The organism is Natronobacillus azotifigens (assembly GCF_026805325.1).
In the GTDB taxonomy this organism is placed as follows: Bacteria; Bacillota; Bacilli; order Bacillales; family Amphibacillaceae; genus Natronobacillus; species Natronobacillus azotifigens.
Genome location: NZ_JAPRAT010000022.1, coordinates 1 through 57,671, shown reverse-complemented (window position 1 = coordinate 57,671; position 57,671 = coordinate 1). Strand labels below are relative to the sequence as shown.

The window sequence follows — 57,671 nt, the reverse complement described above, 5'->3', positions numbered from 1 at the left end:
TCTTGTAAGGAACAAATTGAACCATTCTTGTTAAATTTGAAAATAAACCGGATCCTCCAGATGTACCAATTAACTCATATTGGATTCCAGAATCCGTTAAACCAACAGCTAAAGGTGATATCAATCGAGTAGCTATAATTAAAACGCCTATAATGATGATAGATCCTATAATTTCATAGTTCATGGATAGCCAAATCATTATTCCAATAACTATCACTGTGATACCTATTGAAATAAAGTGAAACTTCAATCAGTGGGGGTTTTTAGGTATTCCCCCACTGATTGTTAGTTGAACCATTCGGGGTGCTAGCGTCCGTTACTCCCACTTAAACAACTTGATATTCTCGTTGTTTTGAAGTGGGAGTCTTACGGACGGTTGCTCCGGGATAAATCTGCTTTTAGAGGTTTGTAAAGCTTTTACTTTTACGTTTTTCACTCGAGTAAGAAAAAGACTATTTAACCCAACTAAAAGTATAAACACAATAATTATTGCTACGTTATATATTGTTTCTTCCAAAAAAAAGTAATGCATAGGAACAGCTCCTTAAGATAATATTTGAATGAATATTAAAAATACTAACAAATAATCTAGAATCACCATTTCTAAGACTGAAACTAATTAATAATAACGGATCTGCTCAAGTACACAAGGTGGGATAGTAATTTGGAAATCATTAGCGATTGATTTTCAATAATAATCCTATTCCTTTCTTTAAAACCTCTTAAACTTCTTTTGCTTGTATGTCTTCATATAAAGGATATTTTTCACAAAATATGTCGGTTTTAATTTTTCGTGCAAGATAACGTAAGTATTTTAGAACGTTTGTCGAAGGTATTGTTTACTGGGTCATAATAACTATAATAATTGTTATAGTACAAATTAGATAAAGGCAAACTTATCGAAAGGTAAGGACGCAAAGCTAGGACCTAACGCTGAAAAGCTATGGCAGCCAAGTTACCAAAAATAATAGTAAACCATTTTAGGGAGGTAATTTAGCGATGCGAGAATTCTTTAAACGGATTATTAAATGCCGAATTCGAGGAATACATAAGTATAGTGTCAGTGAACATGTTTGTGTTCGATGTAATTACAATCCCCACCGAGATAGACAGTACCAAGAAACTAAGCCGTTGAAAAAAAAATAACGCCTCATTAAATAAAGTTCCTTTGGCTAAAAACAACCGTTCTTTCATCATCCTTCCATGCAATAACGGTTACATTGATGATGATTTTTACTATCAATAGATGGGGTTAATTGAAATAGATCTAAATTACCTGAAACAAAAGAATTAGTAGAGAAGCTTTAGTTGAATCGGTTTTTAGATATTAACTAGGTTTCTTGTAAGATATGCTTGTTTTAAAAAATATAAGCGTATTTGTCGAAAGTATTGCAAATAGGTAGAAAAGACTATAAATTATAATAAAGATAAAATGTTTTGAAAAAGGCAAACTTATCGAAAGGTAAGGACGCAAAGCTAGGACCTAAAGCTCAAATAGCTAAGGTAGCCCAGTTACCGAAAATATAATTTAGAAACTATTTTTGGGAGGCTACTTAGTGATGAAAGAATTTTTCAAAAAGATTATTAAATGTAGAATTAGAGGCGTGCATAAGTATACAATCAGTGATCAAGTCTGTGTTCGGTGCAATCACCGTCCAAACCATCGTTAGTAATACTTTTAAATAGCATTATATCCCTTGGTTATAAAGGCTTATAATTAAGTGATATAATGTTTTATTATTTTTTTCGGAGCAACCGTCCGTAATACTCCCACTTTAAAACAACAAAAAAGTTGTGTAATCGGACGTAACGGGTCCTAACACTTCGAAGGTTTCAAGCGCCTTTCCTTTAAGTCTAACAATTAGTGGAAAAATCTCCACCGTATAACAAAAGTCGTTGTCTATCTAAAGGATAACGGCTTTTTTTTGTAAATAACCATCTTTCCGTTCGATTTTAATTTTTAATTTTTCTGATGTATTGATATAATACCAACAAGTGACAATGTATAAAGAAGTTGTGTAAAAGGTTTAGTGAATTTTTCAGTCGACTAGTATATTAGAACTCCTCTGAACAAGTTTTTTCCGCTATCTTACGTAAAGATTGTATTTCAACAATTGGACTTTTTAGTGGCAGTGTATTCCTAGTTAATATCTAACTAATATAACAGGTATCAAACCGTCCCAATGATTGAATCTTCACTATGCTTTGAATTACTTAACTCTTATTGAACATATTAACGATAAGCAAAGTTGGAGTGTAACCGATGAAAATTTTTACTGTTTTTTTACAAGTAGTTTTTATTCATGTTTTTTTATTTCTAGCCATGGGGTTGAGGTACATCTTTTCAATTCCATTACCTACGACTATTATCGGTCTTTTTTTATTATTTTTCGCGTTATGCTTTGGAGTGGTCAAATTAGAATGGGTGGAAAAAGGAGCGAACTGGCTGATGGCCGAGTTATTATTGTTCTTTATCCCATCAGCTGTGGGAATTGTGAACTACGAGGAAATTGCTAGTTGGCAAGGAATTAATGCGATCTTGGTTATTGGTCTTGGGACTTTTATCGTGATGGGATCAACTGCCTGGATTGTGGAGCGATTCAAAGGAGCGGATCCTGTATGAATATCTTTTTCGTAACAATTTTAACGTATGGATTATACCGTTTAGCCAAATTCATCACGACGAAAGTTTCTTTTCCATTATTTCATCCGCTTTTGTTTACACCGGCGTTGATTATTTTAACAATCACCTTGTTGAACATTCCAGCAGATGATTATTTAGCAGGGGCTACTTTATTAACGCACTTACTAGGACCTGCGGTAATTGCTTTTGCAGTACCAGTGTATAAGCATTTGTCCATTTTGAAAAAATATGTTGGAAAAATAGTAATCACCGTATTGATAGGTTCGATTGTTGCGATTGTTAGTTCTTATGGATTAGCCCTTGTATTTCAATTAGAAGAGCATTTTTTAATTAGTATGTTACCACGCTCTATCACAACACCACTCGCTATGGAGGTTTCTGAAGATACAGGTGGAGTACCGGCACTAACGATTGTATTTGTCATTATTACTGGCATTTGCGGTTCGTTGATTGCTCCTAGTGTGTTTAAACTTTTTGCGATTAAGTCTCAGATGGCAAAAGGTCTAGCACTTGGTATGAGTGCCCATGCTGTTGGGACGAATAAAGCTCTTCAATATGGTGAAGAAGCCACCACATTCTCTACTTTAGCGATGGTTTTAGCTGGTGTAATTACCATTATTTTAGGAAGGGTATTTATTCCTCTTTTCTTGTGATGGATAATCGTAACAGCTAATTTGCTTGTAAAGGTAAAATTGGTTTGGTTAAAATAATCATACTAATTGAAGTTTTTTATTGAATATACTAAAGTTGAAAGCGTGAACAAGAATTTTTCAATAATGAAAAATGGGAGTGATGAGATGAAGTATAATCAACTAGGGAAAACCGATTTAAAAGTAAGTGAATTAAGTTTTGGCACATGGGCAATTGGTGGCTCATGGGGAAACACAAGTGATGAAGAAGCCCTAAAGGCACTGGAGAGAGCAATGGATGCCGGGGTGAATTTTTTTGATACGGCGGATGTTTATGGAGATGGGCATAGTGAAGAATTGTTGGCAAAAGCAACAAAAGGTAAAGAATCAGAGATCCACATTGCCTCAAAATTTTGCCGCGCAGGAGATATTCATGATCCAGCTACCTATTCTGAGGAGTCGGTAACTGCCTATCTAGAAAACTCGTTGAAAAGGTTGCAACGAGATCAATTGGATCTCTATCAGATTCATTGTCCACCATTTGAAATTTTGAAAGATGGTCGTGTATTTGAAGTGCTAGATAAATTAAAACAACAAGGAAAGATTCGCTATTATGGTGTAAGTGTTGAAACAGTAGAAGAAGGGTTGTTTTGTTTAGAAAAAGAAAATGTGAGTTCCTTACAAGTTATTTTTAACATGCTACGTCAGAAACCACTTGAAGAGTTATTTCCTACTGCGAAGCAAAAAGGGGTGGGAATTATTGCGCGTGTCCCTCTGGCAAGTGGCCTTTTAACAGGTAAGTTCACAACGGATCACCAATTTGAAACAGATGACCATCGACAGTTCAATAAAGATGGTGAGGCATTTAATGTTGGAGAAACGTTTGGTGGTTTACCTTTTGAAAAAGGTGTAGCCTTGAGTAATCAGTTAAGTTGGGTGGCAGAAGATCGAGGTAATCGAACGAGAGCAGCTTTGAAATGGATCATGCAACAAGAAGGAGTCTCCACTGTTATTCCTGGATTTAAAAACGTTCGTCAAGTCGAGGATAACCTTCAAGCAGTAGAAGTTCCTCATTTTACTCAAGATGAGTTAGAAAAAATTCGAGTATTTTATAAGAATGAAGTTCATGAGCATATTAGAGGTAGGTATTAAACTTTCACGCAGAAAAAAGAGTTCTCTTCCTAAGAAGTGAACTCTTTTACGTATTTATCCCGGAGCAACCGTAACTCCTGCTCAAACCAACGGGAGTAATGGACGCTAGCAACCCGCATGGTTCAATTAACAATCAGTGGGGAATACCTAAAAAAACACCCACTGATTGAAGTTTCACTTTATCCCGGAGCAACCTTACGTAAGACTCCCATTTCAAGATAACAAGAAAAATAAAAATAGCTTAAATGATAGTAAATCGTGGTTTCTTTTCCATTCCGAATGGTTAAGTTTTACTTTATAATTTTCGTATCACTTCATTAAACTCTGTTTGAATAGAGTTGTTAGGCTTTGCACCGAACTGGCTAACCAAGATTGCAACAATGAAGTTGAGGAAGAAAGCCGGAACAATTTCGTACATACCGAATATCTCGGCCATCTCTGCAGTTGAAAAATCGCCCCAAATGATCACTGTTATTGCTCCAACAATAATTCCTGCTAATGCACCATTTCGTGTGATTTTTTTCCAGAATAAAGAGAGAATAAGTATTGGACCAAACGCACCACCAAAACCAGCCCATGCATAACTAACAAGATCCAAAACAGAATTTTCTGGATTGGTTGCTAAAAGTGTTGCAATTAATGCAATGGTAATAACAGCAACCCGACTTACCCATACTAGCTCTTTTTGAGTTGCGTGTTTACGAAAAATAGCTTTATAAAAATCTTCTGCAACAGCCGATGAAGAAACGAGCAGCTGTGAATCAATTGTACTCATAATCGCAGATAAAATAGCCGCTAACAAAATTCCTGCAATAACTGGATCAAATAGAACCTGTGAAAAAGCAATAAAGATTTTCTCCGGATCAGCAAGCATTTGAATTCCAGCATCGTTAGTCGTCACTTGTATACCGAAATCAGACAATATGCCAATATCTTGGGTACTGATAAAAGCTAGTCCTGAAAGACCAACAAATATTGCCCCGTATAGACCAAGAATCATCCATGTCATTCCAATGAAACGGGCTTTCGGAACATCTTGTGCGGAGCGTAATGCCATAAAACGTGTAAGAATATGTGGTTGCCCAAAATAACCGAGCCCCCAAGCTAAGGAGGAAATAATCCCAATTACTCCAACTCCGGCGAGCATATTTATATGATCAGGAGATATATTACCAACCGCGTCTATTGTTGCCTCCCAACCACCGGTAATTAAAATCGCTCGAATGGGAACAATAATCAAGGCTAAAAACATCAGAATTCCTTGAATGAAATCCGTCCAACTAACTGCTAGAAACCCTCCTAAAAACGTGTAAGATACAATAACGATAGCTCCAGTCCAAAGCGCTTCACTGTATGTAAGGCCAAAGGAAGCTTCAAATAATTTTGCTCCTCCTACCATTCCTGCTGATGTGTAAAATGTGAAAAAGAGTAAAATAACAAGAGCAGAGATAATGCGTAATACGTGTGATTTGTCACGAAAACGATTTTCTAAAAAATCAGGAATCGTAATGGAATTGTTAGCAACTTCCGTATAGACACGTAAACGTTTTGCAACAAATTGCCAATTTAAATAGGCACCAAAAGAAAGTCCAACTGCAATCCATGCTTCTGCTAAACCAGAAGCATAAATTACACCTGGTAAACCGAGTAAAAGCCAACTACTCATATCAGATGCCCCTGCGCTTAGCGCGGTAACTCCAGGTCCTAGCTTCCTTCCTCCTAGCACGTAATCCGATAGATTGCTAGTCAAACGATAAGAGATAATGCCAATAAATAATAGTCCAAGTAGATAAACAATAAACGTGATCAGTGTAACGTTAGACATGGTTACTTCTCACTCCTTCGTATAAATAATGATATAGCAGATAAAATAATGAAAAGTGGCATTGGTACGAATAACCAAAACCAGGTTGCGCCTGTCAAAGCAAACTCTTCCATAAAACCCCTCCCTAATAGATTATTTACCCTTTAACATCATATCTTATATAATCAGAATATTCAATCATCGGCGCCTTTTCAGTGCCTGTCACCCGTCGAATTTTCTTTACTTACAAATGATTAATAAATCACCTTTTCTATTATAGGCGAATAAAGTATTAAGGTTATTTATAAATAGAAGATACAGGGAGATGAATGTGATGTTTTATCATACGGATCAAATGCAGTATAATGCAAAACCTGCAAGGCCAGATGCAGTTTATGCGAAAAAATTACAAGAAATTCTGGGAGGACAATTCGGGGAGATCTCTGTTGCACTACAATATCTTTTTCAAGGTTGGAATTTCCGTGGGGAGGAAAAATATCGAGATTTATTGATGGCAACTGGAACAGAGGAGTTTGCGCACGTAGAGATGCTTGCAACGATGATTGCTCGACTATTGGATAATGCTCCAGTGGGCGATCAAGAGTTAGCGGCGAAAGATCCTGTTATTGGAGCGGTGTTAGGTGGGATGAACCCACAGCACGCGATTGTTAGTGGACTAGGTGCGATGCCAGCAGATAGTGTCGGTAATCCATGGTCGGCAAGTTATATTAATGCAAGCGGAAATTTATTAGCAGATTTTCGATTGAATTTAACTTATGAATCACAGGGACGTTTACAAGCAGTGCGATTGTACGAGATGACGACAGATCCGGGTGTCAAAGACATGCTCTCTTTTCTTATCGCCCGGGATACAATGCACCAAAATCAATGGTATGCAGCGATCTGTGAATTAGAGGAAAAGGAGAATATTGTTGTACCAAGTACATTTCCACGTGCTCTGGAAAAAAGTGAGGTTGCTTATGATTTCTATGATCTTTCCGGAGGAACAGCAAGTAAAAAAGGAAGATGGGCGTCAGGAAGAAGTATGGATGGTTTAGGTGAATTTAAGTATTATCACAACCCAACTCCGTTTGGTGGTATCCCTAAATTACAACCTGCTCCTCCCCTACTTCATAATACGATGCCTTCGATGTCCCCACATGTACCACCGCATCGAGCATAGTAAGACAGGACCTGACACCACTAAATTTCGACAAAATTCGGGTGGTGACAGGCACCCGTCTCGTGGTATAATAGCTTGTCTTTATATACAGTGATGGGGGAGAGTTAAATGAAAAAGATACAGATTTTCATTTTTTTGTTGGGGATAATGTTCACTCTAGCAGGATGTGGGACGAGCAGTTCCGTTAATGATGAAGTAGAGGTTACTGGTTTTAATGATGAAGGAAAGAATGAGTTTACTGATATGGAACGAAATCAATATGATGTTCCGATCGTTTTTGAACAGGAAATCTTATCTTTGATTCAGCAAAACCTAGTGGCTGCAAATAACCGTAATGTTGATGAGTATGTAAGGCAATTAGTTGCAGACGATCAGACAGAAGAAATGATCGAATTGATTCACGCAACGTTTGATATGTATGAAGAGCTTCATTTAACATTTACTTTCGATGGAGGTTCAGTAATCTATTCGAAGGAAGACGAAGCAGTGGTGGATATAACACAACAAATTAGAACGGCAGAGTTTGATGAGTTTAATAACTATCAAAGTGATACAAATGCATTGCATTTTGTTGTAAAAGAAGATGAAGAATGGAAAATTTTCGCTAGTTACACAACAAAAAGCATATGGTTAATGGAAAACGGAGAACCGGATATAAATGGTGATGTTTTTTCTGTTGTCGATGATACGGATATTTGGGCAACAAGAGTGGAGGAAATGATTTCACAAGATCAGTTGCCAAGTGAATATTTAGAGGACCTGTAATAAATTTTTATCCCGGAGCAACCGTCCGCAGAGCTTCCACTTCAAAACAAGGAGAATATCAAGTTGTTTAAGTGGGAGTAATGGACGCTAGCACCCCGTATGGTTCAAGGGTCTTTAGGGGGCATCCTTTAGGGCTAACAATCAGTGGGGAATACCTAAAAATCATCGCTGATTGAAGTTTCATTTTATTAGAAATGTATTTTGATAAAAACGTGGCTTCCCGTGCATAATCTTTCACTTTTGGAAAAGGATAAAAGCGATAACTAGTGAAAATTTGGGAGGCATAAAAATGAAAAAAAAGCTACTATCCTTTGCAATTGTGTTAATGCTCACGATCATTGGGGTAACAACAGCCGAGGCAGGAAGAGGACATGATCAACCCGAGTTCAAAGATGTAGAACTAACTGAACAGCAGACACGAGAATTGAAAATAATGTACGAAGATTTATTTAATCAAAGAAAAGGTATTATTGAAAAGTATCAGGAATTTGGCGTCTTATCCAAAAAAGATGCGGATAAAATGAAAGAACATATCGATCAATTTGCAGAAAAACTAGAAGCAGATGGATATATCCCGAAATGGGATAAAAAGAAGAAAACTAATAATCAAGAATAGTAAAAAAGAGACTTCAGTTTAGAAAATGATAACTGAAGTCTCTTTATTTTGCATGCAACTGTTGTTAGAGCAAGTAATACTAACTGATGAATTCTAGCACTCCTAATGGAGGTGAAACTTACACTGTGAAGGTTCTTCTAAGTCATCTTTTCGAATGAAAAATTACTGAAAAAAACCTACACTCTGATTCTCAACTACTCCTCCTTTCCTGCTTACATATAATTCGTCGACTTTGTGAAGGCACAATTATTGAATTTACGATTTATTTCCTGGGCAATATTTGTCGAAGTTATCCGGGATATCCTAATATACAAGGGCATTGTTGTTGATAGTAATTTTGCAAAGAAAAAAAGATTATTAACAATATCAATAGAATACATAGCTGGTGTAAATAATTCGTTAATTAATGGTAAAAACAGTAACCGTGTTGCTTGTTTATGTTAAGGTGTTTTTGAAGAAGACAACAGAAGGGGGAATGACTTTGAAACCAGTTGAATTGATTAATATCTCAAAATCCTATGACCAAGAACAACATGTTTTAAAAGAAATTAACCTTACCATTGAAAAAGGTGAATTCTTTGTCCTTGTTGGGCCATCTGGTTCTGGAAAGAGTACATTATTGCGGATGATTGCAGGGCTAGAAGCAATAACAGATGGTAAGTTGAAGTTTAATGGTAAACTTGTAAATCATTTGCCGCCTAAAGATAGAGATTTATCTATGGTCTTTCAAAATTACGCCCTGTATCCGCACCTAAACGTGGAGCAAAATATATTGTTCGGTTTACGTGCAAAAAAAATAGCAGAAGACGAGCAAAAGCGTAGACTGATGCAAACAACAGAGATGCTCGGATTATCCGATTTTTTAAAACGAAAGCCAAAAGAATTGTCTGGCGGACAAAGACAACGCGTAGCTTTAGCAAGGTCGATAGTAAGTGAGTCACCCTTGTGTTTGATGGATGAACCACTGTCTAATTTAGATGCAAAACTTCGAGCACAGATGCGAATGGAAATCAAAAGAATACAAAAAAAGTTAGATTTGACAATGATATATGTGACTCATGATCAAGTAGAAGCTATGACAATGGGAGATCGTATTATGGTGCTTAATGATGGTGTGATTCAACAAGTAGGAGAACCGATTGAATTAAATAATGCGCCTACGAATTTATTTGTAGCTTCGTTTATTGGATCACCGAAGATGAACATTGGAAGTGCGTATATAGAAAATCATCAAATCGTAATTGAAGATACTTTACGTATTTCTGCTGATATAACAACTGTTACAGGATGGTTAAAGGAAAGAAAGTTTACTGTTGGGATACGCGCAGAACATATCAAGCAAACAACAGAGGAGCATGCAACACATCAATTAGAAGTCGTCAACGTAGAACAACTGGGTAATGAGACATTGATCACCTTTGAAATTGGAAACGTGTTATGGACAGCAAAATGGCTTGGTCAATGGTTAGTTTCTGTAGGAGATTATGTCCCTGTTTCTATATCGATGGAAAATATACATTTCTATGATACAAATACTGGAGACTTACTTAAAGCTGCTGAACAGGAGAAAGAGAGAGAAGGGATAGCACTATGAATCAACTAGCCATTCCACATGATCACTTAGAAACACTAGAACTAAAGAATACGTTAAAGAAACAAAAAATCTTACGATGGTTAAAAGGCATGTTGTTTTTAGCACCTTCTATTATCCTTTTTAGTATATTTTTATTCTACCCGTTGGCAAGATCTATTTACTTAAGCTTTTTTTTAACGAATAATACAGGCGTTCCTACCGTGTTTGTCGGATTTGAAAATTATATTAATATATTCACTTCCCCTATATTTAGAAATAGTTTACAATCTACTTTTTTATTTGTGCTTTATACAGTACCAGGTGCGATTATTATTAGTTTGTTTCTAGCTATTATTGCCAATGAGAAGTTAAAGGGGATTGGTTTTTTTCGTACCATGTTTTCTTCCACAATGGGGATATCAGTAGCGGCAGCTTCTGTATTTTGGATGTTTTTGTTTCACCCTACGATGGGGTGGCTAAATCAAATTCTTTCTTATGTAGGTGTTGATGCGATTGGTTGGTTAACAGACCCTAAGTGGGCATTGTTGTCTGTATCTATTTCAACGATTTGGATGAACATAGGTTTTACTTTCTTGATATTACTCGGTGGTCTGCAATCTATTGATCGTTATTTATATGAAAGTGCAGATATAGACGGAGCGGGGTATTTCTATCAACTACGTCGAATTACCTTGCCAATGCTATCACCAACACTATTTTTTGTAATCACAGTAGCCTTGATTAACGCCTTTCAAACATTTGGCCAAATTGATATGTTAACACGTGGAGGTCCGCAAAATCAGACCAATTTACTTGTTTACTCTATTTATCGAGAAGCATTTATGAATTATCAATACGGACCTGCTAGTGCACAAGCAATTGTCTTGTTTATCATTATTTTAATAATAACGCTGATTCAATTTAAGCTAGGTGAAAGGAAGGTGCATTATCAATGACAATGTCCCTTCGACGTAAAGTGATTTTATATTGCTTATTGGTTGTTTCTGCATTATTTTTATTTGCACCTACAATTATTGCTTTCTCTATGAGTTTTATGACCAATCAAGATATTATGACAGGAAAGATTATTCCAACTTCAATTAGCTTTGAAAATTATTTTCATGTATTTCAAAGATTTCCATTGTTAAAATATATGTTTAATAGTTTTGTTGTTTCCATTGCTATTATGCTGGGGCAATTAGCCTTAGCTAGTTTAGCAGCATATGCTTTTGTTTTTATTGAATTTAAAGGTCGAGATGTCTTGTTCTTTCTCTTTATCGCAACGATGATGGTGCCATTTGAGGCGTTAATTATTCCAAATTTTCAAACCATCCGTGATTTGGGATGGATCGATAGTTACCAAGGACTTTCTATTCCTTTTTTTGCTATGGCATTTGGAACCTTTTTGTTACGTCAAAATTTCAAACAGATACCAAAAGAATTGAAAGAGGCGAGTGAAATCGCTGGTATGGGCGACCTTAAGTTTTACTTAACAGTAGTTCTTCCCGTCGCTAGAACAAGTTTGGTGACATTAGGGGTTTATGGTTTTTTAACTTCTTGGAATATGTATTTATGGCCATTGTTAGCAACAACAGATAATGAATATCGAACGGTACAAATAGGATTGCGACAGCTGCAATCGCAAGAACAATTAAATGAATGGGGGGTAATTATGGCAGGTGCAATTATCGTTGTTATACCAACATTGATCTTATTGTTTGTCGGGCAAAAGAAATTACAGCAAGGATTAGCCGAAGGTGCTTTAAAATAAAGTCCATAACGAATTGCTGGTTCCATTTATCCCGGAGCAATCGTTCGTAAGACTCCCACTTCAAAACAAGGAGAATCACAAGTTGTTTAAGTGGGAGTAACGGACGCTAGCACTTCGAATGGTTCAAGGGCCTTTAGGTCATCCTTTAGGGCTAACAATCAGTGGGGGAATACCTAAAAACCCTCACTGATTGAAGTTTCACTTTATGTTCTTAACTATACAAAACAAGGAGCGATACGAATGAAAAAAGGAATATTATTTATTGGTATGTTTGTTTTCTTACTAATGATTGTTGGTTGTGAAGAAGGTGACGCAAGCCCAGTTCAGAACGAGAACGATGCCACGCAGACGGATGCGCAAGATCTAACAGAGGATAATGAACCGGTAGTGGTAACGTTTTGGCATGCGATGGGTGGTGCGCTAGAAGAAGCCTTAGAAGAGTTGGTTAATCATTTTAATGCAGCACAAGATGAGATCTATGTAAATGCCGAATATCAAGGTACATATGATGAGGCATTAACGAAGTTTCATAGTATTGCAGGGACAGACAACGCACCAACGATGATGCAAGTTTTTGAAATTGGTACAAAATCAATGATTAATAGTGGAGCAATTGAACCTATCCAAACTTTTATTGATCAAGATAATTATGATATGAGTAAATTAGAGGAGAATATTGTTAATTACTATAAGATAGATGATCAATTTTATTCGATGCCATTTAATTCTTCTACACCTGTCATGTATTACAACAAAGAAGCTTTTGTAAATGCAGGATTAGACCCGGATACAGCCCCTACAACATTTGAAGAAGTAGAGAAAGCAAGCAAAGCTATTGTCGATGCAAACCCGGATATGAAGGGTTTTTCATTATTAGCTTATGGTTGGTTATATGAACAGTTATTAGCAAATCAAGGTGCTTTATTGATGAATAATGATAACGGTAGAACAGCTACTCCAACAGAAGTTGGTTTTACCGAGGAACAAGGGAAATCCGTTTTTCAATGGGTAGAACGAATGATTGAGGATCAAACGTTTGCTAATTACGGAACTAGTGGAGATAACATGATTTCAGGTTTTCTTTCAGGTGATGTTGCGATGTTCATGGCATCATCTGCCAATGTAAAAAATGTGATTGATAATGCACCGTTTGAAGTGGGAGTTGGATTTATTCCATATCCGGAAAATATTGAACGTGCAGGTGTTGTGATTGGTGGTGCAAGTCTCTGGATGATGAGTGGAGTAGATGAGCATGAACAACAAGCGGCATGGGAATTTATGAAATATTTACAAACACCAGAGATCCAAGCGCAGTGGCATGTAGGAACAGGATATTTTGCCATTAACCCTGAGGCATACGAAGAACAGGTCGTACTAGATGCTTATCAAGTATTACCTCAGCTAAAAGTAACTGTGGATCAATTACAATCTACCACGCCATCGTATGCGACAGAAGGTGCTTTAATGGATATGATTCCAGAAGCTCGAAGAATCACAGAAACAGCTTTGGAGACAGTGTTTCACGGTGGCGATGTTGATCAAGCTTATCAAGATGTTGTCGATCAAATTAATGCAGCAATACAGCAAGCAAATAGAGCAAGAGGTGAGTAAAAAAATGTAAGAATTAATTGGGGGAGGTGTGCATCGACACCTTCCCTTTAAAATAATTAAGATGGAGGTTAATTTATGACAAAAATATATGGGCATCGAGGCTGGAAGGGCGCTTATCCAGAGAATACGTTATTAGGGATTGGGAAAGCAATGGAATTAGGAGTAGATGGAATTGAAATTGATGTGCACATGTCCAAAGATCATGAAATAATGATTATGCACGATGAAACGGTGGATCGAACGACAAACGGAACAGGTTATATAAAGGATTTAACAGCTCAAGAGTTGAAATTACTAAGCGCTGGAGAAGTATTTTCCTATCTTCCGAATTATCAAGCTGATTGGAACAATGAATTAATCCCCACCCTGAAAGAAGTATTAGACTTGTTAGCACCCGAGCAGACAGCACTTAATATAGAATTAAAAACATACGTATTTCCTTATCATGGTATAGAAGAGTTAATAGTAAATGCAGTAAGAAAATATGGAAGAGGAAGAAAAGTAGTTTATTCTTCCTTTCATCTACCAAGTTTAATACGCTTAAAAAAACTGGATCCTTCTGTTGAAATCGCTTGGTTACTTCACCAACCAATACCAGGAATTGATGATTATCTTGCAACGTTTCACCTGGATAGTATTCATTTGGAGCAAAACTTATATTTACAGCAAGCAAATAGCTTGAGAAAGTATCGAAATAAGACAAGAGTTTGGACGGTAAATGATAGCGAAAAAATGAAAAGATTATCTTCTTTAGAAGTAGATGCGATCATAACAGATTACCCAGATCAGGCTCTTTCTATGTTCGAAGAAAAAGCAAAGATTTTCAGCTGATAACATTAAAACATTAAAACAATCCTATGATATGTAATGTTAATGGGAAAGGAAAGTTGAACATTAAATGCCAACAGAAGCTTGTGTTCTTGTATAATGAACAAAAAACCTACATTCAAATGAAGAGTGTAGGTTTTTCTCTATTTTGATAACGGAAAAACAAATCACGAAAAAAGAAATGTCACACAAGTGTAGAGGATAGTAGTGATACCTGCTGCAATTAGAGCTGGTTTTAACTTGAACTTTGCATAATCCATTACGGTTAAATCAAGAATGTTAGCCAAGGTGTTCGTATCATCACTAAGTGGGGAAGCGAAGGCCCCAAATGATCCACTAGCAAAAACGGTTCCGATAATCAATGGTAGCGAAACATCAACAGACAATGCCAAAGATATTCCTAAAGGCATTAAGATCCCCCAAGTTCCCCAGGCAGATCCGATGAAATAAGATATTGCTGCTCCGAACAAAAACATTAATGGTGCAATAAACATTGACGGAATCCAGTCAGTGTAGGTAGTAATAAAAGCTGAAAAGCCCAAATCACTAGTGACCGCAGATAATCCCCAAACAACAGATAATAACACGATCACCGACATCAAGTCATTCCCGCCAATAATAAAGGCATTGATCAAGTTCCCTAACTGAAAACGCTGAAATCGATAGAAGATGATCGATAAAAACATCGTAATCACAACGGCCACGACCATTGCTTCTAGTACATCAGCGTGAATAAATGCTTCAAAAAAGTCATACCCCTCGCTTTGTCCATCCCACCATGTTAAAAACAATGTAAAACCAATAACTAGTACGATAGGCAATAACAGATTAAAAGGTTTGCTCGGTAAATCTTTATGAACAGCGGGATGACATTCATGCCAGTCACTCGTTGAATCATCCTGTGGGTCTTCGATTTTTGTTGGTGCATCCGTGTGCGAAGGATGGAAAAAACTTAAATAGATACCAAGTAAGATAATAACGATCGCAAAAAAATTAAATGGAATACTTTGAATGAACAGTCGATAAGGATCTATGTCAACGCCACTAGATTCTGTAGAGATTTGAATCACAGACACCATGTATCCTACAAAAGCAGTTGCTACGGGTATTAAAACAATGATTGGTGTTGCAGTTGTTTCAATAACAAATCCAAGTTCTTTTGTTGACATTTTGACTTTTTTTAATAATGCTTTCATAATTGGCGCAATCGTCACAAATCGAAAAGTAGGTGCACTAAAGGTACCGATCGTTGAGATATAGGTAAGAATCAGCGCTTGTTTTTTTGTCGTGATTTTTTCCGCGGATTTTTCAACAAACCCTTTAATACCACCAGTCATTTTCATCATGCCAGTTAAACCTGAGAAAACATAAAGGAAAACAATTATTTTAATATTATTTTCATCAATGAGTGCTTGCACGACATACGTAAGCATCATTTGTATTCCACCAATAATATGTGGTGATATTAAGTAAGAGCCAACTAGCAAGCCCAAAATCAAACCTGGTAGTACTTGTTTTGTAATCATCGCTACAGGTATAACAATTAAAAAAGGAAGGATAGATAGCCAACTTGGTTCCAAAATATCTCCACCATTCTAAAAAGTGATCTCTTTAGAATGTGGAGTTTTCCCATGAATTATGTGTGGTCACACCGAAAAATTTTTCCCTCTCGATTCAGCAGTTAAGCATTACCAAGAGAATCTAGAAGAAGCTGTCAGGTACTGGCTCGCGTACAGATAATTCTGTTATTAAGGCAGCACACTTGGGAAGTGGTTGTTTGTGGTTCTGTCGGATTTTCTCTATTTTTACTCTGTTAGTGCTTCCAATGAAGTATTGATTTTCTCATAAAGATCATCGATAACGGAAAAGTCTGTTGCAGTTAGATAAATGTTCTTTAATTGATCATCAAGGTCTTTTGCTTCTTGTAAATAATTGATTCCTTCTTTCATTCGTTGTTTATACCTTTTCGTTACAGATTGAATTTCGATTTCGTATCTTTCGTCCGTACCAGGGGATACAGTCTTCTCATACAAATCAATAATTTCATCGCCATGCCGATTTGGGAAATATTCATGTGGGTCCGTGCTATCAAACACGCAAATGCCAAGTTCTCGAATAATTACCATGTCGATGCTGTCTGGATCAAAGCCACAGTGGTACATCTCTACATTAAAATTTCTTTCCTCAGCAGTAGTTGCGATTTTTTTCAATAAGGTAGATTTCCCTGTCCCTGCACGTCCTTTGATAAAAAAGCGTTTGGACAATCCATCTGTAATATTGGGAATAAAATCGATGACTCCTTCTGGCGTTGAAGCACCAAAAAAACGATGTTTTATCTCTGATTTCTTCGATTCACTTTGTTTGCCAAGGAAGATCTTATTATTTAATTCGTTCGTAAGTTCGTTTGCTTTACTAAAATTCATTTCTTTAATGTAGATATCTTCTAAATCATCATGAATTCGCAGTCCTTTTTTAAATGAATCATAAGCCAATTGAATAACCTCTTTCTTTTGACTTTCTAAGGCTAATATAGCTTCTCGGTGATTTATCAATAAAGATGTATTCCAAGCGCTTCCTAAATTCATATATTGTTCGATCGCTCCAATTGCTTTTGGTTGAATGTGATAAGGAGTGGAACCGTCAACAATTGCCCACTTAACTTGTGGGAATATGATGCCATCATAAGACTCGTTGTTCGATGCGCTATGAATGATTTCCAAGTCAAACCCTTTGCTTCCCCAAGTATCAGCCAGTTTCTCCATAATTTTAGACTTTGCATTATCAGGCCCGCTTTGCAAAATAATGATGTGATTCATTCCTTGCAAATTTGATTCCATCAGGTCATAAAAACCTTTTGCTGTATTTCCACCAGCGTAATAATTTATTGTTTTTCCAGTCATGACAAACGCCCCTTTGAAAGATGATCTAACTTAGCTTATGTTGGGATTATTTGATGGGTGCATGCCTGGAAATTCAAAATTCATCTTTCCCTAATTGATTTCTCGGTCGTATGGCGCATTAGAAAGAAGAATAGCTATTGCTCCTTACTTGCAAAAATAAAACCATAAAAAATGCGCACTAGTCAGGAGACTGTACGCAAATACTAAAAAATAGTCAAGCCCTAATTAGTTAACTTAAGGTTTTCTACTAAGACCTAAAGTCAGTGCGTTTAATTCATCAACGAGATTGTTTAAAGAATTGGCAATTACGTTGATATTGTCGACAGATTTTACTTGTTTCTCGGATACTTTGGCTGCATGATCGCTACTTGTAGCCGTTTGTTGAGCGACATTAGTCATTTCCTTTACAGAGGTCAATACTTGGTCAGATCCAGCAGATAATTGTTCAGATATCGCAGCTGTTTCATGGATCTGTTTATAAACGTCTTCCGTTGCTACAATAATTCGTTCAAAAAGATCTCCGGTTTGATTCACTAATGCAATTCCTTCTTTAACCTCAATAGAGCCAGATTGCATAGATTTTGTTGCACTATCTGTGTCTGCTTGAATTTCTCTAACTAAATTCCCAACCTTTTCAACCGACTGTTCTGATTGCTCTGCTAGTTTTCTAACCTCATCGGCAACGACAGCAAAACCTTTCCCTGATTCACCAGCTCGAGCCGCTTCAATCGCCGCATTTAACGCCAGTAAGTTAGTTTGTGCAGAAATTTCAGAGATTACGGAAATGATTTCTGTAATCTCAAATGAACGTTTTTCTAAATTGGTAACGACGTTGGATAATTCTTCAAAAGCATGTGAAATAGTATCTATTTGATGAATCGTTTTTTGAACCGTGCTTTTCCCTCGATTTGCTTCTTCGGTTGTTTGACTGGAAGCTTCTACAACAAAAGAAGCACTCGTTGCAATTTGCTCCACGCCTTTTGCCATTTCTTCTAGCAATGCTTCACTGTCATTTGCCATGTTACGTTGATTATTTGCACCAGTGGCCATTTGTTGTATGGTTGCCGTTATTTCGCTACTCATTACCTGTGACTCTTGTGAACTGTCATTTAAGTGATGAACCGTATCGAGTACTTTTCCACTTGTATTTTTTAATTGCCCGATCATTTCATTAATTGTGGAAGTACTCTTTTCGTTCTCTGCTTGTAATAATGCCACATGTTTTTGCTTTGCATGAATTTGCCATATCGTAGCTCCAGCAGTAATGCCTAAGAATATGGCATGAATTAATATCATGGTAAAAGTATATTCATGTACTCCAAAAACAAAAACGGTGAATGCTGGAATGATAAATCCGAGAACGTGTTGCAATACAAAAATTCCAGTCATTAATAAGATCAATTGAATTTTTTCATAGTATGCTAAAATTGCCACTGCCATAAACAGGGCGAAGTGGTATTCAACCATACCGGCACCACCGGAAATGGTGCTAATGCTCGCAAAAGTTAACGTCAAAGTAACCAATAATGGGATGAGTCTGTGATCTTTTTTTCTAAGAAAACAAAAAATTGTGCCAGCCAGAAGTAGAATTGGTACACTAGCAATAATTACGGAAACAAAATTATAATAATCTGGAAAGTGGATATGTCCATGCATCGGAATAATTATTTCAAAATGGTGAAGTGCTTGTACAAGCAATGAGATTAGGACAACAGTAGTAGTAAGGACGAGCATTAACTTATTTTTATTCAATTTATATCATTCCCTTTCTGAGATGTCTTTTTAGGGTTACTCCTGAAATTCTAAAGGCCTTTCTTGTTATTTCGACATTTTTCGCCAAATGTGAATAGGTAATTATAAAATTTTGGCATCAAATATTTTTGAAGCTATATTTTTAATAGGATATAGTATTTTTTAAGTTCGACATTTTTCGCGACAGAAATAAAAAACGATCTACCAGTTAAGGATAAAGATCGATTATTGATGTTCCTTATATTTTTGTAGATCGTTTTGAAGAAATTCTAGTAACGCGTCTTGTCGTGTTTGTAAATATGTACAGGGTAGTTGACCAATCGGTACAGCGGGAATCGTATCTTGGCATAAAGTACATTGTTCATGTGACTGAAAAAAATGCTTAACTGCTAAAGGAAAGAATGCAGTACTGTTTCCAACCAAAAATTGAAATCTTTGATCTTTTATTGTGAAAAAAATTTGATAACCATTAAAATCCCCAGATTCCTTAATCGAAATATCTTTGATTATTGAAGGGTGAAAGTATTGATTCTGCATTAGCCGATTATCTTCCTTTCGAAATTAGTTGAAACGCATATGCTGTAATTTTACCAGTTCTTATTGATAGGAACAATTAAAAAATAGTAAAAACTTAGTTGAAGATTATTGGTTGAATGATTCCTTCACCTTTGCTCATACTAGAATTTATCCCGGAGTAACGGACGGCTAGCACCTCGAATGGTTCAGCTAGTGGGGGATAGCTAAAAACCCCCCACTGATTGAAGTTTCACTTTATCAAACATTTACTATTTCGCAGAAAGGATGCGAGCATGGAATTACAACTTTTAGAAGTTTATATACCAAATGATAAGCTAGAACACTTTCAAAAAGAGATCGAAAACTTTTCGATTTTGTCTCAATGGCGTGCTCGTATCTCTGAACAAGAACAAGTGTTTAAATTGCTAATTGAAAAACAACATGCAGAAGGTGTGTTAAATTTTTTAGAAACAGAGGCATCGTACGATACGAAAACAAGGGCACTTCTTTATAATATTTCCACCTATATTCCACATATAGAGGAAGAAGAGGAAGAACCCAGTCAGGAGGAGAAGCAGGCAGAGATTACAAGAGCGAGTAGACATGAACTATATAACGTCGTTAACTCTTCTAGTCATTTAACGGTTAATTTCAAATGGATGTTAGTACTGTCTGCCATTGTTGCGACAACAGGGATTGTAAAAGATAGTGCTGCAGTCGTTATTGGAGCGATGGTTATAGCTCCATTGATCGGCCCGTTTACTTCGCTTGCATTTTCAGCCTTGTTAGGTGATTATAAATTAATGCGCCGGTCAGTTAGTACCGCACTTTTTGGTATTGTTGTTCCACTTGCGATAGCTGCTGTATTTGGATTTGTTTTTGAAATCCCACTAGATAGTGAAGAATTTTTGGCAAGAACGAATGTTGAAATGATGGATATCATTCTTGCATTAGCAGCAGGAGCAGCAGGAGCACTATCTTTTGCCAAAAGAGTTTCTGAGGCATTGGTCGGTGTTATGGTGTCGGTTGCTTTATTACCTCCAACCATTGTACTCGGCATGTTAGTAGGTGCTGGGGAATGGCAGACTATACTAACACCGTTCTTGTTATTGTTAGTGAATGTCCATGCAATCTTGTTGTCAGCAATTATTGTATTTTGGTTAACAGGAATTAAACCCGTCAATTGGCAGGAGATTCAGGCTGCGAACACCTCGAGGAAAATGGCGTTATTTTTTGTAGCAATGGTTATTATTATCTTGGGTGTCGTTATTTATTTTATTTCTTTTTGAAAAAAAAAGACAAGCTCTAATGTGAAAATGTGAGCTTGCTTTTCGTTTCTCTGTTAACAAATATCAAACATTTCAATGTTTTCTTGTAATTGATCTGCAATTGTAGCAAGTTCTTTCGATGCTTGTGTAATGTCTTGCATCATTGCTTTCTGTTCTTTACCAGAGTTAGCAATTTGCTCTGTATTGGAAACCGATTTCTCAGCAATAGATGTAATTTCATCTACTTCCGCAACAATATTTTTCATTTGTTCAATAATTGTTACAAAATCTTTTGATAATGTATTCAGTTGTTTTGACGTATCAGATGTGGTTGCAGAAATGGTAGTAAAAGCTTCATTGGTTTGGTTCATATAATCAATTCCACTTTCGACCGTAGATTGTCCTTTGGCAGTGATATCTACCGATTGCTGTGCTTCCTGTTGGATTTCTCCAATTAAGCTAGCTACTTGTTCTGTAGCACTTCCAGTTTCAGAAGCTAGTTTTCGTACCTCTTCTGCAACAACCGAAAATCCTTTTCCGTGTTCACCGGCACGTGCTGCTTCAATAGAAGCATTCAATGCAAGTAGATTTGTTTGTTCAGAGATTGAAGTAATTAACGAAACAATTTGATCAATCTTTTTTGCTTTGTTGTTTAAACTGTTCGTGATGGTACTAATGTCCGCGGTGTTATCGCGAATTTGGTTGATTTGTTCGATCGTTTGACCAACGATTTTACTGCCAGATTGAGATAGTTGATCAGCGTGATTGGATGCAGAGGTTGCATCTTTAATTTGTGTTGTAATCGTGTCAATCTGACTTGCAATCGTGGTAAGATTTTGATTGGCTCTATGTGTGTATTCCGATTGTTCGTCCACACCGCTTGCCACTTCTTGAATCGCTTTGTTCACCCGATCTGTTGATGCATTTGTATCCTCTGCACTAGCAAATAACTGTTCAGAAGTTGCAGCAATTTGTTGGGCTGTTGAGGCGACATGTTGGATAACTTGACGTAACTTACTTACCATTTGATTGGTATCGGTAGAAAGTCTTCCTAGTTCATCTTTACTTTTAATATTAAGCGGTTCTAGATTCAGTTTACCGTCAGCAACTTGATTAACCTGTTTACTGATGGGTTTGATTGGCTTGATAATGCTACGTACAAAAATGATGGTTATGATCGCAGCCAAAAAGGGTAAAAGTAAGCTGATGATGATTGTGGGCTTTGTCATTTCCCATGTGCGGTCAGTAACGATGGAACCTTCAAAATCAATTGCATTAATTGCGATTACTTCATTTTGTGGATTATGATCACGGAAAATTGGTGCATAGCCAGTTACTCGGGACATTCCACCAAATTCATAAACATCTGTATAATAGCTATGGCCTTGCATGATATGGTGAATCGCTTCATCATCAAGCGGGAAAAAATCCCCGCTAGATATGCCTTGTTCCTTTAAATGACTGTCCGCAGCTAATACTTCTCCCTCTAAAGATAAAATATAATGGGTTTCAAAGATTTCTTTTAAATTTATCGTCCATTCTATCTCTTCTTCAATTTGTGCTAAGTATGTATCATTTCCGTTTGCTAATTGCAAAAGTGCATCAGGATCAATGATCCCTGTTGTGATGTTTGCACATCCTGTTAATTCCACACCAGCTGCTTGTAAAACTTGACGGTAACTTGAACGATAATTAATAATGGCCAGAACACTAATACTAAGAAAAACGATAATGGTAACAATTGCCGTGATTTTCTGCGTAACGCTAATTTTCATAAAGCCACCCTTTTCTTCCTATTTAAATAGTTTCTTCAAGTATATTCTCATAACCCACATTTGACAAGTTTTGTTTTAAATTGTCGAATGTAAATTTTTCGTAAACGTACCACGCCGATTGTATAAACTGTTGGGTGTGAATCTAGGTTTAAGTAGGCGTTTCAGCAAGGTGCAGCCCTTTTTTTGGATCAACCTAGGTGTGTGTGTGGTCGTTTCGACGAGGTTAGGTGCATTTTCTGCCCTCAACCTAAGCGAGATCAGCAATCTTGACGAGGTTAGCGTTATCTCCTGCCCTGAATCTAGGTGAAATGAAAAACTCGATTTAAAGAAGTTACAGTATTTTTTGATGCCCACCTTCACATAAACATCATTAAAGTGAGAAAAAATCATTTACCACACTGTTTGTGTCTACAGTGTATTAAATGGTTTTGATACAAAAAACCTCACACCAATATTTATGGTGTGAGGTTTGTGCGTTAACTAGATAGTCCATTGATCAGACACAATGGCGATAAGTCGCCAAACGCCATTTTCGTTTTCTTCAAAGACGAGGTGGACACTAAACCAATCCACGCTTCCTTCTCCTTCTGAACCTTCATAATGAAATTCAACAACAGTAGCATCTGGGAAAACTTCATCATGGTTATTTAGAACATTCCCGTGCTGATTGTATTCATTTATATATACTTGATCTGGATCTATCAGCATTTCTACATCTAAGAATTCATCAAAATACTCTTCAGGAGTTAATTCAATATCGTGAGCACTACCATCATAATCTCCCCAGTAATATTCTTCATCATCATCAGAAAAATTAGCTATTTGATCTTGATCAAAGATTAAATCTTCATCCTCATCAACATAAACATAAGGTGAAAACAATACTCCCCGCTCTTCGTGAGCATGAGTAGCTAAAACGGTCATCTCTCTTTCGTCAATCGCACGGATGATTTCTTCACCAACTTCTTCTGCCGATAGATCTTGTTCTAATTGTTCAGATTCAATATCAGTTAAAACCCATTTATCATCCTCTTCGCGCCACTCTGCATGGTAAGTCATTTCGACATTTCCGATTAATTCGTTAGAGCGTTCTTGGATAATTAAATAATGATCAAGACTCATCGCTCGAAGGGTGAAATCTTCATCATGATCTAGCCATATTGGTGTTTCGGTCGGAACAAGAAAGGCGCCCTCTTCGCGCTCCTCGATATAAGTATCAAGCATCCAAGTTGTCAACTCTGCGGACATAACGTCTTCTAAATGTATTCTCACTTCGTCTTCTGAATCAAAAGATGTTAGGTAATTATTTTCATCTGTATCATCAATTAATGTTTGAAAGGCTTGTTCACTGTTTGTCATAACTGTTTGTGCTCTTTCATTAGTTAATGGTGAAATATCAACTTGATCGTCATTATCGTCTCCGTTCTCATCTTCATCTGGTTCTTCGATTTCTTCATCAGGTGGCGGGTCAACTGTTCCATTTTCTTCTTCATTATCAAAAAATAAAGAAATGATAAAGAATATCAAAACAGTAAGTATAATGGCAGCAATGGCTGCTGTAATCATTCTAGATGCTTTCATCATTATCCCTCTTTCAGTAAATTAGTTATTTAATCTCTATACATTTCCTGCTAGTATTCACTTACCCTTTTTCTATTACCTTAAACTAACATCTGTTTATTCAGTCAAGTGTTTCAGGCAGTTATTTCGATGGAAAATCAAGGATAAGAAGGATGTTTTCTTGGTATGCTTATGTTTTTGAATGGAATGGATACAATAAAAAAAACTCGGGTAAAAGGAGAATAGAAATGACGAATAAAATTACAACTGACATGATTGAGCGTTTTTCCGATAAATTTTATCAACATCCTCAAAATGAGGTGATCAGAAATTCGATCATGAAAAACGGTATTCAAGCTGCGACCGAAAATAGTGCATCGTGGATGGCCATGCATCATGTATATTCGGAAGAAATTATAACCGGAATGGTTCCCAATCAGGCAGATAGTGGTCGTTGTTGGATGTTTGCTGCGTTAAATACGTTTAATCATAAAATAAATGATACCTTTCATATGAAGAATTTTGAGCTATCGCAAAACCAAATTAACTTTTGGGACAAGTTTGAGAAAGCCAATTATTTTATGGAAAATATTTTAGAAACAGTAGATAAACCATTGGATGACAGACTTGTTGCTTGGCTTTTAACAACCCCACAACAAGACGGTGGTCAATGGGATATGTTGGTTTCCTTAATTAAAAAATATGGGCTTATGCCAAAACAAGTGATGCCCGAAACGTTTCAAAGTAGCAAATCTGCTGATTTAAACAATCTGTTGGATACAAAATTGCGTCAGAACGCAGCAAAACTTAGAAGATTGGTTCAGGATGGCGTATCTGAAAAACAGATAAATAAAACGAAAGAAGACATGTTGGGTGAAATATATAACATCCTTGTCTATGCATTGGGAGAACCACCAAAATCCTTTGATTTTGAATTTAGAGATGATGATGGTGTATTTCATCGAGAAGTAAATATTACACCACAAGCGTTTTATGAAAAATATATAGGGGTAAATTTAGATGATTATGTAAGTATTATTCATGCACCTACAAGTGATAAACCATTTGAAAAGACATACACCGTGCAATATCTTGGAAACGTGGTTGGTGGAACGCCAATCAAATATTTGAATGTAGAAATGGATATTTTGAAAGAATTGGCAATTAAGCAGATTAAAGATAATGAGTCGGTTTGGTTCGGCTGTGATGTTGATCAAAATTCAAATAAAGAAAAAGGGATTATGGATACATCTTTTTATGATTATGAAAAAGTATTTGGTTTTCCTATCCACATGTCAAAATCGGAACGCCTGGATTATGCGGACGGAAAGTTGACGCATGCCATGGTGTTAACTGGTGTTAACCTTACGAATGGAAAGCCAAATAGATGGAAGGTTCAAAATAGCTGGGGGCCAAAAGTTGGCGAAAATGGATATTTTGCGATGAGTGATAATTGGATGAACGAATATACTTATCAAGTAGTTATTAACAAAAAACACCTGTCTAAAGAGTTAAAGCAGGCATGGAAACAAGATCCGATTGTACTCAAGCCGTGGGATCCAATGGGCTCACTAGCATTAATGAAATAGATCCAAATAAGAAGAAGGTACTTGCTACTGCAGGTGCCTTTTTTCGTATTTCTAGAGTAGTATCTATTTTCTCGGCTTATGCAACTACTTTTTCTATTATGGTAGGCTCTGATGTTGATAAATGGTATCGTCACAAAAATAGCCATAGATTCAAAAGAAACCGTCCGCAAGACTCCCACTTAAACAACTACTATCTCCAAATATATTCAACTTCTTTGTAATGTTGTAGAGAGCATAATGGTTACTCTCTATTTCCTCTTATTTTGTTAGAGTACATCCCTCGTTAACCGAGCCTTGGGTACTCTGTTCAATAACAAATAACCATTTATCAATCAGCTGTTATAAATACCCGTTCAAAATCCGGACTGCTGTATATAGTAAAGTGTAAGTTATTTTTACCAAGAAGGAAAAAGGAGGGAGAACATTGGTAGACGGGGATTTCCAAAAGAATTTGAATGAAATTTCAAACAACTTAATTCAAGTACACGTCTCTGATATCTTAAACAGATTAAACATCTCACAAAGTAATAAACGATTACGTGAACTATCGATGGATGAGAAAGTAAAAATCAAACAATCCGTTGAAGGCTTGCAGGCACAAACAGAAGCATTTTTATCCAATCAACAGAGCAATGAAAATACAACGGCACAAACAGAGGCATTGATTGAACAGTTAAGACAGATTGAAAGAAAAAAATAAGCATGATTGTATTATAAATAATAAGGAGGAATTTCTGTGAGCAGAGGGCAATATCAGAGCCAGGCAAGAGCGGTAAGTCAATATCAAGATCAGATTTCTGACGTGGAGCAACGATCAAGAGAGGCTATTTTTGTATTAAATTCCACGGATGTAACGATTGATACGACTGACACACAAGTTGCTGTATCTTTACAAGCAGCATTACAAGTTGCCATAGCAATTGTTATTAATATTTCGATTGATGATGGGGAACGAGCAAAAGAAGTTACAGAACAATTATTAGGATATTCACGCATTGAGCAAGTTAACAAACAATTAATTGTCGTTGATGGCAGTGAATCGGTAAATGTAACGACAACAGATACCAATGTAGCGGCATCTGTTCAGGTACTTTTACAAATCTTGATTGCATTAGTTGGACAATTAAACCTATTTTAAGTGGAGTTAGGTTCTCCTATCCATTTAAGTATATTTCCGAGTAATCCCCCTGTTACTGGACCATGAATGTGGTCCAGTATTAGTTTTGAAACAAAAAAACATAGAGTTTTATTGAAATTATAAGGTTTAATTACAACGACATTGGTCGCTTTTATGTAAATAAGTAGTGATAAAACTGTATTTTTTTGTTATTCTTGATAGTAAGAAAAAAATTCACCTCAATAGAATAAGGGGATGTATCAATGGAATGTGAACATATTAAGGAATATCTAGTTGCTTATCATCAAGGCAAGTTAACCCCTGAAGAAGAGGCAGTTATAGAAGAACATATCCAAACTTGTTCAACGTGTAAGCAAGAATCAGGTTATATAAAGAAGAAAAACCAACCGAAAGGCGGCAGTAAGAAAAAAAGCTCGTGGATCTTAGCTGGAATCATTATTCTGCTTTTTTCTGTTGCAGTTTTTATTTTGTCTGACGGAGAAGGAACCTCAGAACCAGCTATAGGTCGCAATTTAAATATAAGTTCCGTTTACAATGACGTAAAAATTACTATTACTGATATGATTGCAGATGATCTTCAGACAATTATAAACTATGAAATTGAGGATTTATCAAAAGAAACCTACTATCATTTAGAGTTTAGTGGCAGTATTAACGGTTACGTAGATTCAGAGATTACTGCTCACCGGTTTAATGGCGGTCTCTATAATAATGCACATGGAAATGACCTTAATAGAGATGATAATTACATTTATACAGGCACCCTTTATGCTGAACCATTAAGAAGTGAAGAAGGTATATTCGAACTCGAAATTCTCGAAGTTTATGAAACTCTGGACTCATCGATAATGGAAGGGAAATGGGAATTCGAGATTCCGTTTATAAGACAAGAATCGATCGTAAAAAAACTAGACAAGCAAATAGAAGTGGCCGGAATTCCCCTTACCTTTACGGAAATTGTTATTGCACCAACTACTACGGTCATTAAATATAATTATTCTAGTCCTTCTCTAGGAGATGTTCAACGTTTGAATTTCCCTTCGATTTCAAGTGGTGATCAGGTGTATAAAATTACGAGAGATGTTAATATGTTCCTCCTATCTAGTCGTGGATATGATTATGAGATGTTTTTTGAGTCGATGTACGATCAAGATATACCAAAACAATTGGATCTTGAATTAGAATCGTTCTCTGTTTTCGTTTTTGACCAAACGATCTTTGAAATAAACCCAGAGCTAGAAACACAGTCATTTGAATATTTAGGAACAACGATTACGATTGATCAGCTGAAGGTTGGAAATCGAGCTTCTTTAACGGTTAGAGAAGAATTCGACCCTAATCGCGCTTACGAAAGGTTGCAGTTCGAGGTGAATTTTGAAGGACCAGTAACCCATGAATTACGTGGAGATACCACTCTCAAAATTGTCGATAAGCATGGCGAGATTTTAGATGAAGAAGATGCCTACTACTTCTTTGATCAAACAGAGCAGATCCGTTATTTTAGTGTAGATACGGATGTTATCGTAGAAAATGTGAATTCTGAAGTTATCACCCCAAAGTCATTGGAAATTGGTGGGTATAATACTACGATAATTGTGGATGAAATCATTGAATTGAATTTATTAGAATAATAGTCTGGGAAGGTTCGTTCTGTCGAGATTTTTGTTTATCTTTGAGAATGGGAGATGAAGTAGTGGAATGTGAACATATCCGAGAATATTTAGTAGCCTACCATCAAGGGGAACTAACACCTGAAGAAGAGGCAGTTATTGAAGAACATGTCCAAACTTGTTCAACGTGTAAGCAAGAATCAGCTTATATAAAAAAAACAAACCAACCGAAAGACGCTAAGAAAAATAAAAACTCGTGGATTTTGGCTGGAATCATTATTCTGTTTTTTTCTGTTGCAGTCTTTATTTTGTCAGATGGAGAAGGAGCTTCAGAACCAGCTATAGGTCGCAATTTAAATATAAGTTCCGTATACAATGACATTAAAATTACTATTACAGACTTGATTGCAGATGACATTCAAACCGTTATTCACTATGAAATTGAGGATTTATCAAAAGAGTCCCTATATCAATTAGGTTATGACGTAGATATTAATGTCACCATCGATGATGAAGAAGCGTATCACGATTTTTTCATGGACCCATTATCCTTTACGTATGATAATACAGAAGAAAGTGGGTATATTCAGACAGGTGTGCTTCATACTTCTTCATTTGTAAACGAAGAAGGACTAATAGAGTTAGATATTCTGAATGTTGTCGAACTCGTAGAAAGTTCAGTGGATGGAAATCCTGATTACAGTCATACCTATGAAGAAAGAGTAGAAGGGGAATGGCAGTTTGAGATTCCGTTTATTAAACAGAAATCGATTGTGAAAGAGTTGGACGAAGAGGTAGAAATAGCTGGAGTATCACTTGTCTTTCATGAAATGGTCATTGCGCCAACTACTACGATTCTTGTATACAACTATGACGGATCCAGGTTGGGAGATGTCTATATGGATTTTTCTTCACTCTCTACGAGTGAACATATTTATGAAAGAACCCAAAGTAATTATGCTATTCATTACGGATCCAATCATGAGTTGCATTTTGAGCCAATGTATAATGATATACCAGAGCAAATCTTTCTTGATTTTAATTCTATTCATATATACTCTTCTCAGCAAACTAATTTTGACTTGAATTCCGAGGGAAATACACAAACTGTTGAATTTTTAGGGACTGAAATCACAATTGATTGGAAGAATGAGGGTAATGAAACGATAGTAGAGGTAACAGAAGAATTTAGTCCAGATCGTTCTTATGAATCGTTGCAATTTGATATTAGATTTGAAGAATTGGAAATATCAACGATTCATTGGGATCAATCAGGTAAAATTGTCGATAGAAATGGTGAGGTATACGATGCCGAGGACGTTTATGAGATTTGGCATGAATTAGATCAACCGCGTTGGTTTACGGAACACACGGAAATTAGAGTGACAAGCGAGAACTATGAAACTGTTACGCCAAAAAGCTTAGAAATTTATGGTTATGATAATATGATATTCCTAGATGATAAAATAAAATTAAACCTATCAGATTGATGGCTGAAAATAATAGTAGCACCTCCCAATAGTTCATAAGACTCAGCTTCAACAAATTTGAGTAAAGAGAGCAACATTTTTGATCCGCTATCGCTATGCTAAATTGAGATACCAGCATGCTCAAGGCAAGCAAATGTGCCTGAAAAAGCATCTGATTCGAACAGCAATCAGCTTAAGACAAGCAAAGCAGTCCCAAAAAGCAGGTGACTCAAACTTTGCTATAGAGTTCGTTTTTTCAGAGCTACAATCAGTGGGAGATACCCAAAATACCCCACTGATTGACCTTTCACTCTATCTTTATACATGTTATTGTTAATTGCTTAATAAGCATGGGTGTGCTGACTGTTGTTAGGGGATGTGTGCGTAAAACCACCTGGATGTTCTATCGTAGCATCTTGTGATGGCCAGTGTTGTATGTTTGGCTTGTTGTATTGTACAGGTGTGTCAGCTACAAAAGCACACTGGTTTCCAATATTCGAAGAAACAGATGGTAGCATATTCGAATAACCTTGCATTTTATAAACTTCTGCGACTGCTTTAGCCTGTGTTTGTTCAAAATGAATACTTCTTTCATCATAATCTCCTTGATATACTTGAGGAATTACTGGATAAAAATAATAATACAAATTATTTCCCTCCTTATCGTGAAAATATCTCCCTATTATCCATATTCAAACCAGACCGGTTTTGCTATCAAAAATGATTAATTTTCCTAGCCGTTGTTTGGTCACGCTAATCCTTTTAAACGAATATAATAATCTAAATCATGTAAAGAGGTGAATGTATGTTACCAACACATGTAAACAATATTTTTGCGTTGCGGATGAACTCATTGAACAATAATGCTTCTGTCAGTTATGGGAATACACTTCATAAGGGTCACCAGGCAAATGCAAAACAGAACGTAGGTTACTGGCAACCAGGGGATGCAAATTTCAGTCCATTACAATTTAATAACTTGAACGTAAGCAACGATCCAGATATTATCGATACACCACAGGCACAAGTGTAACGAGCGTAATTTGCGAAGAATCCTCACGTCTGATTTTGTTTTGTATATACTTTTTATATAGAGTTATGCAACGATAGATTTTCGGAGACAGGAGGACCTATATGGTATCGCATGTCAACAATATATTAGGAATCCGTATCAATGCTGCAAATAACAATTCATCGTTGAATTTTGGTAATGTCATCCACAGAGGACATCAATCCAATGTGAAAATGAATGTTGGCTATTTTCATGCGGGCGATGCAAATGAGAGTCCTTTGCAGTTTAATAATGCGAACTATGCGAATGATCCTGATGTATTGGATCAGCCGCAGTCGCAGATATAGCTTGGTAGTTAGAAAGGCTGAAATATGATGAAATTACAAATAAATATTCGAAATATAACGATTAATTCTATGAATGCATTAGGATCGATCAATGTAGGAAAGGTATTTTTTGCTGAAAACAGATCTTCTAGTATTCAAGTTCCGAAATCTGACTATGAAGAAAATGAATTAGATGAAGACAAATTGTTAGAAATGGTTCCGAGTATGTCTTCCGTTCCAACAGCTACAGAGGAGTGAGATGATGAACGAAAAATGGTTACAGTATTACTACAACTACCCGTATTATCGATTTTACCCTCATTATTCAGCATATCTTCAGCAAAATCCAGTTTTTCTAGGTGCCGAACAACAAAATGAGGCTTCAACCGAAGAAGAACAAGGGGAGCCTTTTCACGAGCAGATGATAAGTCCTGTGGATTCAGTAAATATGACAGAGCAGCTAAATAAGATGTTTGAAATTGTATCAAAAATGGAAGCAGATTATCGTGAAATTAAAGAAGAGTATCAAGAAATAAAAAAAGAGCTAAAAAGTATCGATCCGATAACGATTGAAAATGTGAATTACAAAATTCAAGATCTAAATGTTCAGGATTTATCGGGAAATTTATTGGTCGGTTTAACAACATTGAGTGATGCTGAAAATCTAAAAAAGCTTCTCGCTGATGAAGATTCTATCTCTTTTAATGATATTGATACAGAGGAACTGAATAATCAAGAATCCATGATGGATTGGGAAGAACAAGAAAACAATAATGAAGAGGGTGGGAATAATCAGTAGGTATTCCTGCTCTCCTTGTCTTGGGACCATTGAAACAGGAAACGTGCAGCTTCTTGTTCATTTTTTGGTAAAACGTCAGAAACGAGGTTTGGAACCAATTTAAATAGTCTCGATACGATAGGTAAGTGTAAGTTTGCTTTTCGTATTAGTGTCTCGTCTACTAATAAATCAGTATTACCTGCAGCTAAGAGCTCCCCACCTTTTAGTAGGATAACCATATCGGCCCAAGAAGCGGCAAAATTCACATCATGTGTGGAAAGGATAATTGTCTTACCCATATAGTACAACCCTTGCAATAATCCCGCTATTTCATCTTGTCCCAGAGGGTCTAGTGAAGCCATTGGTTCGTCAAGGATTACGATATCCGGATGCATTGCAAGAACTCCGGCAATAGCAACACGCTTTTTTTGTCCATAGCTGAGTTGATAAGGTGCGCGATCTTTATGCTCAAGCATTCCTACCGATCCTAGAGCTGCAGAACAAACTTCCTGAACTGTTTTTTCTGACATTTTTAAATTACGCGGTCCAAATGCAACATCTTCTAAAACAGTATTAGAAATTACTTGATCGTCTGGATCTTGAAAAACTAATCCAACCTTTTGTCTAATCGCTGCACAGTTTTTTTTCGTTAATTTTTCTCCCATTATCGAAACAGATCCAGAAGTGGGGAGTTTCAATCCGTTAATATGATGAAGTAAGGTGGATTTTCCCGCACCGTTGGGTCCTAATAAAGCAACTTTTGCACCGATGGGAACTTTTAGTGTAATGTTTTGTAAAGCTACCATTCCATTTTGATAGGTATAGGTTACATTGTTCAATTCAATCGCATTCATGTTCAGCAATTCCTCCTATTTCCTCCTAAATAGAGGCCTGACATATGAAAAATGCCAAGCCTAAGAAATATCCTTCTTTGCTGTTATCTAATTGCTCATGTAACTATGCCGAAAAAGAGCGTCTCTTTTTAACCAACAAGAGCTCTGTATGTTGATGTTCATAAGCAAAAAAATCTTCGAACAACTACAATTTTTTCTTCACTCATTCGAACATTTCCACATATTAGCACCGTTCGTCATACGGAAAGAAGCGAGAAAGCATCTTAAGTAAATTTCTTTCCTAGCTTACCTGCATCAACCATTGCAGCTAATACGTCTGCAATGATACGTGTTCCTAATAAGGCTGTCTGGTCACTAACGTCGTAAGGTGGCGAAACTTCTACAAGTTCCATCCCGCAAATACCCTCCCTTGCAACGCGATCTACAAATTGTAACCCTTCACGAGGAAGGAATCCACCAGGTTCTGGCCAGCCCGTACCTGGGACAAATCCACTATCAAAACTATCAATATCAACACTTAGGTAGACTGCTTTTGCACCTTTCCAAGCCTTTTCTAATGCAATATCAGCGACTCTATCAATCCCAAGTCGTTCAATATCATCGATCGTAACAACGGTTGTATTAAATTTACGAACATTTTTCACTGCTTCACGAGGGACTTGCCATCCACCAATCCCGACTTGCACAAGATTTTCAGGAGGGGCATTTGGAATATTGGTCGCGTGAAACCATGGTGTTGTATGCATTCTTTCATCCATATCTTTTTCTTGTAAATCTAAATGGCGATCCATATGGATAATGCCCACATTGCCATCTACATGCTCTGCGATACCGCGTAAACAGGGATACCCGATTGCGTGATCTCCACCTAACATTATCGGTAATGTTCCTTGAGAAAACACATGGGAAACTGCTTTGAATATTTGGTCAAAACTTTTTTCAATATTGGCAATGGTAAATACGTCACCAATATCACACATTTTGAGTGATTCTTTTAAATCTACACCTTTTTCATAACTATAGCTCGTATACAGTTTTGAAATTCGACGCATTGCCTCTGGACCAAACCGAGCACCTGCACGATAAGTCGTGCCGATGTCAAAAGGAACCCCCATGAATGCTACATCATATTCCCCAACTCTGCGGACATCTTCTAAAAATGGTGTTCGTAAAAAGGTTGGAATCCCTGCATGGGCAGGTCTTGGTTCTCTTGTGAATGTAGAAATTGTGCGATCTCCAATAGAGGGTGCAGCTTCTAAACCGTATTTAAGCGAGCGTTCTAGTTCTTTTTCTGATTCAATTTCCGGGATTTTTGCTTCTTTATACGCTTGTTCAATACCGAATAAATCTGTATCGCGGTCACTTTCTAATGCTTGTTTTTGTCTAAAACTTAATCCGTGATTGTCAAAGAAACCCACTTCAACACCTCACTTTCTAGTTATTCATGCTGTAAAAATACACATCAATACTCATCTATATTTTAGGAGGGATCGGATTATGACGATAATATCAATTTTACGTCAGCGATTTATTCTGTAGTCAATAAATGGACATTACTCAAGGATTATTGTTAGCTAGACTAAATGAACGTTTAAATTCTGCTTATTTATTTTCCAAATCTTTAATTACAATGTTTTTTGGTTTATCCCCAGGTTGAATAAGTCTGTGTAGTCTAAGGATTAAATAGCCGTGATTATAAGAAGCATCGATTTTATCATCACGGACAGGTAATGGAAGCGTCACTTTTCTATGGACTGGTCCTTCATAGATCTCTTGATGTATTGGTCGATATCCTGTTTCTTCAACGTAAACTTTCCCGTTCACCTCAAGTGTTACACCATAAATGCTAATATCTACATCTTTTAATTTCAGGCCAGGAAGTCTGAAGATACATAAAACCTCATTGTTTGATTCATAGATATTAACCATAATACTGGAGACCTGCTCATTATTTTTTTGTAGGGTGATATTTTTTTGATTATTATTATTATTATTATTATTATTATTGTTTGCATCGATTTCATTGTTTCCTTCATTCTCTTCATTTTTTTCAAAAGCTTCTTGAAAACTTGAAAAAAAGTCTTCACCAAGTACACTAGGTAAGACTTTATTCCACTGTTTTGGCCAATAATCATTCATAAAAACACCCTCCCCCTTACATAGATGCGTATATCCCTATATTTATGCCTAGTTTATGAAAAGAGTGATTTGTAAACAGCGTCCATCCGTAAGACTACCATTTCAAAACAACGAGGATATTAAGTTGTTAAAGTGGTAGTAATGGACGCTAGCATTTCGGTTGGCTCAACTATGAACCAGTGAGTGAAGTCTCAACAACCTGACTAAAGCTTCATTTTAGTTGTTGCTAAAAGGGGAACATATCATGGCAGATAAATTCATAGATTAACAAAGGATGATGAAAGGGAGAGTCTAATGGAAAAAAGACTGATGGAAATGGAAAAGAAAATAGAAGCCCTCAAAAAAGCAGATGGATTTTTGCATAATCGAATAGGTGAATTAGAATTAAGGGTTACTAAATATGAAGAGGAATTATCATCAACCTCTATAAGGCAATCACCGGTATTGGATAGTAAAATACATCACTTAACCGAGGTTAATGAACAAATGTTTCAACAAAACGTGCGGTTGCGTGAATTTATTGAAAATTGTGTTACGACACACAAAGTTCCAACCCAGGCAGGATATTATGACGCATTGAAGGAGAGAAATTAACTGATTTAGAAATAAAGGTACTATCGAATTGCTGAGCATCCTTTTATTCGACAAAAATATTTCTATTTCGACAAAAAATATTCATCAATCGTCTTTTTAGTGCAAAAATATAACCGTTCTTCATTGTTTTTTCATCATAAGAGAGGGAGATGTTTGTGAAAGTACGTTTGAAACATGAATCAGGATTGATTAGAGAATGTAAGGTTGGATTTAGTTGGACAGTATTCTTCTTTGGTTTTCTTCCACCGTTTTTCCGTGGAGATTGGAAGTGGGGATTAATTATCTTATTACTTGGTTCAGTTACTTTTGGTTTCTCTAATGTAGTTTTCTGGTTTATTTACAATGGCATCTACATAAAAGACTTACTACAGTCAGGTTATGAACCAGCAGATGAGCATAGCCGTGCAATCTTAGTTAATAAAGGTTATATCCTAGGTTAATCGAGAACACTTCACATTTTGTGAAGTGTTTTTTGTTGTATGAGAAAAAATTAGCACAGCTAGATTATCTATAGTAACAATATGTGAGACTGTTCGGTAGTAAATTTAGGTGTATGAAGTCGTTTGATGACGTTGTTGTAGCCCTTTTTAGGGTTTAACCTAGGCGAAAGAGGTCGTTTCGATGAGGTTTCAGCTCTTTTTAGGGTTTAACCTAGGCGAAAGTGTTTGTTTCGGCGAGGTTGTAGCTCTTTTTAGGGTTTAACCTAGGCGAAAGAGGTCGTTTCGATGAGGTTAGGTGCATTTTCTGCCCTCAACCTAAGCGAGATCAGCAATCTTGACGAGGTTAGCGTTATCTCCTGCCCTGAACCTAGGCGAAAAACTCGCCTTAAAGAAGTTAGAGTATTTTTTGATGCTCACCCTCACGTAAACATCATTAAAGTGAGAAGAAAAATCATTTACCACACAATTTGTGTCAACACAATGATAAGATTAATGATTGTTGATAAACGATCTGTTTGCAGTCATGCATAATAATTCTCGATTCGGGTAAATAAAGGGTAAACAACTGAAAAAGGAGTTTTACTATTATGTCTAAAAAAGCAATTCAGCCTGAACAACACCAAGAGAAGCAGCCAGGTTTAGAATCAGCAATGAATCCATTACCAGTTTATGATAATGGAAATTACCAAGGAAGCAACAAGTTAAAAGATAAGGTCGCTGTGATCACTGGTGGAGACAGTGGTATTGGCAGATCGGTGAGTATTCATTATGCAAAAGAGGGTGCAGATGTTGCAATCATCTACTTCGATGAGCATGATGATGCCGAAAAAACGAAACAACTCGTTGAAGCAGAAGGACAACGGTGTGTGTTGATTAGTGGTGATATTGGGGACTCAAGTTTTTGTAATTCTGCCATTGACCAAATTATGAATGAATTCAGTAAAGTAGATATTTTGGTAAACAATGCAGCTGTTCAATATCCAACGGATGACTTTATGCAGATTACCGACGAGCAACTGGAAAAAACATTTAAAACAAATATTTTTTCTTATTTTTATATGACAAGAGCGGTGCTTCCTCATCTCGCTGAAGGAAGTACAATCATTAATAGTACTTCGATCACTGCATATCAAGGTAATCCATCATTAATCGACTATTCTAGTACCAAAGGTGCTATTACTTCTTTTACTCGATCGTTAGCAGGTTCACTAATAGAAAAGAAAATCCGAGTTAACGGGGTGGCTCCAGGGCCTATTTGGACACCGTTAATTCCAGCTAGTTTTGATGCGAAAAAAGTTAGTGAATTCGGTTCGGATAACCCGATGAAACGCCCAGGTCAACCTTATGAGTTAGCTCCAGCATATGTATACTTAGCAAGCGAAGACTCCAGTTATGTATCTGGACAAGTACTACATGTAAATGGAGGAGTTGTAGTAAACGGTTAGAAATAGATAAATGATGCTGAACAAAGCTGGTCAGACTTTTGATCAGCTTTGTTGTTGTCTATAAGGTAATTATAAAATTCGTTTAGTTTTAGAAAACTTTTTGCAACAAATAATATAGCCATATCCAGTTCCAAGCTCCAAAAAATGGGTAATGATAACTGGAGACCAAAGAGACTTCTAAATCTTGTACGGTCATGATGTTCATTAAACTACCTCTTGTTCCGTTTACCTTACTTATTAAAAAATTCTTGTGATCCTTTTTGTAATTTAAAAAAGTGTGAGTGAAAAAGGTCTTAACACCGTAATATTCAAGAAACTATTGTTCATCTATTCTTGTGATTGAGTCTTCGGAATTTTTTTGATTGAATCTTTTTCTGATGAATTTCATTAATTTATAAAAAATAATTGAAACGCTTACAATACTAACGTATAATTCATAATTGGTACGGATAAGTTGAGAGAGGTTTTCTCACTGTTACATAGCGTGTGTGATCATTACATATATACATAAATAAAGTAAAAGGGTAGGGGATTCTATGAAAAAAGTTAGAAGGAAACGAGTAATGCTAATCAGTCTAGCATTTTTCATGGTGCTAGCTAATCTTTCCTTAACCAATATACATGTTAAGGCTGGGGTAAAGGAAGCACCAGAGTTTAGAGAAGGTTCTGTTCATGATCCATCTGTAATTAAAGTGGACGACACATTCTATGTGTTTGGTTCACATTTAGCAGCAGCTAAGTCGACCGATCTGATGCAGTGGGAACGAGTTGCTGATGGTGTGAACAGTAGTAATCCTCTGTTTGATGATGTAACAAAAGAGTTGTCAGAAGCGTTGGAATGGGCGAATTCTGACACACTTTGGGCAGCAGATGTCACTCAGGTTGGTGATCAGTTTTTCATGTATTATAACGCATGTGAAGGAACTTCTCCTCGTTCAGCCATGGGGTTGGCAATCGCAGATGATATAGAAGGACCGTATGTTGATCAAGGGATTTTCTTAAAATCAGGAATGTGGGATCAAGAGAGTGAGAATAAGGGGGAAGTCTATAACCCTACTGTTCACCCGAACGCCATTGATCCACATGCTTTTTATGATGCGGAAGGGAATTTCTGGTTGTTGTACGGTTCCTATTCTGGTGGGATTTTTATTTTAGAATTAGATGCTATAACGGGTTTTCCAATCGAAGAAGGTTATGGTACTCATCTAATTGGAGCGAATCACGCAAGAATGGAAGGTCCATACATGCAATATAGTGAAGAAACAGGCTATTACTATCTTCATTTGACTTATGGTGGATTGGGAGCAGGACATGGTTACAACATGCGTGTTATGCGTTCGGAAAACCCTGATGGTCCATTTTATGATGCAGCAGGAAACTTGATGGAGGATGTTGGGGGTCCTGCTGGTTCGATGTTTGACGATGATGCAATTGCCCCTTATGGTGTGAAAACAATGGGTGATTTCTTGTTCAGACGTTATTCCGATGAACCTGGTAATGGATTTGGTACAGGGTACGTATCTCCTGGTCATAACTCGGTGTACACAAATGAAGAGGGGGAGCAATTCTTATTCTTCCATACGAGATTTCCTTACCGAGGAGAAGCTCACGAGATTCGTGTTCATCAAATGGTGATGAATAGTAACGGATGGCCTGTTGTTGCGCCTTATCGTTATGCAGGTGAAAAAGTAGAACCGATTGCTGAAGAAGATGTGTACGGAACATATAAATTTATAAATCATGGATTAGAGTTTTCTGGAGAGATCAATGAAGCTGAAATTATTGAACTTCATGAAGATGGTACACTTAGTGGATCTGCAAACGGAAAATGGAACCATTATGATGAATTCCGTATAACACTTTCCATTGATGGAGCCGATTATGATGGAATGTTATTAAATCAGTGGAATCCTACTACAAGAGAGTTTGGCATTACTTTTGCAGGAATTGCAGATAACAATATGACTGTCTGGGGAAGTAAAACGATTGATGGAGCAGGTTCAGCCGTTGACGATTCAGATGATGAAGATTTGGAGAAAGATTCTGATCAAATAGGTACAACAACAGAAATAGAAGAAACAGAGGTAGAGACAACCTACTTATTGTGGGTAATTATTAGTGCAATCATCGTTGTAGTAGCTATAGTTTTAATAGTAGTTAAGAGAAAAGGAAATAAGTAACTGGTTAATCCTGTTGTGCGCATAGCATGACAGGATTTTTTACATCTTTCTTCCTAGTTTAAAGACTTGCAAATTAATCTTATGTATCCCGGATTTCTGCTTAAAAGCAAGAAGAAAATCTGGAGTTTAAATGGGAGTAACTCATGGTTTCTCTTCCAAGGAAAAAAGGGTATTAGCTTATTTTTTTAAGGCCAATCATTGAGAAACACCTAAAACCCTCAACGATTGAAGGTTTACGTTATTATTGCTGCTAAACTTATACGTACAAAAAATAACTTTCTTATATATGGTAAAGTTCTTAAGGTATGATATAATAAAAAAAATATGATGGTTATACAAAGAGGTTGTTGGGAACATATATACAGAAAGAAAGGATGATACGATTGAAAAAAATAGCTGTGTTAACTTCTGGTGGAGATTCGCAAGGAATGAATAGTGCGATTCGCGCAGTTGTTCGAACTGGACTTGCTAATGGTTATGAAATGTTAGGTGTGAAAAGAGGATTTAAAGGCTTGATGGATAATGATTTTATCCCTTTAGGGTCAAAAGAAGTAAGTGATATCTTATATCGCGGAGGAACTTTTTTGCAATCTGCTCGTTCAGAAAAATTTAAAACAAAAGAAGGTCAAAAAAAAGCAATTGCTAATTTAGCTGAGAGAGGAATTGACTACTTAGTTGTCATTGGGGGGGACGGTAGTTATAAAGGGGCAGAAGTTTTACACCAACAAGGAATTAAAACATATGGTTTGCCTGGCACGATCGATAATGATATTCCGTTAACGGATTATACGATTGGGTTTGATACAACACTTAATGTGGTAACCAATGCGATAAGTAACCTTCGTGACACAATGAGTAGTCATGAACGAGTAAGTGTAATCGAAGCAATGGGAAGGTCTTGTGGAGATATTGCATTACAGGCAGGCATTTCAAGTGGGGTCGACGCCATTCTTGTTCCTGAGGTAGAAGCTGATATTGAGGGAATTGCAGCGAAATTAAGAGCAGGGTTTGATCGTGGAAAAACGCATAGCATCGTTATAGTTGCTGAAGGTGCAGGTAAAGCGGATGAAGTAGCAAAAAAAATAAAAGAATTAACGAACTTGGATACAAAACCAACTGTGTTGGGGCATATTCAACGTGGCGGTACCCCAACAGCATTTGATCGTATTTTTACGAGTCGTATGGGGCACAAAGTTATTGATCTGATCAAACAAGATATTTCTGGTGTGGCCCTAGGTATGGAGAAGAATGAAATTACTTATCATACATTCGAAGAAATATTTGCTGCAAAAAATACAATTGACAGTCAGTTATATCAAATTTTTCATGATCTTATTTAAAAAAAGTGTTCAGCTATAGAAATGGCTGGACACTTTTCGTGATTTTGGAACAAAGTCGTAATACTCCCTCTTCAAAACATCAAGTTAAGAAAGAGAAACGGATACTAGTGGCACCCCGTGGGTTCAAATGCCTTTAGGTCTTGCTTGAAGTCTTACAATTAGTGGGGCAATACTTTAAAAGCCCCCATGCTTAAAGATTCACTTTTGCATATAGCTATTTCTAAAATTAAGTAGCGTAAGCATTATCTTTTCTATTTGGATGGAATGTCCGTATAATAAGTATACACGTTCGATTTAAATGGGGAGATGATTTTTATGGTAAACATTTATGATTATGAAGCATTAAAAACAAATGGGGAACCAGTATCGTTACATAACTATAAAGGAAACGTCATGTTAGTGGTGAATACTGCAAGTAAGTGTGATTTCACACCACAGTTTGAGGACTTACAGAAATTATATGATAAGTATCAAGCCGATGGATTAACGATTTTAGGCTTTCCTTGTAACCAGTTTAACGCACAAGAACCTGGAACAAATGAAGAAGCAGCTGAATTTTGTAAATTGAATTATGGAGTGAATTTTCCGATTTTTAGTAAAGTTGATGTTAATGGGAAACGAGCAAATCCAATTTTTCAATTTTTGAAAAAAGAACAGCCATTCCAAGGCTTTGATGAGTCTACCATGAATGGAAAGTTATTGAAAAAAATAATTTCTGATCGTTATCCGGAATGGGTAATCGGTGATGATATTAAGTGGAATTTTACAAAATTTCTAATTGATCGCGATGGACAAGTAGTGAAACGTTTTGAACCAACGGACGAGCCGTTTGAATTTGAGAAGGATGTTCAAGCATTATTATAGGTGTAATTTTTTTATCTTTAATATAGATGCAAAAGATTTTTTAGTATAACAGTAGGGTCTGATGGTGACAAGCGTTCGATTGTCACCATCAGACCCTTACAAAATATAACTTCTTAATTTTACAAATAAACTTTTCCACCTGTTTCGATGGATTGCAAACAGGCTTCGATTACTTTTGTGTTGTTTCTAGTATTATCAAAATCAATCAATGGCTCGGTGTTATTTATAATTGCGAAAGAGATATTCTCTACTTGGTCACGATACTGGTCAGTAACGACAGTCTCTGTTCTACGAATGTTTCCTTTATCAATAATAATTACCCCACCGCCTCCTCCAAGATCTGGACGGTAGGCATGAGGAACAATGATTCTACCTTCTGTACCAATTACCTCATATTCATCACGCCAAGCCACATCAAAACTACTATCTAATACGGCCGATATATCCTTTTCGAATTCGCAATAGGTGACAGACGACGTTTCTACTTGATATTCTGGATCAATTTTTGCGTGTGTAGTGACAGCGATCGGTTCCATTTGTAGAATGTTTCGCATGGCATGGATATTGTAGCAACCAACATCATACAAACTTCCTCCACCCAAATCCTTGTCCAATCGAATATTAGTCTTTCGATCGGTTAAATGAAAGGAGAAGCTACCTTTAAACAATTTTACTTCACCAATTTCATTATCTTTAATCAATTCACGGACACGGTGATGTTGTGGGTGGAAGTGATACATATATGCTTCCATAAAAATTACATTGTTCTCTGCACAAGCTTGCTCCATATCCTTAATGTCAGCCTCTGTTAACGCTGCGGGCTTTTCACATAAAATATGCTTTTTTTGTTCAGCTGCTTTTATTACCCATTCTTTGTGTAAGTGGTTAGGTAAGGGAATATAAACTGCATCGATTTCTGAATCATTTAGCATTTCCGTATAACTGTCATAGGCCTTAGCAATATGAAATTGTTCGGCCACTTCCTGTGCTTTTCCGCTTAAACTGGAAATAGCAACTACTTCTGCATTTGTTGCGCGTTGAAAAGCAGGAATTAATTCAAATTGAGCAATTCCAGCCGTACTCATGATTCCCCAACGTACTTGTGTCATGAAAATGATCACTCCTTTATTATTGATATCGTTTTCATCTTACCATACAGGAAAGGTAAGTGTCATTAGAACTGTTGATGTGATTGTATAGAGTGTGCACAAATAAGAAGTGCAGTTAATTTCTAAAGAAGGAAGCATATAGTGGAGAATGCGAATAAATCGGAAAAGATGCGAACAAATCGTAGAGAATGCGAATAAATCAGAAAAGATGCGAACAAATCGCGGAGAATGCGAATAAATCGGAAAAGATGCGAACAAATCGGAAAAGATGCGAACAAATCGTAGAGAATGCGAATAAATCGGAAAAGATGCGAACAAATCGTAGAGAATGCGAATAAATCGGAAAAGATGCGAACAAATCGTAGAGATTGCGAACAAATCAGAAAAGATGCGAACAAATCGCGGAGAATGCGAACAAATCGGAAAAGATGCGAATAAATCGCAGAGAATGCGAATAAATCGGAAAAGATGCGATTAAATTCTCAAAAAATGTTTACAATACCAGAAACTGCATTCCTCCCAATGGTTCGTCCGCCCTCCTAACGTATTTCACAAAAAAGGACGCGGATGTAATAATATCATCCGCGTCCCTCTGAAAATTATAGATTGAATTGTTTCACTTGACCTTCTAACACTTCGGCTAACTCCGATAATTCTTCTGCACTCTTTGAGACTTCTTCCATGGAGCTATTTGTTTCTTCAGCCGATGCTGCAGTCTCCTCTACTGCTGCGGCAGATTCTTGTGAAATAGAAGCGATCTCGTCCACAGATTTATTCATTTCCTTACTTTCATTTGCTATAGTATTTAGCTCGGATACAATCGATTCAACTTTTTCCACCATCTCAGAAATGGACGTGTTAATATTTTGGAAAGACTCGCCGGTAGATTCGATTTGCTCAGAACCTTTATCCACCTCTTGATATCCTGTTTCAAGTGACTGTGCTACTTGACTGGATTCAACCTGAATGGATTGAATAATTCCAGAAATGTCTGTTACAGAATTACTAACCTGTTCAGCTAATTTTCTTACTTCATCTGCAACTACAGCAAAACCTTTTCCTTCTTCCCCTGCACGAGCAGCTTCGATCGCTGCATTTAAAGCTAGTAAGTTTGTTTGATCAGCAATTTCTTGAATCACGGCAACAATTTTTCCAATCTCTTGTGATTTCTTATCTAACCCTTGTACTTTAGAGAAAGAATCTCGAACAATCTTGTGAATGGATTGCATTTGATCAACAGACAGTTTTATTTGTTTCGCACCATCAGTACTTAATGCCATTACTTGATTTGAATTATCTGCAATTTTTTCACTATTATTAGAAGCCGTAATAATACTATGATTGTATTTTTCCATCATTGTTGCTAAATGGGACGCACTATTAGCTTGTGATTCGCTCCCTGATGAAAGTTCCTCCATTGTAGCAGCAATCTGTTCACTACCTTCTTTTACTTGATCAGCAGATTTTGATAACGTATCACTTTGTTCTGTTACTTGATCAGTTGCGGTCATTATTTTCCCAATCATCGAAGTCAGATTTTGCTTCATTTGATTAACTGCAGCAGCCAGATCATTAAATTCATCTTTTCCTTTTACTTGCACTGCTTCACCTGTTAGATCTCCTTCAGCTAAACGCTTCATTTCATCACTAATCTTCTTCATGTTGAGAAGAAGTGTTTTTGTAAAGAATATAACAATGAATAGCCCGATGATCGTTGCAACTGCAACAGTTAACATATTTGAAATGAGAATATCTTGACGAATCATCCCTGCTAAGTGTGACATATCGAAATCAAGACCAATTACTCCGATTGTTTGTCCATCTTCACCAGCTACTGTTCTTGCGGCAGATATGACTGATTCGCCTGTCGCTGTATCTATGTATGGCGAGGTCCAAATAACTTCTCCTCGATTACTAAGTGCCTCATTATACCAATCTGCGTTTCTAGGATCATAGCCAATTAAGTCTACATCGGGTATATTATCTAGATATATTGCGCCTTCTGTTGTTCCGAGAAATAAATTAATGATATAATCTCTATCAGAAGATAGTGTGGATAAGTATTGTTCATAATGATAAGTTAACGCTGGATCATTAGCTAAAGGCATATTACTTAGTGCACTGGTAGATTCATCGGTAACAGAGACGTTAGCATAGTTTAACTCCTCATCTTGACTAAGTTCCTCAATGAATTCTTCGTACGTGTTAAAAATATTTTCATATTTAGACCCTAATGTTTCAAGCTCTTCTTTTTCAATGTTAACACGTTCAAGTATTGCTGTTTGGTGATATGCTATGTATCCAGTAATAAGGCTGGGCAATACTAGTAACACGACCATAAAAAGTGGTAATTTTACTTTTATCTGTCTAATTTTTTTCACGTTCTTCATCCCCTCTTTGATTATCTATATAATTTTAGCACTTAATGAAAAAATTGTCGAAAGAATTTCTTAAAAAAGTAAAAAAGTAACTATATATGTCAGATAATCTAACATATAGATTGCAGACAGAGAAAGGATGAACAGGATGAGCTATTCTGGTTGGTTGATTTATAATGCAGGACTGATCTCAAAAAAGTTTACGGAGATGAATCGTTGGTACGAGCAAGCAGGACAATCTATTAATATGGAAGTAACATCTATAAAAAATACAGAGGTATATGCATTTATAAAGGAAAATCAATTGTTTGTAGATGGTCAAAAAAACAACCCTGATTTTGTCTTGTTTTTAGATAAAGATATCCGTCTTGCCGACCAATTTGAGCGTTTAGGGATCCCTGTCTTTAATTCAAAAGAAACAATTGATATCTGTGATAATAAAATTACGATGTACCAAATATTAGCTCAACATAACTTACCAATTCCAAATACCATTTTTGCACCAATGATTTTTCCTGGAAATGTAGAAGCTGATGCAGCATTTCTCGATTTTATTGAAAAAGAATTAAGCTATCCTATGATCGTGAAAGAAGCGTATGGTTCATTTGGTGCACAAGTTTATTTAGTGAAAAATCGTAAAGAACTTGAAGAGAAAAATCGGGATTTACTACATATCCCTCATTTGTATCAAACGCTCATTGAAAGTAGTGTAGGACGTGACATTCGGATCCATATTGTCGGTGATAAAGTAGTTGCTTCGATGATGCGTAGTTCGATAGAAGATTTTCGTGCGAATGTAACGAATGGTGGAAAGATGGAAGCAGTTGATCCTCCTGAATCTTTTAAAAAATTAGCTATTCAAGCATCATTGGCAACAGGGGCAGATTTTTCTGGCGTGGATCTACTTTTTGGGAAAAATGGGGAGCCTATCATCTGCGAAGTTAATTCCAATGCGCACATTAAGAACATTTTCGATTGTACTAGGGTTGATGTAACAAAGGATATCTTACAATATATTAAAGTACAGCTAACGAAAAATTCTTAAATTGAAATAACCAAAAAAGAATGCTCTTGTAAATGAGAGCATTCTTTTATTAGTATAGGAAGGTTGAAAAATCAAACTTTCTTATAAACTATCATTTTCTGTTTCTCCCGCTGGATCTTCGACAGGATCTTCCGTTGGTGGAGTTTCTACAGGATCCTCAACTTCGCCATTACAACCTGCTAATAATCCGACAGATACTGCAAATGTACCAAGAGTCATTAAAACTTTCTTTTTCATGTAAAAAACCTCCTTAATTGTTGTTAGAATTACAATACCCGGATAGGAAGTAGCCTAATCACATTTCATCCAATTGTAATTTTTTTAACGTTATTGTAATATTCATCCGTAAAATGCTGACGAAAAGTTCTTTTGAGTATTAACGATTCTACTAGTCATGTGCCGTCAATGACGTCGTTATCCAAACCATCGAATTCATTGTCGTTAGGATCCTTAACAATCTGGTTTAAAATTACTTAATAGAATTTAGATAGTTAAACAGATAATTTGAACTGTATTGTGATTTCATCAAGATAAGGTGTGTTGTTAAGAGAAAATAGTAGTAGGAAAATCTCCTTATTTATGATAATATTGAACTATATGGAAAAAGGCAAAACTATTGAAAAATAGTGACGCAAAGTCACAGGTCTAATGTAGATTACATTCTACAATGATGGCTGGACTACCCGAATTATGTGTATATCTGGGCAGTCCACTTTTATAAAGTGGGCTTTTTTACTTGTATGATTAGTCTCGTAATACAATCACTAATGTTGATTCATCTGGATAAAACGAGTATCGAGATTAAAGCTGTACAACTAGAATTGGAGGTAACAAAATGAACAGAGAGAGACCACGATCGTCAAGGAAAGATTGGGTTTTATTTCTCAGTATTATTATATTGGGTGTGCTTGCTCAAATGTATACGCTTCCACTAGTCTTTGGAATCTCAATAAATTCTGCAGGTATCTGGTATTTTGTTGCACTTCGATTGTGGGGGTTAAAAAGAGGAATGCTGTCAGGGGTATTGATTAGCGTGATAGCATTTATGCTTGATTCAACAAATACATATACGTTCTATTATTTGATCATTGTATTGATTGTTGGTAGTTTATATGAAAAGAGAGGGAAAGACATATTTACTTGGACATTTGTCTGTTCCATTCTATTATTTTTGGTTCCCTTTATAACGAGTTTTGTAATCGATTACAATGATTGGTCTACACCTGTCTCCACCTTTTTGTTTATTCAATTTTTAGTAGAACTATTATTCGCGGCTTTGATTGCTGATATATTCGCCGTCTATTTGCCACATGTTCCGCTTATTCAGAAGTTTTTTTGTAGGAAGAGTCGACTGTATTTTGGACAGATTATTTTTAATATAATCGTAGTTTCTGCTGTTACACCAATTATTATCCATACGATTATACAAGCATGGATGATGCAAGAGGATGTTTTGTCACAATACCAAACAAGACATCAAGTATTAGAGATGACCTTGAGTGAACGTGTGAACCAGTTAGATGAAGTTGAAATACAACGTCTTTACTTAGGTTCAGTAATTGAAAAAGGGCATTTGAATAACAGGTTGGATCAATTTATTGGTGAATCGGATCAATTTATTTATATTTTTTCGCAAGATCATTCGGTCTATATGAAGACACCAAAGGCGCCTGATTATTCAGGATTTCAAGAAAAACTTGTTGAAGGGGTAGTCGCACCATATCAGTCGGATCAGTTCCTTTGGGTTAGAGGGGATGGTAGTAGTGTAAGAGACTGGAAGCATGGTTATTTTGTTACAACCACTTCATTCTTGAATAAACAAGTAGATTTGTATATTCCGTTAAGAGCAGATGTTCAAAAAAGTCTCGAAAGCTTAACCACTTATTTTATCGCAATTATGTTCGTATTTACTGCTTCCTTTCTATTTGGAACGTTAGGGAATTATATTTTGACGAGATCTCTAAATTACTTGACAGTGACGACTAGTGAACTACCAGAGAAATTGGATTCCAAGGAAACGATACCTGCGCGAACAACAAGAATTAGTGAGTTTTCCGAACTGGGTAACAATGTAGAAAAGGTAGGAATGGAATTAAAGCGAATATTTTCTGAATTAAATGAGAAGAACAGATTGTTGATGGAAAGAACAGAGCAGTTAGTATGCTCGGAAAGAGAGCTATTTCGTGTTGCTCATTATGACGAACTAACCAATTTACCAAACCGTCATACTTTTTATCAAGATATCCAAAAACTTGTTGATAATAGCGAGCTTTTTGCCCTTCTATTTATCGATTTAGATAAATTTAAAGATGTAAATGATACGTTTGGACATAGCGGTGGAGATCAATTGCTAAAATACTTTGCAAACAGATTGCTTCAATTTGAAAAGCAAGTCGAACATATCCAAATTTACCGGTTGGCAGGCGATGAGTTTGTAGCAATCTTGCAGACTGAATCTAACTCAAAGGTTTATGAGATATGCAATGCTTTATTAAAAAATATTAAAAAACCGATTACTATCGATCAGAAAGAGATCCAATTAACAGCTAGTGTCGGTATTAGTTTTTATCCTACCGATGGGAAAACAGTGGACGCTTTATTACATGCAGCAGATCTAGCAATGTATCAGCAGAAGGAAAATGGTAGAAATGGATTGAATATTTATCGCGAGGAAAGGGGAGAAAATGATGAAAAAAGCTAGGTATAATACGTTATTTGTTGTCTTACTCATGCTGACTGGCTGTGTTTCCTCTTTTACATTCTCCCCTTATGAAAAAAGAATAGATACACCTGCTTATAGTGAGAGGGATTATTCTTCACCGAAAGCAGAACAGGAAGAACTAGTTATTTGGACGCACGATAATTTTCTGGATGGATCGATCGAAAATTTTCAACAATATTATCCTGATGTTCATTTTGAAGTGAAAATCATTGATCAAGTAAATGTAGTGGAAAAATATCACGAGAGTATGATTGATGGACAGACACCCGACCTCTTTATTATTCCAGACGAATTATTAGGCTCGTTCTCGGGAATCGATGGATTAGAAGATTTATCAAATCCTCTGTATTACGATCAACAGTTTTTCGGTAAAAGGCCAAGTGGTTTGTTAGAGAATTACTATAATGCTTTTGGAGAAATGTATGCATTTCCGGTCTTGTTTTTTCCTTATGTAACATATTATCGATCGGATATTTTGGAGCAACATGGTTTTCCAGATGATCCAGAACAGTTAAAGGATTATTTAGCTGACTTAGAACAGTTTATTGCGATGGCGGATATTTTAAACGAAAATAACCATTATGTAGTGGATTCACCAAATATGTTAATACAAACAGCTCTACGGTCATCAAATTTTTTTACAGCTGAACATGAATATTTAGGACAAAAAGGCGGATTTTCAGATATGATTCAGGCTGCAATCGTTTTAAGTGAACGAGAACTAGCTCCTCTTGATTTAAGTATCTGGACGGGTGAAGGCTTGACCGCACTGAAAGAGGATCAAATCGTTATGTTTCAAATGGGTAGTTATGGTCAAGATAGACTAAAGGACTGGGTTCCTGAGCAAAGCGGAAAATGGCGAATTACCTCCTTACCATTTGATTTAGCTGGTATCGATGCGACAGCTAGCTCGTCCGTTGCTATTGCTTCGACGAGTGAAAACAAGCAATTAGCTTGGACATTCGTCCGACATTTCGCAAATAATATGCTGGAAATGCACACAGATCTAGAAGATGATCCTTTTTATGATCAAGAGAATTTAGCTGAATTTCACTGGACTATTATGGAAGAGGAGAAATTAGGTATACCTAGTATGCTTGATCACGAGGTTAGAATTGTGTGGACAGAGGCGCTTTACGAATTCAGTAATGGAGAACCAGTTGGCCAGAGCAGAGTTAACAAGGTTCACAGGAATGTAAAAAGTCGTATTCGATACGACCAAAGAGGATTGCAACAGGGACAATGATTTTTCTCTTTGTTACAAGATAAAACATGTAATTTTTTCTATGTTAAGGTGTATCTTGGTTTTATGATATGAGATCCTTTTTCCTTTAGAGCAATTGTCTGTAAAACTTCCTTTTTAATAAAGTGAGGAGGGAATAACCGACACTAATAACCTGAACATTTGAATAATCTGTGGAGAAGGTTAAAGCTCTACTATTTATTTTTCGTTATCGTAGAGTAGGTGTTGATGGATTATATCTATTATTCAAAAAATACTTGTACTTATTTCCTTTTTTGATATACTATGAAAATAGGACTATGATTGATCATTAACATACAGAATGGAAGAATGCTATGAGTAGATTAAAACAAAAAAATAATAGAGATAAATCAGTGAAAAAATCGAAAAAGAAATGGTGGATACTTACACCGCTAATTATAATAGGCGTATTGATCTTAACAGTAGGAATTTATGCGTGGGTTGTGCTTAATAATATAAAAAGTACGGTTGATTCAAGAATGTTTGAGCCAGTAGGTTCTATTAATACGGAATTGACACAGAAAAAAATCGAAGACCGAGAAAACTTGAACATTTTATTACTTGGGATCGATGCTGAGACGTCGGATAGCGGTCGTTCCGATGCTATGATGATTATGACATTAAAACCTGGAGAAGACCAGATGAAGTTAATCAGTATTCCTCGTGATACAAGAGCACCTATTGTTGGTCGAGGTACGACCGAAAAAATTAACCATGCCTATGCATATGGTGGGGCTGACATGTCTATTCAAACAGTCGAGAATTTTCTTGGTATTGAATTGGATTATTTTATGCGAATTAATATGGCTGGACTAGAAGAACTGGTAAACGAGTTGGGTCCAATTACGGTTAACAATGAAATTGAATGGCGTGATAGCAACTACCATTTCACAAAAGGTCCAGTTGAGATGGATGGAGACAAGACGATGAGTTATGTTCGGATGAGAAAACAAGATCCGACAGGGGACTTTGGTCGAACAGACCGCCAGCGTAGAGTAATTGAAGGCTTGATTAAAGAAGGTGTTAAGGTTCAAAATGTGACCCGAATTGGTGAAGTTACCAATATATTAGGAAACAACATGGGCACAAACATGGAGTATAATGACATGATGCGTCTATTCAGAAATTATAATAACACTTTTAAGAATTTTGAAAGCTATCAGATCCAAGGATCGGGAACATCAATCAATGAAAATGGTCGAAATATTTATTATTATATTGTTCCAGATGAAGAAATAGCTAATGTTAGAAATATGATTGAATCATAAAATAGATCGAGCAGAAACACGTATCGTGTATCTGCTCGATTTTTTTATAAGATAAACATAGTATGTTTATCTTGTAGGAAAGTGTCACCTTATAGCTTCTCACCATCAGTCCTTGAAAAATTTAGCTTCTTCATTGTTTGTTAAAAGGACAAGGTGGTTTTCCTGTTTTTTTATCTGTTATTAAAACGGGGTGAAATGTTTTTATTTTTGAATTCGACTTTTTTGCATCTAATCAAATAATAGCCATATCGTTACGCAATTCCAGCATAGACTGTTATAATTGTATTCATATAATGGGGGAGATTTTAGATGGAAAATCTAAAGGACACATTTTTTGAAGTATTATATTCAATTATACCAATAACCGTTATTTTGATTATTTTACAATTCACGGTGATTTTTTTACCGACAGAAGTATTCCTTCAATTTCTCATCGGTGTTATCTTGGCTAGTATCGGTATTTTCTTATTCCTATTAGGTGTTCAAGTTGGCTTATCACCAGTCGGTGAGATGATTGGTTCCTCGCTATCAAAGACGAAAAAAATAAGTCTCATTTTAATGTTTGGATTTCTGCTTGGCTTTGTCGTAACGATGGCAGAACCTGGTGTTCGAGTATTAAGCAATCAAGTTGATTTCGTATCTGATGGAGATATATCCAGTAGTATGTTAATGATCGCAGTAGCAGTAGGAGTCGGGGTTTTTGTCGCCTTAGCATTAGCGCGAATTATCTTTGATATTTCTTTGTTAAAATTACTGATCATTGGTTATTTGATTATTTTTGTACTGGCCTTATTTACACCGTCTACCTTTGTACCAATATCATTAGATGCAGGTGGTGCTACAACTGGTCCTATGGCAGTTCCTTTTATTTTAGCACTAGGTGTTGGTGTTACTTCTGTTCTAAGAGGGAAGGCTACGTCTGGTGACGGATTCGGTCTCATCGCATTAGCTTCAATCGGTCCTGTTATTTCCGTATTGATTTTGGGAGTGATTTACGGATGAACATTACTATTTTCCAAGGGTTTCTTGCTGTTTTATCAGAAGTTTTCTTTGCGCTAATACCACTACTTGTCTTCTTCATCTTTTTTCAAATCTTCTTTTTACGATTATCGCGACGTAAAGTGATCGATACTTTAGTTGGCTTTGTTTTGACCTTTATTGGATTATCTCTTTTTTTGCAAGGAGTAAATATTGGCTTTTTACCAACTGGTGAAATGATGGGAGAACGTTTAGGAGCACTGAATAGTCAATGGCTTCTGATCCCAATTGGTTTTGTGCTTGGCTTCTTTGCAACCTATGCTGAACCTGCAGTAACCATCCTTATTCATCAAGTAGAAAAAGTATCAGCCGGTTATATTCCGCAGCGTATTTTGTTGTACACTGTTTCTATTGGAGTGGGATTGTCGATGGCACTTTCCATGGTGCGAATTTTATTAGGCATTTCCTTATGGTACTTTATTCTTCCAGGATATCTTTTGGTATTTTGGTTAGCAAAAAACTCAAGTAAACTCTTCACCGCGATTGCTTTTGATTCGGGTGGGATCGTGACGGGGCCGATGATTGCAACGTTTCTATTAGCAATGTTTGTAGGAATTGCTACTGTAATTGATGGTCGCGACCCCATGATTGATGGCTTTGGGATGATAGCCTTAGTTGCCCTGGCTCCCATTTTGTCCGTCTTAGTGCTCGGTCGATTATATAAGCAGAATGGAGGATCAGACGATGCTTAATCGAATTACAGATCATAAACTAATTGTCACGATTGTAAAAAAGGATAAAGCAAAAAAAATCGTTCATGCGACTCGATTGGCTGGAGCTCAAGGAGGAACAACACTACTTGGTAAAGGTTTTCGTTTGAATGAAAAGCAAAGATTCCTCGGCATCCCAATTGAAAGAGAACGTGAAATTATTTTTACGATTGTCTCTAGGGATATTTATTATGATTGTTTAACAGCAATCGAATCGAGTGCACAACTAAACAAACAGAAGACAGGGATTGCTTTTGTTATTGATATAAAAAAAGTGACGGGAATTTCCCGGATGTTAGGTAATGCTATTGCTGACTGTAGCGAGGAAGGAGTAGAGGCAAATATGAATGTCCCAGCAGTTTATTATGATTTGATTGTTACAATTGTCAATAATGGAGATTCAGAAAAAGTTGTTGATGCTACGAAACGTGCCGGTGCAGAAGGTGGAACAATCATACATGGTCGAGGAACTGGTATCCATGAAAAGGCAAAATTATTTAATATTTTAATTGAACCGGAAAAGGAAGTAGTTTTGACATTGATAGAACGGGAAAGAACGGAGGAAGTTCTTCAAGCAATCAATGAAGATGCAGCATTAAATAAGCCTGGTAAAGGCATTGCTTTTGTTCTCGAAGTGGAAAAAACAATAGGAATTAATCACATTTATAACGAGTTACTTGGTCAAAAGTATCAAGATTAAGAAGGAGAGCTACCACGATTCAATCGTCGTAGCTCTGCTCTTTTGGTTTTATCCCGAGCAATCGTCCGTAAGACTCCTCCTTCAAAACAACGAGAAAATCAAAGTTGATTAAGTGGGAGTAACGGACGCTAGCACCCCGAATGGTAGGTCATCCTTTAGGGCTAACAATCAGCGGGGGAATACCTAAAAACCCCACTGCTTGAAAGTTCACTTTATTCATCTTTTTTGTTATTCGATTCCTTTGTCGTTGTTTTGATATTGTTTTGTTTGGTTACAAAAAATGCGATTGCAATGACAACAAGGGCGGAGAGGACTAGCACAGTAAGTAGTAAGGAATTCTCTTCTTCCTCTTCTGTTTCATCAGTAAATTCTACAGGTTCTTCCTGATCAGCGTCTTCATTAACTGTTTGTTCTTCTTGTAGTTCCTCTTCATCCACCGGATCAGTTTCTGATTCTGTTACAGGTTGAGGTGGAATAATCTCTTCACCATCTTCAATAGTAAATGTTGCGTCGGCAGGATCAACTAAATCAGCTTCGCTAACAAGACCAATCGAATTTCCATGGATGATAGCTATATACATATCATCGCCATATGTCTGGAGAGAATATGCATTAGCGTCTGCTAGGCCTACTGTTTTATGGAATGTTGCTCGTTCAGCAAATTCTTCTGAGCCGTCATTTTTCTCTAGACGTAATCCGTTTTCGTGTCTAACTAAATAAATGCCAGGATTGTTTTCACTCTGATAAGAAACATAATTATCTCCAGTCTCTAGTAAACTGCTTGATTCATACCAGCGAAAATCAAAACTAGTTTCATTCACTTCAGCTAGTCGAAGAGCAATTGCTAATTGTCTTAAAGCTAAATCGCTATTAAGTGGTTGAATCAACGAACTTGATCCAGAAACCCCCGATGCGGTTGGGGTGATTTTTGCGATTGAACCATCTTCATAATAATGCAGACGTTCAATCGCAACGGAGCGATTATACTCGCCACCACCTGGAAGCGCAGTATTGTGATAAATAAAATACCATTCATTTTCAAACTCTAGTACCGCGGGATGACTCGTACCGCTATTAGGGATTCGATCCATAATTTTACCACCGAATTCCCAAGGTCCTTCAGGGCTATCACTAGTGGCATAGCCGATTTCTTCCGGATAATTCATTGCATAAGTCATATAATATTGATCTTGATATTTGTGTAAGTAAGGCCCTTCTGTAAAAGTCCCAGGCATATTATGAATTTCTACTTGAACAATATCACCATCAAGTTCAATCATGTTCTCTTTTAATTTCGCGTAATATAGATGAGTATTTCCCCAATATAAATACGCTTGTCCATCATCATCAATAAAAACAGTTGGATCAATCACATCCCAAGGGTCATTTCCCATTCCAGCCGGGCTATCAGTCATTGCAGAAGATACGAGAGGCTCTCCTAACGCATCCTTCCAACCGTGGACAGGATGATCAGAGACAGCAACCCCAATTGCATATCCTGGTGCTACTGAACTATTGTTACGTACTGTAGTGTACCAATAAAAATTTCCATCGCGTTCAATTGCTTGAGATGCCCAAGCGGTATCATGCATCCCCCATGTGAATGCTGTACGTTCAAGTGAACCTTCATATTGCCAATCGTTTAAATCAGTTGAAGAATAAATGCTCCATTTTTTTAAGACGAAGAAATTATCATTCGGTGTAGCTTCATCTTGCCCAGTGTATAGATAAACTTTTCCATCATGTACAATTGCAGCAGGATCTGCACTATACCGATCTTTAATGACTGGGTTACCATCAGCATGATTACTTGAAGGAAGAGATAGGAAAAGCAGCACGCCAATCATGGTTAATAATAGCTTTTTTTTCATTGTAAAACCTCCTTAATATGTAGGTGTAAAATTGGGCAATGAAGTTAATTTTTAAAAAGTTATTGAAAGCGATTCCATTACATAATAAAAGTATATAGAACTTGTTCGTATAACTCAATGAATAATGTGAGATGCTCTCTTAAAAAGAAAAAAGATTAAATAAACATAAAATACTTACAATCATTATTAGTTTTAATATCCTGTTATTGGTTTTTTAAAAGTTAGATTTCAAGTATAATAGTAATTAAATTACAGAATGGGATGTGGTTGTTTTGCTAATTGGTGTACCGAAAGAACGAAAAAAGAATGAAAACAGGGTAGCGATGACCCCAGCAGGAGTAACTTCTCTAGTGAGCGCAGGCCATCATGTGCTGGTGGAAACGGAAGCTGGTATCGGAAGTGGAATTACAGATGACCAATATTTAGCTGTCGGTGCTGAAATTGTTTCGACAAGTAAAGAAGCATGGGATGCAGAAATGGTAGTAAAAGTGAAGGAACCCCAACCAGAAGAATTTCAATTTTTTCGTGAAGGATTGCTTTTGTTTACTTATTTGCATCTGGCTGCTGAGCCCGAATTAACCAAAGCTCTTTTAGACAAAAAAGTTACAGCTATTGCCTATGAAACAATTCAACTGGATAACGGTAGTTTACCGTTGCTTACTCCTATGAGCGAAGTTGCGGGGAGAATGTCTGTTCAAATTGGGATGCATTGTTTGGAAAAGTTACAAAGCGGTAAAGGAATATTACTAGGTGGAGTACCTGGTGTAAAACCGGCAAATGTAACAATCCTAGGTGGTGGAATCGTAGGCACGAATGCAGCAAAAATGGCTTTAGGAGCAGGAGCGAATGTAACCATTTTAGATGTGAACCCAAGACGTTTAAGAGAGTTGGATGATCTGTTCAGTGGACAAGTAACTACAATCATGTCCAACGAATTACACATTGCCGAGGAAGTCCGAACAACGGATCTCTTAATTGGGGCAGTATTAATACCGGGAGCAAAAGCACCACAATTAGTTACGGACGACATGATTCAGACAATGGAGCCTGGCACAGTAGTCGTCGATGTTGCGATTGATCAAGGTGGATCGATTGAAACGATTGACCATATCACTACTCATGATGCACCGACTTATTTAAGACATGGCGTAGTTCATTATGCAGTGGCAAACATGCCTGGCGCGGTGGCACGAACATCGACTTTCGCTTTAACGAATGTTACTTCTCAATACGCAGTAGAACTAGCGAATAAGGGCTTTGAACAACTTGTAAAAGAAAACGAAGCGGTACGAAAAGGGATTAATACTTACCAAGGAAATGTAACGTATCAGGCAGTAGCAGATGCATTAGGTTATCCGTATTCTTCTTTAGAAGATTGTTTGGCAAAAGATGTTGTCGTATAAAGTGTGAGCCTTAAGCATTACAGAGGAAATTCTGTAAT

54 protein-coding genes and 3 riboswitches (1 of these 57 running past the window's edge) are annotated in these 57,671 nt (G+C 36.6%); of the genes, 38 read left to right on the top strand and 16 right to left on the bottom strand.

The window, feature by feature from the left end; all coding sequences use genetic code 11:
- Positions 1-217: the 5' portion of a hypothetical protein gene (locus OWO01_RS11310; RefSeq protein WP_268780575.1), read on the bottom strand. The gene continues 140 nt to the left of window position 1, outside the view; the window shows 217 of its 357 coding nt (coding positions 1-217); its start codon is at positions 215-217; the stop codon falls past the left edge of the window.
- A gap of 662 nt (positions 218-879) precedes the next feature.
- Positions 880-963: riboswitch (cyclic di-GMP riboswitch) on the top strand.
- 472 nt (positions 964-1,435) lie between these two features.
- Positions 1,436-1,520: riboswitch (cyclic di-GMP riboswitch) on the top strand.
- 743 nt (positions 1,521-2,263) lie between these two features.
- On the opposite strand from OWO01_RS11310, the gene OWO01_RS11305 reads away from it, so the two are divergent.
- The 3 genes from OWO01_RS11305 (at position 2,264) to OWO01_RS11295 (ending at position 4,425) form a co-directional block, all read left to right on the top strand.
- Positions 2,264-2,623 carry a CidA/LrgA family protein gene (locus OWO01_RS11305; RefSeq protein WP_268780574.1) on the top strand — a complete coding sequence of 120 codons (360 nt, stop codon included), beginning with the start codon at positions 2,264-2,266 and terminating at the stop codon, positions 2,621-2,623.
- Positions 2,620-3,297 carry an LrgB family protein gene (locus tag OWO01_RS11300; protein WP_268780573.1) on the top strand — a complete coding sequence of 226 codons (678 nt, stop codon included), beginning with the start codon at positions 2,620-2,622 and terminating at the stop codon, positions 3,295-3,297. Before OWO01_RS11305 ends, OWO01_RS11300 begins: the two co-directional genes overlap by 4 nt.
- 144 nt (positions 3,298-3,441) lie before the next feature.
- The gene (locus OWO01_RS11295; RefSeq protein ID WP_268780572.1) at positions 3,442-4,425 is read left to right on the top strand and encodes an aldo/keto reductase; all 984 of its coding nucleotides are present in this window, start codon (positions 3,442-3,444) and stop codon (positions 4,423-4,425) included.
- A gap of 295 nt (positions 4,426-4,720) precedes the next feature.
- Here the strand turns inward: OWO01_RS11295 and putP are convergent, their stop codons facing one another.
- Complete coding sequence (gene putP, locus OWO01_RS11290; protein WP_268780571.1) at positions 4,721-6,250, bottom strand: sodium/proline symporter PutP; 1,530 nt, start codon at positions 6,248-6,250, stop codon at positions 4,721-4,723.
- 313 nt (positions 6,251-6,563) lie between these two features.
- Here putP and OWO01_RS11285 point away from each other — a divergent pair, with 313 nt between their 5' ends.
- The 8 genes from OWO01_RS11285 (at position 6,564) to OWO01_RS11250 (ending at position 14,579) form a co-directional block, all read left to right on the top strand.
- Positions 6,564-7,412, top strand: a complete 849-nt coding sequence (locus OWO01_RS11285) for a manganese catalase (RefSeq protein WP_268780570.1) — start codon at positions 6,564-6,566, stop codon at positions 7,410-7,412.
- Between the two features lie 108 nt (positions 7,413-7,520).
- Positions 7,521-8,177, top strand: a complete 657-nt coding sequence (locus OWO01_RS11280; protein ID WP_268780569.1) for an LptM family lipoprotein — start codon at positions 7,521-7,523, stop codon at positions 8,175-8,177.
- Positions 8,178-8,466: 289 nt separating this feature from the next.
- Complete coding sequence (locus OWO01_RS11275; protein WP_268780568.1) at positions 8,467-8,793, top strand: DUF2680 domain-containing protein; 327 nt, start codon at positions 8,467-8,469, stop codon at positions 8,791-8,793.
- Positions 8,794-9,274: 481 nt separating this feature from the next.
- Positions 9,275-10,387 carry an ABC transporter ATP-binding protein gene (locus OWO01_RS11270; protein WP_268780567.1) on the top strand — a complete coding sequence of 371 codons (1,113 nt, stop codon included), beginning with the start codon at positions 9,275-9,277 and terminating at the stop codon, positions 10,385-10,387.
- Complete coding sequence (locus OWO01_RS11265; protein ID WP_268780566.1) at positions 10,384-11,322, top strand: carbohydrate ABC transporter permease; 939 nt, start codon at positions 10,384-10,386, stop codon at positions 11,320-11,322. The genes OWO01_RS11270 and OWO01_RS11265 overlap by 4 nt, the downstream gene beginning before the upstream one ends.
- On the top strand, positions 11,319-12,137 hold the full coding sequence (locus tag OWO01_RS11260) for a carbohydrate ABC transporter permease (RefSeq protein ID WP_268780565.1): 819 nt from the start codon (positions 11,319-11,321) through the stop codon (positions 12,135-12,137). Before OWO01_RS11265 ends, OWO01_RS11260 begins: the two co-directional genes overlap by 4 nt.
- Before the next feature lie 240 nt (positions 12,138-12,377).
- The gene (locus tag OWO01_RS11255; protein ID WP_268780564.1) at positions 12,378-13,748 is read left to right on the top strand and encodes an ABC transporter substrate-binding protein; all 1,371 of its coding nucleotides are present in this window, start codon (positions 12,378-12,380) and stop codon (positions 13,746-13,748) included.
- A gap of 75 nt (positions 13,749-13,823) precedes the next feature.
- Positions 13,824-14,579, top strand: coding sequence for a glycerophosphodiester phosphodiesterase (locus OWO01_RS11250; protein ID WP_268780563.1), 756 nt, complete (start codon positions 13,824-13,826; stop codon positions 14,577-14,579).
- Positions 14,580-14,743: 164 nt separating this feature from the next.
- On the opposite strand, the gene OWO01_RS11245 is transcribed toward OWO01_RS11250, so the two are convergent.
- From OWO01_RS11245 to OWO01_RS11230, 4 genes are all read right to left on the bottom strand, one after another.
- Positions 14,744-16,156: a Na+/H+ antiporter NhaC family protein gene (locus OWO01_RS11245; protein ID WP_268780562.1), complete on the bottom strand. Its 1,413-nt coding sequence runs from the start codon at positions 16,154-16,156 to the stop codon at positions 14,744-14,746.
- A 225-nt stretch (positions 16,157-16,381) separates the two neighbouring features.
- A complete protein-coding gene (locus OWO01_RS11240) occupies positions 16,382-17,476 on the bottom strand; it encodes a PRK06851 family protein (protein WP_268780561.1) in 1,095 nt (364 codons plus the stop codon).
- A gap of 234 nt (positions 17,477-17,710) precedes the next feature.
- Entirely contained in the window at positions 17,711-19,228 is a 1,518-nt protein-coding gene (locus tag OWO01_RS11235; RefSeq protein WP_268780560.1) for a methyl-accepting chemotaxis protein, read from the bottom strand.
- A 225-nt stretch (positions 19,229-19,453) separates the two neighbouring features.
- Positions 19,454-19,765 carry a hypothetical protein gene (locus OWO01_RS11230; protein WP_268780559.1) on the bottom strand — a complete coding sequence of 104 codons (312 nt, stop codon included), beginning with the start codon at positions 19,763-19,765 and terminating at the stop codon, positions 19,454-19,456.
- A 272-nt stretch (positions 19,766-20,037) separates the two neighbouring features.
- On the opposite strand from OWO01_RS11230, the gene OWO01_RS11225 reads away from it, so the two are divergent.
- Positions 20,038-21,033, top strand: coding sequence for a TIGR00341 family protein (locus OWO01_RS11225; protein ID WP_268780558.1), 996 nt, complete (start codon positions 20,038-20,040; stop codon positions 21,031-21,033).
- A gap of 53 nt (positions 21,034-21,086) precedes the next feature.
- Here the strand turns inward: OWO01_RS11225 and OWO01_RS11220 are convergent, their stop codons facing one another.
- Entirely contained in the window at positions 21,087-22,787 is a 1,701-nt protein-coding gene (locus OWO01_RS11220; protein ID WP_268780557.1) for a methyl-accepting chemotaxis protein, read from the bottom strand.
- Positions 22,788-23,267: 480 nt separating this feature from the next.
- On the bottom strand, positions 23,268-24,368 hold the full coding sequence (locus OWO01_RS11215) for a hypothetical protein (RefSeq protein ID WP_268780556.1): 1,101 nt from the start codon (positions 24,366-24,368) through the stop codon (positions 23,268-23,270).
- Between the two features lie 227 nt (positions 24,369-24,595).
- On the opposite strand from OWO01_RS11215, the gene OWO01_RS11210 reads away from it, so the two are divergent.
- The 5 genes from OWO01_RS11210 (at position 24,596) to OWO01_RS11190 (ending at position 30,174) form a co-directional block, all read left to right on the top strand.
- The gene (locus tag OWO01_RS11210; RefSeq protein WP_268780555.1) at positions 24,596-25,936 is read left to right on the top strand and encodes a C1 family peptidase; all 1,341 of its coding nucleotides are present in this window, start codon (positions 24,596-24,598) and stop codon (positions 25,934-25,936) included.
- A 424-nt stretch (positions 25,937-26,360) separates the two neighbouring features.
- The gene (locus OWO01_RS11205; protein ID WP_268780554.1) at positions 26,361-26,636 is read left to right on the top strand and encodes a hypothetical protein; all 276 of its coding nucleotides are present in this window, start codon (positions 26,361-26,363) and stop codon (positions 26,634-26,636) included.
- Positions 26,637-26,672: 36 nt separating this feature from the next.
- Complete coding sequence (locus OWO01_RS11200) at positions 26,673-27,074, top strand: spore coat protein (protein WP_268780553.1); 402 nt, start codon at positions 26,673-26,675, stop codon at positions 27,072-27,074.
- Positions 27,075-27,316: 242 nt separating this feature from the next.
- The gene (locus OWO01_RS11195) at positions 27,317-28,705 is read left to right on the top strand and encodes a zf-HC2 domain-containing protein (RefSeq protein WP_268780552.1); all 1,389 of its coding nucleotides are present in this window, start codon (positions 27,317-27,319) and stop codon (positions 28,703-28,705) included.
- 62 nt (positions 28,706-28,767) lie between these two features.
- The gene (locus tag OWO01_RS11190; RefSeq protein WP_268780551.1) at positions 28,768-30,174 is read left to right on the top strand and encodes a zf-HC2 domain-containing protein; all 1,407 of its coding nucleotides are present in this window, start codon (positions 28,768-28,770) and stop codon (positions 30,172-30,174) included.
- A gap of 320 nt (positions 30,175-30,494) precedes the next feature.
- Here OWO01_RS11190 and OWO01_RS11185 read toward each other — a convergent pair whose 3' ends face one another.
- Positions 30,495-30,800 (bottom strand): hypothetical protein, encoded by a 306-nt coding sequence (locus tag OWO01_RS11185; protein WP_268780550.1) that lies wholly within the window; start codon positions 30,798-30,800, stop codon positions 30,495-30,497.
- A gap of 158 nt (positions 30,801-30,958) precedes the next feature.
- On the opposite strand from OWO01_RS11185, the gene OWO01_RS11180 reads away from it, so the two are divergent.
- The 4 genes from OWO01_RS11180 to OWO01_RS11165 all read left to right on the top strand — a co-directional run bounded on the left by OWO01_RS11180 (position 30,959) and on the right by OWO01_RS11165 (position 32,290).
- Positions 30,959-31,186 (top strand): hypothetical protein, encoded by a 228-nt coding sequence (locus OWO01_RS11180; protein WP_268780549.1) that lies wholly within the window; start codon positions 30,959-30,961, stop codon positions 31,184-31,186.
- Between the two features lie 101 nt (positions 31,187-31,287).
- Positions 31,288-31,512: a spore germination protein gene (locus OWO01_RS11175; RefSeq protein WP_268780548.1), complete on the top strand. Its 225-nt coding sequence runs from the start codon at positions 31,288-31,290 to the stop codon at positions 31,510-31,512.
- Between the two features lie 24 nt (positions 31,513-31,536).
- Positions 31,537-31,749: a hypothetical protein gene (locus tag OWO01_RS11170; protein WP_268780547.1), complete on the top strand. Its 213-nt coding sequence runs from the start codon at positions 31,537-31,539 to the stop codon at positions 31,747-31,749.
- Between the two features lie 4 nt (positions 31,750-31,753).
- Positions 31,754-32,290, top strand: coding sequence for a hypothetical protein (locus tag OWO01_RS11165; protein ID WP_268780546.1), 537 nt, complete (start codon positions 31,754-31,756; stop codon positions 32,288-32,290).
- Here the strand turns inward: OWO01_RS11165 and OWO01_RS11160 are convergent.
- The 3 genes from OWO01_RS11160 to OWO01_RS11150 form a co-directional block, all read right to left on the bottom strand.
- Positions 32,284-33,123, bottom strand: coding sequence for an ATP-binding cassette domain-containing protein (locus OWO01_RS11160; RefSeq protein WP_268780545.1), 840 nt, complete (start codon positions 33,121-33,123; stop codon positions 32,284-32,286). The genes OWO01_RS11165 and OWO01_RS11160 overlap by 7 nt on opposite strands.
- 263 nt (positions 33,124-33,386) lie before the next feature.
- Positions 33,387-34,541 carry an agmatinase family protein gene (locus tag OWO01_RS11155; protein WP_268780544.1) on the bottom strand — a complete coding sequence of 385 codons (1,155 nt, stop codon included), beginning with the start codon at positions 34,539-34,541 and terminating at the stop codon, positions 33,387-33,389.
- A 184-nt stretch (positions 34,542-34,725) separates the two neighbouring features.
- A complete protein-coding gene (locus OWO01_RS11150; RefSeq protein WP_268780543.1) occupies positions 34,726-35,262 on the bottom strand; it encodes an Hsp20/alpha crystallin family protein in 537 nt (178 codons plus the stop codon).
- Positions 35,263-35,556: 294 nt separating this feature from the next.
- Here OWO01_RS11150 and OWO01_RS11145 point away from each other — a divergent pair, with 294 nt between their 5' ends.
- The 7 genes from OWO01_RS11145 to OWO01_RS11115 all read left to right on the top strand — a co-directional run bounded on the left by OWO01_RS11145 (position 35,557) and on the right by OWO01_RS11115 (position 42,125).
- Entirely contained in the window at positions 35,557-35,856 is a 300-nt protein-coding gene (locus OWO01_RS11145; protein ID WP_268780542.1) for a hypothetical protein, read from the top strand.
- 155 nt (positions 35,857-36,011) lie between these two features.
- Positions 36,012-36,296 carry a hypothetical protein gene (locus tag OWO01_RS11140; protein ID WP_268780541.1) on the top strand — a complete coding sequence of 95 codons (285 nt, stop codon included), beginning with the start codon at positions 36,012-36,014 and terminating at the stop codon, positions 36,294-36,296.
- A 285-nt stretch (positions 36,297-36,581) separates the two neighbouring features.
- Complete coding sequence (locus OWO01_RS11135; RefSeq protein ID WP_268780540.1) at positions 36,582-36,827, top strand: hypothetical protein; 246 nt, start codon at positions 36,582-36,584, stop codon at positions 36,825-36,827.
- A gap of 56 nt (positions 36,828-36,883) precedes the next feature.
- Positions 36,884-37,741: an SDR family oxidoreductase gene (locus OWO01_RS11130; RefSeq protein WP_268780539.1), complete on the top strand. Its 858-nt coding sequence runs from the start codon at positions 36,884-36,886 to the stop codon at positions 37,739-37,741.
- Between the two features lie 536 nt (positions 37,742-38,277).
- The gene (locus OWO01_RS11125) at positions 38,278-39,921 is read left to right on the top strand and encodes a glycoside hydrolase family 43 protein (protein WP_268780538.1); all 1,644 of its coding nucleotides are present in this window, start codon (positions 38,278-38,280) and stop codon (positions 39,919-39,921) included.
- Positions 39,922-40,295: 374 nt separating this feature from the next.
- A complete protein-coding gene (gene pfkA, locus OWO01_RS11120; protein ID WP_268780537.1) occupies positions 40,296-41,261 on the top strand; it encodes a 6-phosphofructokinase in 966 nt (321 codons plus the stop codon).
- Between the two features lie 315 nt (positions 41,262-41,576).
- Positions 41,577-42,125: a glutathione peroxidase gene (locus tag OWO01_RS11115; RefSeq protein WP_268780536.1), complete on the top strand. Its 549-nt coding sequence runs from the start codon at positions 41,577-41,579 to the stop codon at positions 42,123-42,125.
- Between the two features lie 119 nt (positions 42,126-42,244).
- Here OWO01_RS11115 and OWO01_RS11110 read toward each other — a convergent pair whose 3' ends face one another.
- Entirely contained in the window at positions 42,245-43,234 is a 990-nt protein-coding gene (locus OWO01_RS11110; protein ID WP_268780535.1) for a Gfo/Idh/MocA family protein, read from the bottom strand.
- 188 nt (positions 43,235-43,422) lie between these two features.
- Between OWO01_RS11110 and OWO01_RS11105 the strand changes: the two genes are divergently transcribed.
- Both OWO01_RS11105 and OWO01_RS11100 read left to right on the top strand, forming a co-directional pair.
- Complete coding sequence (locus tag OWO01_RS11105) at positions 43,423-43,572, top strand: hypothetical protein (RefSeq protein WP_268780534.1); 150 nt, start codon at positions 43,423-43,425, stop codon at positions 43,570-43,572.
- Positions 43,563-43,712 (top strand): hypothetical protein, encoded by a 150-nt coding sequence (locus OWO01_RS11100; RefSeq protein ID WP_268780533.1) that lies wholly within the window; start codon positions 43,563-43,565, stop codon positions 43,710-43,712. The genes OWO01_RS11105 and OWO01_RS11100 overlap by 10 nt, the downstream gene beginning before the upstream one ends.
- 121 nt (positions 43,713-43,833) lie before the next feature.
- On the opposite strand, the gene OWO01_RS11095 is transcribed toward OWO01_RS11100, so the two are convergent.
- A complete protein-coding gene (locus OWO01_RS11095; RefSeq protein WP_268780532.1) occupies positions 43,834-45,624 on the bottom strand; it encodes a methyl-accepting chemotaxis protein in 1,791 nt (596 codons plus the stop codon).
- 136 nt (positions 45,625-45,760) lie between these two features.
- Between OWO01_RS11095 and OWO01_RS11090 the strand changes: the two genes are divergently transcribed.
- A complete protein-coding gene (locus OWO01_RS11090; RefSeq protein WP_268780531.1) occupies positions 45,761-46,657 on the top strand; it encodes an ATP-grasp domain-containing protein in 897 nt (298 codons plus the stop codon).
- An 81-nt stretch (positions 46,658-46,738) separates the two neighbouring features.
- Here the strand turns inward: OWO01_RS11090 and OWO01_RS11085 are convergent, their stop codons facing one another.
- Positions 46,739-46,894, bottom strand: coding sequence for a hypothetical protein (locus OWO01_RS11085; RefSeq protein WP_268780530.1), 156 nt, complete (start codon positions 46,892-46,894; stop codon positions 46,739-46,741).
- 359 nt (positions 46,895-47,253) lie between these two features.
- Positions 47,254-47,344, top strand: a riboswitch (cyclic di-GMP riboswitch).
- A 148-nt stretch (positions 47,345-47,492) separates the two neighbouring features.
- On the opposite strand from OWO01_RS11085, the gene OWO01_RS11080 reads away from it, so the two are divergent.
- The 6 genes from OWO01_RS11080 to OWO01_RS11055 all read left to right on the top strand — a co-directional run bounded on the left by OWO01_RS11080 (position 47,493) and on the right by OWO01_RS11055 (position 54,359).
- Positions 47,493-49,358, top strand: coding sequence for a diguanylate cyclase (locus tag OWO01_RS11080; protein ID WP_268780529.1), 1,866 nt, complete (start codon positions 47,493-47,495; stop codon positions 49,356-49,358).
- Positions 49,345-50,625, top strand: a complete 1,281-nt coding sequence (locus tag OWO01_RS11075; RefSeq protein ID WP_268780528.1) for an ABC transporter substrate-binding protein — start codon at positions 49,345-49,347, stop codon at positions 50,623-50,625. The genes OWO01_RS11080 and OWO01_RS11075 overlap by 14 nt, the downstream gene beginning before the upstream one ends.
- A 332-nt stretch (positions 50,626-50,957) precedes the next feature.
- The gene (locus OWO01_RS11070) at positions 50,958-51,911 is read left to right on the top strand and encodes an LCP family glycopolymer transferase (protein WP_268780527.1); all 954 of its coding nucleotides are present in this window, start codon (positions 50,958-50,960) and stop codon (positions 51,909-51,911) included.
- Positions 51,912-52,220: 309 nt separating this feature from the next.
- Positions 52,221-52,913, top strand: coding sequence for a DUF1538 domain-containing protein (locus OWO01_RS11065; protein WP_268780526.1), 693 nt, complete (start codon positions 52,221-52,223; stop codon positions 52,911-52,913).
- The gene (locus OWO01_RS11060; RefSeq protein WP_268780525.1) at positions 52,910-53,641 is read left to right on the top strand and encodes a DUF1538 domain-containing protein; all 732 of its coding nucleotides are present in this window, start codon (positions 52,910-52,912) and stop codon (positions 53,639-53,641) included. Before OWO01_RS11065 ends, OWO01_RS11060 begins: the two co-directional genes overlap by 4 nt.
- On the top strand, positions 53,634-54,359 hold the full coding sequence (locus OWO01_RS11055; RefSeq protein ID WP_268780524.1) for a P-II family nitrogen regulator: 726 nt from the start codon (positions 53,634-53,636) through the stop codon (positions 54,357-54,359). Before OWO01_RS11060 ends, OWO01_RS11055 begins: the two co-directional genes overlap by 8 nt.
- Before the next feature lie 212 nt (positions 54,360-54,571).
- Here OWO01_RS11055 and OWO01_RS11050 read toward each other — a convergent pair whose 3' ends face one another.
- Positions 54,572-56,230, bottom strand: a complete 1,659-nt coding sequence (locus tag OWO01_RS11050; protein ID WP_268780523.1) for a family 43 glycosylhydrolase — start codon at positions 56,228-56,230, stop codon at positions 54,572-54,574.
- A gap of 272 nt (positions 56,231-56,502) precedes the next feature.
- Here OWO01_RS11050 and ald point away from each other — a divergent pair, with 272 nt between their 5' ends.
- Entirely contained in the window at positions 56,503-57,633 is a 1,131-nt protein-coding gene (gene ald / locus OWO01_RS11045; protein ID WP_268780522.1) for an alanine dehydrogenase, read from the top strand.
- Positions 57,634-57,671 lie beyond the last annotated feature (38 nt).

Coding starts and splice junctions, on each gene's coding strand:
- OWO01_RS11305 (WP_268780574.1), top strand. CDS start 2,264: ATGAAAATTTTTACTGTTTTTTTACAAGTAGTTTTTATTCATGTTTTT.
- OWO01_RS11300 (WP_268780573.1), top strand. CDS start 2,620: ATGAATATCTTTTTCGTAACAATTTTAACGTATGGATTATACCGTTTA.
- OWO01_RS11295 (WP_268780572.1), top strand. CDS start 3,442: ATGAAGTATAATCAACTAGGGAAAACCGATTTAAAAGTAAGTGAATTA.
- putP (WP_268780571.1), bottom strand. CDS start 6,250: ATGTCTAACGTTACACTGATCACGTTTATTGTTTATCTACTTGGACTA.
- OWO01_RS11285 (WP_268780570.1), top strand. CDS start 6,564: ATGTTTTATCATACGGATCAAATGCAGTATAATGCAAAACCTGCAAGG.
- OWO01_RS11280 (WP_268780569.1), top strand. CDS start 7,521: ATGAAAAAGATACAGATTTTCATTTTTTTGTTGGGGATAATGTTCACT.
- OWO01_RS11275 (WP_268780568.1), top strand. CDS start 8,467: ATGAAAAAAAAGCTACTATCCTTTGCAATTGTGTTAATGCTCACGATC.
- OWO01_RS11265 (WP_268780566.1), top strand. CDS start 10,384: ATGAATCAACTAGCCATTCCACATGATCACTTAGAAACACTAGAACTA.
- OWO01_RS11260 (WP_268780565.1), top strand. CDS start 11,319: ATGACAATGTCCCTTCGACGTAAAGTGATTTTATATTGCTTATTGGTT.
- OWO01_RS11255 (WP_268780564.1), top strand. CDS start 12,378: ATGAAAAAAGGAATATTATTTATTGGTATGTTTGTTTTCTTACTAATG.
- OWO01_RS11250 (WP_268780563.1), top strand. CDS start 13,824: ATGACAAAAATATATGGGCATCGAGGCTGGAAGGGCGCTTATCCAGAG.
- OWO01_RS11240 (WP_268780561.1), bottom strand. CDS start 17,476: ATGACTGGAAAAACAATAAATTATTACGCTGGTGGAAATACAGCAAAA.
- OWO01_RS11230 (WP_268780559.1), bottom strand. CDS start 19,765: ATGCAGAATCAATACTTTCACCCTTCAATAATCAAAGATATTTCGATT.
- OWO01_RS11225 (WP_268780558.1), top strand. CDS start 20,038: ATGGAATTACAACTTTTAGAAGTTTATATACCAAATGATAAGCTAGAA.
- OWO01_RS11220 (WP_268780557.1), bottom strand. CDS start 22,787: ATGAAAATTAGCGTTACGCAGAAAATCACGGCAATTGTTACCATTATC.
- OWO01_RS11215 (WP_268780556.1), bottom strand. CDS start 24,368: ATGAAAGCATCTAGAATGATTACAGCAGCCATTGCTGCCATTATACTT.
- OWO01_RS11210 (WP_268780555.1), top strand. CDS start 24,596: ATGACGAATAAAATTACAACTGACATGATTGAGCGTTTTTCCGATAAA.
- OWO01_RS11195 (WP_268780552.1), top strand. CDS start 27,317: ATGGAATGTGAACATATTAAGGAATATCTAGTTGCTTATCATCAAGGC.
- OWO01_RS11180 (WP_268780549.1), top strand. CDS start 30,959: ATGTTACCAACACATGTAAACAATATTTTTGCGTTGCGGATGAACTCA.
- OWO01_RS11175 (WP_268780548.1), top strand. CDS start 31,288: ATGGTATCGCATGTCAACAATATATTAGGAATCCGTATCAATGCTGCA.
- OWO01_RS11170 (WP_268780547.1), top strand. CDS start 31,537: ATGATGAAATTACAAATAAATATTCGAAATATAACGATTAATTCTATG.
- OWO01_RS11165 (WP_268780546.1), top strand. CDS start 31,754: ATGAACGAAAAATGGTTACAGTATTACTACAACTACCCGTATTATCGA.
- OWO01_RS11160 (WP_268780545.1), bottom strand. CDS start 33,123: ATGAATGCGATTGAATTGAACAATGTAACCTATACCTATCAAAATGGA.
- OWO01_RS11150 (WP_268780543.1), bottom strand. CDS start 35,262: ATGAATGATTATTGGCCAAAACAGTGGAATAAAGTCTTACCTAGTGTA.
- OWO01_RS11145 (WP_268780542.1), top strand. CDS start 35,557: ATGGAAAAAAGACTGATGGAAATGGAAAAGAAAATAGAAGCCCTCAAA.
- OWO01_RS11135 (WP_268780540.1), top strand. CDS start 36,582: ATGAGGTTAGGTGCATTTTCTGCCCTCAACCTAAGCGAGATCAGCAAT.
- OWO01_RS11130 (WP_268780539.1), top strand. CDS start 36,884: ATGTCTAAAAAAGCAATTCAGCCTGAACAACACCAAGAGAAGCAGCCA.
- OWO01_RS11125 (WP_268780538.1), top strand. CDS start 38,278: ATGAAAAAAGTTAGAAGGAAACGAGTAATGCTAATCAGTCTAGCATTT.
- pfkA (WP_268780537.1), top strand. CDS start 40,296: ATGATACGATTGAAAAAAATAGCTGTGTTAACTTCTGGTGGAGATTCG.
- OWO01_RS11115 (WP_268780536.1), top strand. CDS start 41,577: ATGGTAAACATTTATGATTATGAAGCATTAAAAACAAATGGGGAACCA.
- OWO01_RS11110 (WP_268780535.1), bottom strand. CDS start 43,234: ATGACACAAGTACGTTGGGGAATCATGAGTACGGCTGGAATTGCTCAA.
- OWO01_RS11105 (WP_268780534.1), top strand. CDS start 43,423: ATGCGAATAAATCAGAAAAGATGCGAACAAATCGCGGAGAATGCGAAT.
- OWO01_RS11100 (WP_268780533.1), top strand. CDS start 43,563: ATGCGAATAAATCGGAAAAGATGCGAACAAATCGTAGAGATTGCGAAC.
- OWO01_RS11095 (WP_268780532.1), bottom strand. CDS start 45,624: ATGAAGAACGTGAAAAAAATTAGACAGATAAAAGTAAAATTACCACTT.
- OWO01_RS11090 (WP_268780531.1), top strand. CDS start 45,761: ATGAGCTATTCTGGTTGGTTGATTTATAATGCAGGACTGATCTCAAAA.
- OWO01_RS11085 (WP_268780530.1), bottom strand. CDS start 46,894: ATGAAAAAGAAAGTTTTAATGACTCTTGGTACATTTGCAGTATCTGTC.
- OWO01_RS11080 (WP_268780529.1), top strand. CDS start 47,493: ATGAACAGAGAGAGACCACGATCGTCAAGGAAAGATTGGGTTTTATTT.
- OWO01_RS11075 (WP_268780528.1), top strand. CDS start 49,345: ATGAAAAAAGCTAGGTATAATACGTTATTTGTTGTCTTACTCATGCTG.
- OWO01_RS11070 (WP_268780527.1), top strand. CDS start 50,958: ATGAGTAGATTAAAACAAAAAAATAATAGAGATAAATCAGTGAAAAAA.
- OWO01_RS11065 (WP_268780526.1), top strand. CDS start 52,221: ATGGAAAATCTAAAGGACACATTTTTTGAAGTATTATATTCAATTATA.
- OWO01_RS11060 (WP_268780525.1), top strand. CDS start 52,910: ATGAACATTACTATTTTCCAAGGGTTTCTTGCTGTTTTATCAGAAGTT.
- OWO01_RS11055 (WP_268780524.1), top strand. CDS start 53,634: ATGCTTAATCGAATTACAGATCATAAACTAATTGTCACGATTGTAAAA.
- OWO01_RS11050 (WP_268780523.1), bottom strand. CDS start 56,230: ATGAAAAAAAAGCTATTATTAACCATGATTGGCGTGCTGCTTTTCCTA.